The 57,671-nt window shown below is 40.8% G+C and carries 45 protein-coding genes (1 of these 45 running past the window's edge); 22 read left to right on the plus strand and 23 right to left on the minus strand.

Annotation, left to right across the window (positions count from 1 at the left end):
- Nucleotides 1–537 precede the first annotated feature (537 nt).
- Together B3317_RS04495 and fabG are read left to right on the plus strand one after the other, a co-directional pair.
- The gene (locus tag B3317_RS04495) at nucleotides 538–1,128 is read left to right on the plus strand and encodes a TetR/AcrR family transcriptional regulator (RefSeq protein WP_006801063.1); all 591 of its coding nucleotides are present in this window, start codon (nucleotides 538–540) and stop codon (nucleotides 1,126–1,128) included.
- A 126-nt stretch (nucleotides 1,129–1,254) separates the two neighbouring features.
- Nucleotides 1,255–2,001 carry a 3-oxoacyl-[acyl-carrier-protein] reductase gene (gene fabG / locus B3317_RS04500; protein ID WP_291109046.1) on the plus strand — a complete coding sequence of 249 codons (747 nt, stop codon included), beginning with the start codon at nucleotides 1,255–1,257 and terminating at the stop codon, nucleotides 1,999–2,001.
- 55 nt (nucleotides 2,002–2,056) lie between these two features.
- Here fabG and rlmH read toward each other — a convergent pair whose 3' ends face one another.
- Both rlmH and B3317_RS04510 read right to left on the minus strand, forming a co-directional pair.
- Nucleotides 2,057–2,530 carry a 23S rRNA (pseudouridine(1915)-N(3))-methyltransferase RlmH gene (gene rlmH / locus B3317_RS04505; RefSeq protein ID WP_291109047.1) on the minus strand — a complete coding sequence of 158 codons (474 nt, stop codon included), beginning with the start codon at nucleotides 2,528–2,530 and terminating at the stop codon, nucleotides 2,057–2,059.
- A gap of 32 nt (nucleotides 2,531–2,562) precedes the next feature.
- Nucleotides 2,563–3,402, minus strand: a complete 840-nt coding sequence (locus B3317_RS04510; RefSeq protein ID WP_291109049.1) for a sugar phosphate isomerase/epimerase family protein — start codon at nucleotides 3,400–3,402, stop codon at nucleotides 2,563–2,565.
- Nucleotides 3,403–3,574: 172 nt separating this feature from the next.
- On the opposite strand from B3317_RS04510, the gene B3317_RS04515 reads away from it, so the two are divergent.
- The 5 genes from B3317_RS04515 (at nucleotide 3,575) to B3317_RS04535 (ending at nucleotide 11,696) form a co-directional block, all read left to right on the plus strand.
- Nucleotides 3,575–4,441 carry a nucleoside phosphorylase gene (locus B3317_RS04515; protein WP_291109051.1) on the plus strand — a complete coding sequence of 289 codons (867 nt, stop codon included), beginning with the start codon at nucleotides 3,575–3,577 and terminating at the stop codon, nucleotides 4,439–4,441.
- Nucleotides 4,441–5,097 carry a SanA/YdcF family protein gene (locus B3317_RS04520; protein WP_291109053.1) on the plus strand — a complete coding sequence of 219 codons (657 nt, stop codon included), beginning with the start codon at nucleotides 4,441–4,443 and terminating at the stop codon, nucleotides 5,095–5,097. Before B3317_RS04515 ends, B3317_RS04520 begins: the two co-directional genes overlap by 1 nt.
- 34 nt (nucleotides 5,098–5,131) lie before the next feature.
- Nucleotides 5,132–6,280 (plus strand): porin, encoded by a 1,149-nt coding sequence (locus tag B3317_RS04525; protein WP_291109055.1) that lies wholly within the window; start codon nucleotides 5,132–5,134, stop codon nucleotides 6,278–6,280.
- Between the two features lie 702 nt (nucleotides 6,281–6,982).
- Nucleotides 6,983–10,186, plus strand: a complete 3,204-nt coding sequence (locus B3317_RS04530) for a SusC/RagA family TonB-linked outer membrane protein (RefSeq protein ID WP_291109057.1) — start codon at nucleotides 6,983–6,985, stop codon at nucleotides 10,184–10,186.
- A 13-nt stretch (nucleotides 10,187–10,199) separates the two neighbouring features.
- Entirely contained in the window at nucleotides 10,200–11,696 is a 1,497-nt protein-coding gene (locus B3317_RS04535; RefSeq protein WP_291109059.1) for a RagB/SusD family nutrient uptake outer membrane protein, read from the plus strand.
- A gap of 109 nt (nucleotides 11,697–11,805) precedes the next feature.
- Here the strand turns inward: B3317_RS04535 and B3317_RS04540 are convergent, their stop codons facing one another.
- The 7 genes from B3317_RS04540 to B3317_RS04570 all read right to left on the minus strand — a co-directional run bounded on the left by B3317_RS04540 (nucleotide 11,806) and on the right by B3317_RS04570 (nucleotide 22,703).
- Nucleotides 11,806–11,988: a hypothetical protein gene (locus B3317_RS04540; protein ID WP_291109061.1), complete on the minus strand. Its 183-nt coding sequence runs from the start codon at nucleotides 11,986–11,988 to the stop codon at nucleotides 11,806–11,808.
- Nucleotides 11,989–12,229: 241 nt separating this feature from the next.
- Nucleotides 12,230–13,825, minus strand: a complete 1,596-nt coding sequence (locus B3317_RS04545) for an alpha-galactosidase D (RefSeq protein ID WP_414647447.1) — start codon at nucleotides 13,823–13,825, stop codon at nucleotides 12,230–12,232.
- Between the two features lie 168 nt (nucleotides 13,826–13,993).
- Entirely contained in the window at nucleotides 13,994–14,980 is a 987-nt protein-coding gene (locus B3317_RS04550; RefSeq protein ID WP_291109065.1) for a DUF4973 domain-containing protein, read from the minus strand.
- A 19-nt stretch (nucleotides 14,981–14,999) separates the two neighbouring features.
- Nucleotides 15,000–17,063 carry a RagB/SusD family nutrient uptake outer membrane protein gene (locus tag B3317_RS04555; RefSeq protein ID WP_291109067.1) on the minus strand — a complete coding sequence of 688 codons (2,064 nt, stop codon included), beginning with the start codon at nucleotides 17,061–17,063 and terminating at the stop codon, nucleotides 15,000–15,002.
- An 11-nt stretch (nucleotides 17,064–17,074) separates the two neighbouring features.
- The gene (locus B3317_RS04560; protein ID WP_291109069.1) at nucleotides 17,075–20,191 is read right to left on the minus strand and encodes a SusC/RagA family TonB-linked outer membrane protein; all 3,117 of its coding nucleotides are present in this window, start codon (nucleotides 20,189–20,191) and stop codon (nucleotides 17,075–17,077) included.
- Nucleotides 20,192–20,220: 29 nt separating this feature from the next.
- Nucleotides 20,221–21,657 carry an IPT/TIG domain-containing protein gene (locus B3317_RS04565; RefSeq protein WP_291109071.1) on the minus strand — a complete coding sequence of 479 codons (1,437 nt, stop codon included), beginning with the start codon at nucleotides 21,655–21,657 and terminating at the stop codon, nucleotides 20,221–20,223.
- Between the two features lie 68 nt (nucleotides 21,658–21,725).
- Nucleotides 21,726–22,703 (minus strand): hypothetical protein, encoded by a 978-nt coding sequence (locus tag B3317_RS04570; protein WP_291109072.1) that lies wholly within the window; start codon nucleotides 22,701–22,703, stop codon nucleotides 21,726–21,728.
- Between the two features lie 630 nt (nucleotides 22,704–23,333).
- On the opposite strand from B3317_RS04570, the gene B3317_RS04575 reads away from it, so the two are divergent.
- The 3 genes from B3317_RS04575 to B3317_RS04585 all read left to right on the plus strand — a co-directional run bounded on the left by B3317_RS04575 (nucleotide 23,334) and on the right by B3317_RS04585 (nucleotide 29,838).
- Complete coding sequence (locus B3317_RS04575) at nucleotides 23,334–26,594, plus strand: SusC/RagA family TonB-linked outer membrane protein (RefSeq protein WP_291109074.1); 3,261 nt, start codon at nucleotides 23,334–23,336, stop codon at nucleotides 26,592–26,594.
- A 15-nt stretch (nucleotides 26,595–26,609) separates the two neighbouring features.
- The gene (locus B3317_RS04580) at nucleotides 26,610–28,541 is read left to right on the plus strand and encodes a RagB/SusD family nutrient uptake outer membrane protein (protein ID WP_291109076.1); all 1,932 of its coding nucleotides are present in this window, start codon (nucleotides 26,610–26,612) and stop codon (nucleotides 28,539–28,541) included.
- Between the two features lie 124 nt (nucleotides 28,542–28,665).
- A complete protein-coding gene (locus B3317_RS04585; protein ID WP_414647445.1) occupies nucleotides 28,666–29,838 on the plus strand; it encodes a glycoside hydrolase family 130 protein in 1,173 nt (390 codons plus the stop codon).
- Between the two features lie 73 nt (nucleotides 29,839–29,911).
- On the opposite strand, the gene B3317_RS04590 is transcribed toward B3317_RS04585, so the two are convergent.
- The 7 genes from B3317_RS04590 to glpA all read right to left on the minus strand — a co-directional run bounded on the left by B3317_RS04590 (nucleotide 29,912) and on the right by glpA (nucleotide 38,663).
- Nucleotides 29,912–30,874 (minus strand): M28 family metallopeptidase, encoded by a 963-nt coding sequence (locus B3317_RS04590; RefSeq protein ID WP_291109078.1) that lies wholly within the window; start codon nucleotides 30,872–30,874, stop codon nucleotides 29,912–29,914.
- 4 nt (nucleotides 30,875–30,878) lie between these two features.
- A complete protein-coding gene (locus B3317_RS04595; RefSeq protein ID WP_291109080.1) occupies nucleotides 30,879–31,880 on the minus strand; it encodes a M28 family metallopeptidase in 1,002 nt (333 codons plus the stop codon).
- A 56-nt stretch (nucleotides 31,881–31,936) separates the two neighbouring features.
- On the minus strand, nucleotides 31,937–32,350 hold the full coding sequence (locus B3317_RS04600; RefSeq protein WP_291109082.1) for a DUF1634 domain-containing protein: 414 nt from the start codon (nucleotides 32,348–32,350) through the stop codon (nucleotides 31,937–31,939).
- Nucleotides 32,351–32,381: 31 nt separating this feature from the next.
- Entirely contained in the window at nucleotides 32,382–33,230 is an 849-nt protein-coding gene (locus B3317_RS04605) for a sulfite exporter TauE/SafE family protein (protein WP_291109084.1), read from the minus strand.
- A 1,283-nt stretch (nucleotides 33,231–34,513) separates the two neighbouring features.
- Complete coding sequence (gene glpC, locus B3317_RS04610; protein ID WP_291109086.1) at nucleotides 34,514–35,728, minus strand: anaerobic glycerol-3-phosphate dehydrogenase subunit GlpC; 1,215 nt, start codon at nucleotides 35,726–35,728, stop codon at nucleotides 34,514–34,516.
- 39 nt (nucleotides 35,729–35,767) lie between these two features.
- Nucleotides 35,768–37,024, minus strand: coding sequence for a glycerol-3-phosphate dehydrogenase subunit GlpB (gene glpB / locus B3317_RS04615; protein ID WP_291109088.1), 1,257 nt, complete (start codon nucleotides 37,022–37,024; stop codon nucleotides 35,768–35,770).
- Complete coding sequence (gene glpA, locus B3317_RS04620; RefSeq protein ID WP_291109090.1) at nucleotides 37,014–38,663, minus strand: anaerobic glycerol-3-phosphate dehydrogenase subunit A; 1,650 nt, start codon at nucleotides 38,661–38,663, stop codon at nucleotides 37,014–37,016. The genes glpB and glpA overlap by 11 nt, the downstream gene beginning before the upstream one ends.
- Before the next feature lie 183 nt (nucleotides 38,664–38,846).
- On the opposite strand from glpA, the gene B3317_RS04625 reads away from it, so the two are divergent.
- Nucleotides 38,847–39,389, plus strand: a complete 543-nt coding sequence (locus B3317_RS04625) for a glutathione peroxidase (RefSeq protein WP_291109092.1) — start codon at nucleotides 38,847–38,849, stop codon at nucleotides 39,387–39,389.
- 213 nt (nucleotides 39,390–39,602) lie between these two features.
- On the opposite strand, the gene B3317_RS04630 is transcribed toward B3317_RS04625, so the two are convergent.
- The 5 genes from B3317_RS04630 to folB all read right to left on the minus strand — a co-directional run bounded on the left by B3317_RS04630 (nucleotide 39,603) and on the right by folB (nucleotide 45,336).
- A complete protein-coding gene (locus tag B3317_RS04630) occupies nucleotides 39,603–39,983 on the minus strand; it encodes a hypothetical protein (RefSeq protein WP_291109094.1) in 381 nt (126 codons plus the stop codon).
- 59 nt (nucleotides 39,984–40,042) lie between these two features.
- Nucleotides 40,043–42,658 carry a T9SS type A sorting domain-containing protein gene (locus B3317_RS04635; protein ID WP_291109096.1) on the minus strand — a complete coding sequence of 872 codons (2,616 nt, stop codon included), beginning with the start codon at nucleotides 42,656–42,658 and terminating at the stop codon, nucleotides 40,043–40,045.
- Nucleotides 42,659–42,867: 209 nt separating this feature from the next.
- The gene (locus tag B3317_RS04640) at nucleotides 42,868–44,385 is read right to left on the minus strand and encodes a DUF4301 family protein (protein ID WP_291109098.1); all 1,518 of its coding nucleotides are present in this window, start codon (nucleotides 44,383–44,385) and stop codon (nucleotides 42,868–42,870) included.
- A 64-nt stretch (nucleotides 44,386–44,449) separates the two neighbouring features.
- Nucleotides 44,450–44,977, minus strand: coding sequence for an RNA methyltransferase (locus B3317_RS04645; RefSeq protein ID WP_291109100.1), 528 nt, complete (start codon nucleotides 44,975–44,977; stop codon nucleotides 44,450–44,452).
- 5 nt (nucleotides 44,978–44,982) lie between these two features.
- On the minus strand, nucleotides 44,983–45,336 hold the full coding sequence (gene folB / locus B3317_RS04650) for a dihydroneopterin aldolase (protein WP_291109102.1): 354 nt from the start codon (nucleotides 45,334–45,336) through the stop codon (nucleotides 44,983–44,985).
- A gap of 186 nt (nucleotides 45,337–45,522) precedes the next feature.
- Between folB and B3317_RS04655 the strand changes: the two genes are divergently transcribed.
- From B3317_RS04655 to B3317_RS04680, 6 genes are all read left to right on the plus strand, one after another.
- Complete coding sequence (locus B3317_RS04655; RefSeq protein ID WP_291109104.1) at nucleotides 45,523–45,873, plus strand: bactofilin family protein; 351 nt, start codon at nucleotides 45,523–45,525, stop codon at nucleotides 45,871–45,873.
- Nucleotides 45,874–46,025: 152 nt separating this feature from the next.
- A complete protein-coding gene (locus B3317_RS04660) occupies nucleotides 46,026–47,804 on the plus strand; it encodes an aminopeptidase P family protein (protein WP_291109106.1) in 1,779 nt (592 codons plus the stop codon).
- On the plus strand, nucleotides 47,794–49,221 hold the full coding sequence (locus tag B3317_RS04665; RefSeq protein ID WP_291109107.1) for a TlpA family protein disulfide reductase: 1,428 nt from the start codon (nucleotides 47,794–47,796) through the stop codon (nucleotides 49,219–49,221). Before B3317_RS04660 ends, B3317_RS04665 begins: the two co-directional genes overlap by 11 nt.
- Nucleotides 49,208–49,726, plus strand: coding sequence for a gamma carbonic anhydrase family protein (locus B3317_RS04670; RefSeq protein WP_291109108.1), 519 nt, complete (start codon nucleotides 49,208–49,210; stop codon nucleotides 49,724–49,726). The genes B3317_RS04665 and B3317_RS04670 overlap by 14 nt, the downstream gene beginning before the upstream one ends.
- Nucleotides 49,727–49,787: 61 nt before the next feature.
- Nucleotides 49,788–50,225, plus strand: a complete 438-nt coding sequence (locus B3317_RS04675) for a GNAT family N-acetyltransferase (protein ID WP_291109110.1) — start codon at nucleotides 49,788–49,790, stop codon at nucleotides 50,223–50,225.
- Nucleotides 50,226–50,343: 118 nt separating this feature from the next.
- Nucleotides 50,344–51,336 carry a polyphosphate kinase 2 family protein gene (locus B3317_RS04680; RefSeq protein ID WP_291109112.1) on the plus strand — a complete coding sequence of 331 codons (993 nt, stop codon included), beginning with the start codon at nucleotides 50,344–50,346 and terminating at the stop codon, nucleotides 51,334–51,336.
- Nucleotides 51,337–51,603: 267 nt separating this feature from the next.
- Here the strand turns inward: B3317_RS04680 and corA are convergent, their stop codons facing one another.
- Both corA and rsmA read right to left on the minus strand, forming a co-directional pair.
- Complete coding sequence (corA, locus tag B3317_RS04685) at nucleotides 51,604–52,548, minus strand: magnesium/cobalt transporter CorA (RefSeq protein WP_291109114.1); 945 nt, start codon at nucleotides 52,546–52,548, stop codon at nucleotides 51,604–51,606.
- A gap of 28 nt (nucleotides 52,549–52,576) precedes the next feature.
- Nucleotides 52,577–53,377 (minus strand): 16S rRNA (adenine(1518)-N(6)/adenine(1519)-N(6))-dimethyltransferase RsmA, encoded by an 801-nt coding sequence (gene rsmA, locus B3317_RS04690; RefSeq protein ID WP_291109116.1) that lies wholly within the window; start codon nucleotides 53,375–53,377, stop codon nucleotides 52,577–52,579.
- Between the two features lie 199 nt (nucleotides 53,378–53,576).
- On the opposite strand from rsmA, the gene B3317_RS04695 reads away from it, so the two are divergent.
- From B3317_RS04695 to B3317_RS04715, 5 genes are all read left to right on the plus strand, one after another.
- Nucleotides 53,577–54,590, plus strand: a complete 1,014-nt coding sequence (locus B3317_RS04695; protein WP_291109118.1) for a lysylphosphatidylglycerol synthase transmembrane domain-containing protein — start codon at nucleotides 53,577–53,579, stop codon at nucleotides 54,588–54,590.
- 28 nt (nucleotides 54,591–54,618) lie between these two features.
- Nucleotides 54,619–54,945: an HTH domain-containing protein gene (locus B3317_RS04700; RefSeq protein WP_291109120.1), complete on the plus strand. Its 327-nt coding sequence runs from the start codon at nucleotides 54,619–54,621 to the stop codon at nucleotides 54,943–54,945.
- A gap of 61 nt (nucleotides 54,946–55,006) precedes the next feature.
- A complete protein-coding gene (locus B3317_RS04705; protein ID WP_291109122.1) occupies nucleotides 55,007–55,198 on the plus strand; it encodes a hypothetical protein in 192 nt (63 codons plus the stop codon).
- Between the two features lie 126 nt (nucleotides 55,199–55,324).
- Nucleotides 55,325–55,573 (plus strand): hypothetical protein, encoded by a 249-nt coding sequence (locus tag B3317_RS04710; protein WP_291109123.1) that lies wholly within the window; start codon nucleotides 55,325–55,327, stop codon nucleotides 55,571–55,573.
- A 519-nt stretch (nucleotides 55,574–56,092) separates the two neighbouring features.
- On the plus strand, nucleotides 56,093–57,671 hold the 5' portion of the coding sequence (locus B3317_RS04715; protein ID WP_414647446.1) for an LIC_10190 family membrane protein. It continues 236 nt past the right edge of the window; only the first 1,579 of its 1,815 coding nucleotides appear in the window; the start codon lies at nucleotides 56,093–56,095; the stop codon falls past the right edge of the window.

Below are 57,671 nucleotides of genomic sequence, written 5' to 3' on the forward strand. Positions count from 1 at the left end.
ACGCAAAGGCGCAAAGTTTTTACATCTTACGGGTTGTTGACTGTTGACTGCTAACTGTTGACTGTAAACAGTGTTTCCCCGCTGATGCGGACTTCCAGTCCGTGTCTTGTTGACAGGGCAAAAATGTTTGCTACGCAACACACAGACGGGACGTCTGCGCGAGCGGAGGAATAGTTACAAGTAGACAAGATACAAGTTGTTTATTGTTTACTGAAATAAGTGTAACCTTTGTTACCTTTTAGCAAGTAATGAGTTTTAAGTAATAAGTCGTAAGTCAAGTTTTTTTAAGTTACGAGTTACAAGACACTTTATTTTGTTTCACGCAAAGACGCAGAGACGCAAAGTTTTTACATCTTACCTGTTGTTAACTGATGACTGTTAACTGTTAACTGAAAAAAACCTTTTCCAATATAAGCGGCCAGATTCCGTTTTCTGGTATATCCTAAGAAAAACTGATAAAAACATCTAAAATCTTATATATTCAATATTTTTATACTAAATTTGCACACTTAGAATATTTGTGTGCAGTTTTGATATATGGCCATAAACAAAACCCGAAATATATTAATTGACGTAGCTCGTCAATTATTCGCAAAACTGGGTGTGGATAACACAACCATGAATGATATTGCTGTGGCTTCGCATAAAGGCCGCCGTACATTATATACCTACTTCAACAATAAGAATGAAGTCTATCAGGCAGTATTGGAAACAGAGCTTGACCAGATGTACCACGCCCTGCAATCGGTAGCGAGCAAGAAACTTCCTGCCGATGAGAAACTCCTCCTTTTCTTTTATACCAGGTTCGATGCGGTAAAGAACGTTGTAGTGAGGAACGGTACGTTAAAAGCCGACTTCTTCCGTGACATCTGGCGTGTGCAGAACGTACGCAAATCATTTGACATAAAGGAAATCCAGGTACTCAACGATATATTAACCAAAGGAGTAGAAGAAGGCACTTTCGAAATGCCCGACACACAAGCCACTGCCGAAATACTTCACCATGCACTCAAAGGCCTGGAAGTACCTTATATAAGAGGGCAGATAAGAGCAGAAAGTCTGAAAACGGAATCTCAGCGCGAAAATATCGCCTATCTGATATTCGAAGGAATCAAAAAAAAGAAATGATTATCAACTAAATTAAGGTCACAGACCTATTTATTACTTTTGTATTTGCAATAACAATAATCGGTTAAGATCAAATAACGTCGCATAAAATACTTTATTTTACTTATAATATTTATATTTTAAATTATGAAATTACTTGAAGGTAAAACCGCTGTCATTACAGGTGCAGCCCGCGGCATAGGTAAAGCCATTGCCCTAAAATATGCAGAACAAGGTGCCAATGTTGCATTCACCGATCTAGCGATAGATGATAACGCGAAAGCCACTGAAGCAGAAATCGCCGCTTTCGGAGTAAAAGCTAAAGGATACGCTTCTAATGCTGCAAACTTCGAAGATACACATAAAGTGGTAGAAGAAATAATGAAAGATTTTGGAAAGATCGATATCCTTGTAAATAATGCCGGTATTACCCGTGACGGATTAATGATGCGTATGACCGAGCAACAATGGGATATGGTTATCAATATCAACCTGAAATCGGCATTCAACTTCATCCATGCTGTTACCCCCATTATGATGAAACAGAAAGGTGGCAGCATTATCAATATGAGCTCAGTTGTAGGTCTTTCCGGTAATGCAGGGCAGACAAACTACTCCGCATCTAAGGCCGGTATGATCGGATTGGCCAAATCGATAGCTAAAGAGGTTGGCTCAAGAGGTATCCGTGCCAACTGTATCTGTCCGGGATTCATCATTACAGAAATGACAGGCGTATTATCTGACGAAGTAAAACAAAAGTGGGCGGAACAAATTCCATTGCGTCGCGGCGGCACACCGGAAGATGTGGCCAATGTAGCTGTATTCTTAGGTTCTGACCTTTCTTCATATGTTAGCGGACAGGCTATTCCTGTTTGTGGCGGTATGAATATGTAAGATTTATATCTATATAAGGAGACGGGTTCAACTTATAGCTGAACCCGTTCTTATTTTACTCATGGTGATATGGCTCATTATTCAATATTGTCATCGCCCGGTATAACTGTTCTACAAAAATCAGGCGTACCATCTGATGAGAAAAGGTCATACGCGAAAGGGTTAGCTTTTCATTCGCCTTATCATACACACTCCGGGCAAAGCCGTAAGGGCCGCCAATCAGAAAAACAAGGCGTTTGGCTACCGCATGTGTCTTCTTTTCAATGTAGGTTGCAAATTGCAGAGACGTATATTCTTTTCCCTTATCATCCAGTAAGACCAGGTAATCACCCGCTTGCAGGTTCCGAAGGATAAGCTCGCCTTCTTTTTCTTTTTGCTGACCGGCAGTAAGGCTCTTCGTATTCTTTATATCAGGTATAACCTGTATTTCGAAAGGGACATAATGCTCCAGCCGCTTCTGATACTCACTCACTGCATCGATGAAATAACCGGCATCTGTTTTGCCTATAACAAGAAGGGTAATTTTCATTAGAATAATTTTAGCCTGCAAAAATAAGGATTTTACTTCGTAGCATCTATCACTCCCCTGAAATATCCGATAGATTCGGCTATCCCCGCCAAAGGAGTTTTCATATTACGCTCGTATTCCAGGCTACAAGCCCCGTCGTATTTTACTTCGCGAAGCATACGCACAAATGCAGGGATATCTATGATACCGCGCCCGATCTCCCCGGTTTTACCTTCTTTACTGGCTGCAGTTGTATTTTTCATATGGACATCAAACACACGGTCTTTATACCTCTTCAGATCGGCAACAGGATCTTGTCCGTCACGGGCGTCGTGACCAATATCGAGGCACATACCAATACGCGGGTCCAGATCTTTCACATTCTCGTATATATCCGTAGCATTCGGATATAGCTTGATATCAGGGCCATGCAGATGAATGGCATACTTAAAGTCATACTCTTTCACTTTCTGGTCTACATAGGGCAATACCTCATGATTAGGAACACCAACAATTAACTTCACCCCTACCCGCTTTGCATAGTCGAAAGCACGGTCTACTTCCTCCTTTGTTTTCATATAGATAGGTCCTACCGCATACCCGGTGACGTTATGGGCTGCAAGTTTCGCATGAAAAGCTGCAATCTCCTCATCGGTACTGGTCAGAGGCAAATGAAAGTCTTTAATGCATAGATAATGAACATCTACTTCCTGCATCATCTTCAATGTCTCATCTAAGTTGAAGTTAACAAAAGTATAACCCGCAATGGCAACTTTAAACAGTTCTCCGTCATCCCTTAAATTCCTTTCCGGTTCTTTTGCATACAGGCCGCTAGCAGAAAGGAGTATGCAACTGCAAATAATTGATAAAAATACGCTTAGTTTTCTTTTCATGGTTATTATCATTTAATATTAAATTTATCTATAAGGAAAGAATAACCCGTAAGTATTTTACAAAGTTAAAAATAAAATCAAACTTGTTTACCTTTTACTTTATATCGTTTACAATCTCCCTGATGGACAAAATTCCATATCTTTGCATTTCGAAACACTAAATAGAAATATTATGCGAATAATACCTAATTCCGAATTGATTATCAATAGTGATGGCAGTATATTCCATCTGCATATAAAACCGGAACAACTATCAGATAAAATAATAATGATGGGCGACCCCGAAAGAGTTACGCTCACAGCTTCGTTTTTCGACACCATAGAATGTAATATACAAAGCCGTGAGTTTCATACTATCACCGGGACTTACAAAGATAAACGCATAACAGCCATATCACACGGCATTGGGCCTGATAATATTGATATTGTTCTCACGGAACTGGATGCCTTAGCCAATGTGGACTTCAATAGCCGGGAAGTAAAAAAAGACTTCAAGCAACTGACAATGGTGCGGGTAGGCACGTCAGGCGGATTACAACCATACTGTCCGATAGGCTCATATGTAGTAGCGGCTAAATCGATCGGATTCGACGGCGTTCTAAACTACTATGACGGACGAAACAGTATTACATTGAACGACTTTGAAGCGGCATTCAAAGAATATGTAGGCTGGAATCCCCGGCATTGCGCACCCTATGTGGTCAAAGCAGACGAGAGTCTTGTGGAACAAATCGGATATGACATGATAAAAGGAGTGACTATTTCCGCCATCGGCTTTTATGGCCCGCAGGGGCGGTATGTGCGCATACCTTTGGCGAATCCTGATCTGAACAGTAAGATAGAGACATTCCGGTTTGGAGAAGATATGATAACTAATTATGAGATGGAAAGTGCTCCGCTCGCCGGATTGGGACGACTGATGGGACATCGCGCCATGACTGTGTGTACCATTATCGCCAACCGTCTTGCCGGAGAATCAAACGCAAATTATAAAGGTTCAATTGAAGATTTAATTAAAAAAGTACTAGACCGCATTTAATGAAGCCTTACACGAAAAAGAAATTAACTAAAGTTTTGTTGATAATACTTATACCTCTGATAATTATCGGATTGGCAGTTCTTCTTGCTAACTGGAAAATCCCCCATGACACTAAAGATTACGTCCATAATAACACTGATAGCATTCCTGCACAAAAGGCTGCATTAGTATTGGGAGCAGCCAGATATATAGGAGGCCGGCAAAATTTATATTTTACATACCGTATCCGGGCGGCCAAAGAATTATACGATGCCGGAAAAGTAAAAGCATTTGTAGTAAGCGGCGATAACAGCACAAAAGATTACAATGAAGCTCAGGATATGTATGACGCTCTGGTTGAGGCCGGAGTTCCCGGGGATATTATATACATGGACTATGCCGGATTGCGCACGCTCGACTCCGTAGTGAGAATGAGCGAGATATTCGGACAAAAATCTTTTATTATCGTATCTCAGGAGTTTCATAACGAAAGAGCCGTATTCCTGGCCCAATATTACGGATTGGAGGCATATGGGTATAACGCGAAGGATACTGATCTGAATCGCTTTTCGTACCGTACAAAAATAAGGGAACTATTCGCACGGGTGAAAGTCTTTGTCGATATCATTACAGGTAAAGGGCCAAAACATCTTGGAGAACCTATAAACATCAATTAATTTATATAAACAATAAAACCATTCAAAAGACTTTATGAAGAAACTTCTACTCGCACTCTCTTTATTTACAGCATGCTCTTTGGCCTACTCGCAAGATCCGAACAGAGAACTTCTAAAAAAATTAGTAGAAAAGAATATACTTACACAGGATGAGGCTGATTCGCTGAGGGCATCATCAAATAAGGATAGTCAGAATAATTCATTTACCCAGTCTGTAGAAAAAATAAGACAAGCATTCAACACGCCATATATGCAATTCGGGGGATACGGTTTATTGCTGTATAAGTATAGCGATGTAAACAAGGTAAAGCATGATTTGAGCACCAGAGTTGTCTTTTTACATATGCAAGGGCAGATATTTAAAGATTTCAAATACTTTGCAATGATGGAATTTGTAAATCCTACGTTAACAGAATATTATGTCGACTGGACTCCCTCAGGTAGTTTTAACCTCAGGGTAGGGCAAATGAAAACACCTTTTTCCCTCGAAAATCAATTCTCTCTTACTGCTTTGGAATCGATCACCAATACCCGTTCTGTCTCAGCACTTGCAGGTATGGGAGATGATGTTTTAAAATTACAAAACAATAAGAATAACGCCGGGCGCGACATGGGTATAAAGATATCCGGAAACCTCATCAATAAGGGTACTCATCATCTTCTCGAATATGGACTGGGAATATATCAGGGGACAGGCCTCGTTACCAGTGAAACAAATAATTCGAAGGATTTTACAGCCAATATTATGCTGCAACCTGTAAAAGGATTTCGCATAGGTGGTGGCGGGTATTTTGGCGAAGCTACATACATAAAGACCGGGGAAAATGAAAGAAACGACCATGTGCGAAACCGTTGGATTGTCAGTTCAGATTATAAAAATAACAGATTATATGCACGCGCCGAATGGATAAAGGCCAACGATGGGGGTATCAGCAAAGAGGGTATCCATGGTGTGGGGTTATGGTATTTCATTCCGGAGAAGTTGAATGCATTTGCTAAGGTAGATTATCTGAATCAGAATAAAAATATAAATAGTGAAGTGATGGATTATACCTTAGGGGTAAATTATTACTTCTATAAATCGTGCCGTTTCCAACTAAACTATACTTATTCCGACTACTCAAATAAGTGGGATGCGCCAAATTCGAATGTCGTTCTGGGACAAATGCAGATTGTATTCTAAAATTCACGGATAAGGATTACAACTAAAAAGTATATTTTTTAATAAACAACGACAAGGCCGGAATATTCCTTTTTGGACTACCAGATTTGATATATTTAATAAAGCCAAAGCTAAAGTAATATAGCCATCAGATTATCTATTTGATTATAAGATAATAATAAATATAAAATGTTCATCATACCTGAGTTTTACCTATTTATAGTTTAAATTGTAAAAATTTAACACCTCTTTATGCTAGCATTAAAATATTTTAATATCTTTGCTACATCAATCCATAGACGAATTCTCTGAAGTAGAGACCAACTATATGATTAGCTGTCTGTAATCTCTATTTCTAAATTGTAAAATAAAGATGAATCCCCTTAATATGGCCCCAAGAAATCAAATCAACGAAAAAATATCCGTTTCAGACTTTATTCTTCCGGTTGAAAATTTGGAGGTTAGCTATATTTTGTTAGAGAGAGAGAGAGAGAGAGAACACATTTAGCTAAAAAAAGGCACAAAAACAACAAACCGGATGTAATAAAGAGTGTCCGGTTATCATTTTATCACAAAAGACCTCCATTCAGGAAACATATGAGTTTCCTGAATGGAGGTCTTTTTGCGTTTGTACTGAAGAGCGAATCAGGCCTGAAGAAATATTATCAAATTATAATGTCGAGTTGATATAAAAACAATATTTAGCTATTAATTACAATTATTATGAAGAAAAGAGTGGTGTTAATTTTATCCTGCTTATTACTAAGTATAGGATACATTGCGGCGCAAACGACAAAGATCTCAGGAACTGTTGTTGATGAGTTGGGGGAACCTGCCATCGGGGCATCAGTTGTAGTTAAAGGTACCTCTACTGGTACTATAACAGATGTAAACGGAAATTTCTCTTTGAATGTTTCAGCGGATAAGAAAACATTAGTAATTTCTCTTATTGGCATGAAGACCAAAGAGGTTGCTGCCGGAACAAATTTGAAAATTACTTTGGAAAATGATTCTCAGTTGTTGGATGAAGTAATGGTAGTGGCTTACGGAACTGCAAAAAAATCATCTTTTACAGGATCTGCTTCTGTTGTCAACTCTGATAAAATTAGTTCTCGCCCTATTACAAGTGCCCTATCGGCGATCGAAGGGAATGCTACCGGTGTACAAGTAAGTACTACTACGGGCCAACCCGGGGAGTCGGTAGGTATTCGTATCCGTGGATTTGGTTCTGTGAACGCTTCCAATGCACCCCTCTATATTTTAGACGGGTCTATTTATAATGGGAATCTCGCCAGTATCAATCCAAGTGACATTGAGTCAATGACTATTTTAAAAGATGCTGCCTCTACCTCCTTATATGGGTCAAGTGCAGGTAATGGCGTTGTTTTAATCACAACAAAAAAAGGGAGGCAGGGAGCAGGTGTAACATTAAATGTTACACAAGGCTGGTCAAACAGGGCTTATGCTGATTATGCTAAAGTAGACGCATATGAGTATTACCCACTGCAATGGCAGATGTTGAAAAATTCGGGTGTTACCAGCGGTAAATCGCAAGCTGAAGCTGCCGAAATCGCTTCCAGAGACATTGTGAGTACGTTGAAATATAATCCATTCGTGGGTATAGCCGATGGTGAAGTCGTTGGTCTGGACGGTAAACTAAATCCCGCAGCTACCAAGCTTAAATGGGCGGATGACCTGGATTTTGAAGATGCTGCTTTCGGAAATGGTTATCGTCAGGAATACTCTCTCGGTTATAATAGCAAAACTGATAAAAGCGACACCTATTCTTCCATATCTTATCTTGATGAAAAAGGCTACATGATGAAAACCAACTTCAACCGTATGTCAGCACGCTTAAATCACAACATCAATCCGGTTAAATGGTTTAAGTCAGGGGTGAATTTGGCTTATGCGCGTTCTCAATCTAATTATTCATCTTCTACTCAGAGTAGTTCAAGTTCTTATAGTAATCTTACCCGTTTTGTCAGGGTCATGGCTCCTATATATCCTGTACACAGGCATGACCTGAATACCGGAGCCTACCTGGATGCCGCCGGTAATCCGACCACCAATCCGAAAGAATATATTTGGGACTACAGTGGGGCGCGGCTCTCCGGCAACGGCCGTGATGCTTTGGCGGAAACAGATTATAATAGCCGTCAGTTTAACCGGAATGATGCATCGGGGCGTACATATATCACCTTGACGCCCATCACCAACTTAACGCTTACCGCTAATTATAGCATCGATGGTACCGATTACCGTGCCAGAGTATATGAAAACCCGTTAGTAGGGGACGGAACTGCCGGCCCGGGACGTTTATCTCTCACATCTACCCGGAGTACAACGCAAACATTGAATCAATTGATCGGCTACAATAAATCGATAGACAAGCATCACATCGATGTCTTGGCCGGCCATGAAACTTATATTTATTCTTACGAATATTTATATTCCATGAAAGTGGGTGAAATATTCAGCGGCGTACATGAATTTCCTAACTTTACAACTATCAGCAGTGTTTCTTCTTATACGGACACCTATAAAAAGGAAGGCTATCTGGCTCGTTTGAACTATGATTATGATAATAAATACTATGGATCTTTCTCTTACAGGCATGATGGCACTTCCCGTTTTTCCAAAGATAGCCGCTGGGGAGATTTCTGGTCTTATGGCGCTTCCTGGAGAATCTCCGAAGAAAAATTTATGCAGGATATAAACTGGGTGGACAATCTGAAATTAAGGGTTTCTTATGGAGAAACCGGTGTTGACCGTACACTTGATGCCGATGGTAACAATGATTATTACCCTTATCAGACATTGTATGACCTGGGTATCAATAATGGGCCCGACGCAGGAGTGTATTTCTCTACTTTGTCCAATAAAAATCTTGTATGGGAAACGCAAATATCTAAAGATGCGGCTCTTGAATTTGCTTTATTCGGTAAATTATCCGGAACGATCGAATATTTTCAGAAAGACTCCAAAGACTTGCTGTTCAATGTACATGTGCCTACTTCCACGGGGGCAAGTTCACAGTTGCAGAACATCGGTAAAGTGAGAAACAGCGGTATAGAACTCGATGTTAACTATCAGGTATTTAAGAATAGCGATTGGGCGGTAAATATAGGCGCGAATGCTACACGCATCACAAACAAAATACTGAAGATGCCGGACGAAAACAAAGAGAACGGACTTATAGACGGTTCCAAAAAACTGATGGAAGGCAGTTCTATCTATGAATTTTGGTTGAGACAATGGTATGGGGTCGATCCTGCTAATGGTGATGGCTTATATCTGCTGGATACAGATGCTTACAATAAGGAAAAGGGTACATTAACCGCTGCTATCGAAAAAACAGTACAAGAAATAAATGGTGTACCTGTGACAAATTCTTATAGTTACGCGAAGTATGATTTTAGCGGAACTGCCATTCCTAAATGGTTTGGAGGCTTCAATTTCAATGTAGCCTATAAAGCATTTTCGTTAGGCGCTGTATTCTCCTATCAGCTGGGAGGTAAAACCCTTGACAATATATATCTCAGCATGATGGATATGGCTAATTACGGTTATGCAATGAGTGTAGATGTACGAAGGGCGTGGCAAGCCGAAGGCGACGTGACCGACGTCCCCCGCCTCGACAAGACAGCCGCACATAATACCAATGTAGGACAATCGTATTCTACCCGTTGGCTGGTAAGTACAGACTATTTGAACTTGCGTTCAGTGAATCTATCTTACACTTTACCTAAGAACCTGCTTAATAAAGTGCAGATACGGGAAACCAAACTTACTTTCAATGCAGAAAACCTGTTTATGTTGAAAGCAAGGCAAGGTTTAAACCCTCAACAAAACTTCAATGGTATTACCTATAACGTATATATGCCGGCAAGAACATTCACGCTTGGCCTCAACATGTCATTCTAAAAAATAAACAATTATGAAACAGATATATAAAATAAAGATTAGCGTTATCGCCCTTGCAGCATTATTTATGCTCTCAAGTTGTGATGACAGTTTTTTGGAAACCACGCCTACAGGGGCCATTTCCGAGGAGACAGTCAGCAGTACATTGGATGGCTTGTATATCGCCTTAAACGGAATTCATCGTAAGATGGTTTCGCAAGACCTGGGTAATCAGGGGCTGGGCGGCGAGCCCGGCTTCATTATCGGACGCGAAGCTCATGGGGACGATATGACCTGGGATACACAAACATGGCACCAAACACATCATACATGGGCCATCAACACAAACGCAAGTTCTGCCTATAATTATGGCGTATGGAATACCTATTATCAATTTATTTTGAATGCCAATAAAATATTAGAGAACTTAGAAACTAAGTATGCAGGCTCTACAGAGCCTTTGGCAGCCCAGATCAAAGGTGAATGTTTAGCTATCCGGGGCTGGGCTCATTTCCAGCTCGTTCAGTACTACGCCAAACGCTATGCCGCGGGAGCTGTCAATAACCAGTTAGGCGTCCCCTACAGGGAATCATCGGAAGTAACAGAAATGGCTCGTAATACAGTTGAAGAGGTATATACGAAAATCAACAGGGATCTGACGGCGGCAGCTACTTTGCTGGAGGGGTATAACCCGGCTGTTAATCACTATAGCCCGGCTGTTGTTGCCGGACTCAGGGCAAGAGTCGCTTTAACTCAACAGAACTATCCTGAAGCCGCTACCCAGGCCGTTCTTGCTATTAATCTGGCTAAAGCCAACGGGAAATCGATCATGAAGCAGGCGGAGCTTATGAATGGATTTGCTAACATTACCACAGCAACTAAGGAAGCCTTGTATGCCGCCATCACCCAAGATGACCAAACGGTGTATTTCTATTCATTCTATGCGTATATGTCGTGGAACTTCAACTCCAGTTCCATCAAAACAGGGATAAAATGTATCAGCCAATCAACTTACGATCTGATGTCGCCAACCGATTTACGTCGCCAATGGTGGGACCCGACCGGTACTGCCGCGGTACCAACAGTCAGTACTTATAACAAACGGGTTTATCAAAATCGTAAATTTACGGCTCGCTCCACGGCTGATGCGGTGGGAGATTTTGCTTTCATGCGTATTTCTGAACTCTATTTGATAGCTGCTGAAGCGTATGCCCGCTCAGGACAGGATACTCCGGCCAAGACGTATTTGCAGGAATTGATCGCAGAACGCGATCCCGGATATACCGATTCTGGAAATACGGGAACTGCTTTAGCGGAAGAAGTTATGAATCATCGCCGTATCGAACTATGGGGTGAAGGTTTCCGTTGGTTTGACCTGAAACGTTTGAATTTACCACTCTATCGTACAGGAAGTAACTTCAAAGAGTCATTCTGTGGATTCTTAGAAAAACAACCAACAGACAATGGCTGGTATTATGAAATACCTAAAGCAGAAACAGACTATAATACATTGATGGAAAAAAACTATTGATATAGGGGACGGGATACACTCCTTATAATGTTGCATCCAATTCATACAAACACTTTTTAATGCAGTGATGCATCAAATACAAAAGAGACCGGGCCCGGTCTCTTTTGTATTAATATATCGTATTATAACGTATTCCATCAATTTTTGTATTCCAAAGTGTGAATAGGGTTATAACTAATTTAAATAATATGGATAGTTCAGTAAGTTTTACATACTGATCTGTTGTCAATTGCATGTCCTTGATACATTTGGCAATAATCTCATCCCGCTTATCCATCCGTTCGATAAGCATACCGATATCATTATACCCGCTATATTGACAATGAGAGGCTTATGAGAAATTATGAGTCTCTTTTATTTCTGATGTACATAGATTCATATACATGCTATGTACATCCCAAAATTGTGAAAAACACACTAAAATAAGCTTATCCTTTTGCTCTTAATTATCTTTTCTTTAGTTTTGAAATAATTAATCCAAAGCTGGTACATCAAGTATAGTCTAAATATTGTTTTGGCATGAAAAAGTAAACTTATTTCTTTGTCAATGTAAAACAGTCTATGTCAGGAGCCCAGTTATAGTTATTTCCCATCCGGATTATATTGTACCCGGGTTTTAATTCTATGGGCACTGTTATTTTAGAGTGGTTATCATCCATTCCGAGTTCTTCGAGCATTTGTTTTTGCCCGTTGACTGTCAGTTCCAGTTTGCGGTTATTGCCAAACGAATAAAAAATTGTCATATCATAATGTCCGCCTTCTTTGCTGTATACTTCTTTCCATTCGGCATAGTTTTCGGGACTGCCTCCACAGTAACCGACTTTCATCTTTCCTGAAGCTTTTTCATCCACCGCATACAAAATCCCCTTCGGCGCTTTTCCCAAATCGTTGAATAGGGGCAGATAAGCCCATTCGGCCTCGTACAATACAGGTTCGATACGTGTTTGCCCTTCCATACGCAGGATCATCGCGCTATGAGCAGGTATCTTTTGTTCAAAAGATCCTGAGAAACTACCCAGATCAGTATGTTTTACTAAGTCCCTTACCTTCACTTTCCCTTCAAATTCCAACACTGAAAACGGTACAGAAAATGAACAAGGCGTATCGGCCGGATTATAAAGCGCCACAGCACGGACTTTCCCTCTCTTTTGCTCAATATCTTTTACCAATACATACCCTTCATTGTCGTGTTGTACGACATATGCTTGCAGCCCGAGCGGATCCTGATTCAAGGCAATAAGTTCCTTATTCGTTAATAATTTCAATGAAGATTCAGGCATCCTTTCCAAATCGCATCCGATAAGTAGCGGGGAACTCATAATACACCATAAACCGAAATGAGCTTCCTCTTCCGTCGGGGTAAGTCCTGTACCTCCGACCTTGCTGTTATTCTGAAAACCGATAACCATCATATCCATGTCGTTGTAATGTCCGTCTCCTGCATAAGCCGACAGATAGAGGTTTTTACCTACTACATATTTCAACGAATTCCAGTGTGCATTGATATCCCCGCTTATACGCCATGAATCAGCCACATCTTTGGCCCACGTGCCCGGGAATGCCCAACGGCAGATATTCAGGGCGATGCCTTTCTTTACTTTGTCTATGTTGCTACGGATAGATGTATACCTGTCTTCCTCGCTCAATCCTAAATACGTACCGCCACAGTAATCTATTTTGATAAAATCGAATCCCCATTCGCTGAAATAAAGTTCGGCATCTTGTAATTCATGTCCATAAATTCCGGCACCTACACCGGATTTATCCTGATCTTCCGCTGCCATAGAGCCGCATGTGTTATTTCCCGCGTCTGTATAGATTCCGGCCTTCAGTCCAAGATGATGGATGTGGTTAACCACAGGTTCCATACCATTGGGAAAGCGCCCGGCATTGACATGCATCTTGCCCGACTTATCCCGCGCACCAAAAAATCCGTCGTCGATATTTACAAATTTATAGCCCGCGTCTTTCAATCCTTTCGAAATCAGATAATCTGCCTGTCCTTTAATTATGTCTTCACTTATATTTACACGGAAGGCATTCCATGAACTCCAGCCCATCAGAGGCGGGGAAAATATACCTTTCTCAGGCCTTTCATTACCCATACTGCCGGATATATTAATGGACATCATTCTTCCGGCCATAAATACAGTAAAAAATACCAATACTATTCGAGTTTTCATATTCATAATGATTTCTTTTCGTAAAGATATTAAATATAATAAAAAAACAGAGGATGATGCCACCGTAAATAAGCAGCAACATCCTCTTCTTTCACAACCTTAAATACTACCTATCTACCACTCTATAGCCTGATCTTGATCAGGTATCTGAGTATTAATTTTGCGTTCAAGAATCAGCGAACCTGTCACTTTATATACGATGTCGACATTTGGAATCATTGTATAATCCGTAAACTGATAGTCAATGTTGTTTATAGTCACATAACGGTGCAGCAGGTATGGACGGACATCATCCATTACTTCGCTCACCACATAACTGGCATCTTTATTCACAATCAGTTTCATATCCGGGTTTTCAGAAGAAAACGTCACGCCTCCGGACTCGCTGAAAGTCGCATAGACTTTGTATCTTCCACGGTCTATACGTTCCTCATCTATATTCCCTGCATAGAAGAACAGCGTATGCTCATCGACAACATACGATTGAATTTCAGCCTTAACGATAGGTGTCTCATTTTCATATCCGGCCATGTTGACTTTCAGAGCCGTACCGCTGTATACTCCGGAATAATCATTGAAAGGAATGATGCGGAGCAAGGCTTTTTTATAATTTTTGCGTGGATTTGCAACATAATTATAAGAAGGATCATCTAAAATTGTCAACGGAAGCACCCATTTATCTACCAGGTCAATATTGGCCAGCTTAAAATCAATATTCAGCAAAGACGTGTTTTCCCCAGCCTTTATCCCTACGCTTTCGGGTATTGAAAAATACTGGCTGGTCAATTCTTTATAGTAGAAATCCGTACGGCTCTGAAAACGTTCATAATTCAGGATTCTCAGCGTATCCGGGTCCGTAGCCACATGAACTGTCATGTCCTTATCGTTGTTTGTAGAACCGCTGACTATCAGAGGCAACTGATAAACCACCGGGTCAGTGTCTTTATAGCGAACATAGATAGGGGTTACTCCTCCATCCCCTATGGGAGCCTTGAAAGAAACATAGTGTTCAAATTGCTCATCTTTCCATTCATCGTTGCACGAACTGAATAATATTATCAGTACAGCGAGCAAGGATAACAAACCATATATTTTTTTCATATATTCATTTATTTTATAATTAATCATTGTAAGTCCATCCAGGATTCTGTGTCAGGCGCTTGTTGCGCTTCAACTCAGTATGGCTGATAGGCCAGAACCACATTTTATCGGCAAAAGTGGTTTTGAGTATCCATACGGCTACCGGTTGATGAAACAAATCCCTGTCGTTTACGGTCATCAACACATTACAACCGTATATAGGCAAAGCTTCTTCTACCGGAGCATCCATCCACCGGCGCAGATCGTAGTAGCGCTGTCCTTCACCCATAAGCTCTATAAAACGTTCGCGTTTTATTCTTTTACGCATATCGTCCCGTCCCGATTCCGAGTATGCTGTCTCCGGATAATCCGGCACACCGGCACGGATACGTACTGGATGAATTCCCCGTTTCATTTGGGTTATATCCCGGCTGATTGTGTATGCTTCGCCTTTCCACGATGGAATATTGTACGAACCTGTCAGCTCGTTTAACGCTTCCGCGTAGATAAGCAGGATATCCGCATAGCGGATGGCAGGTTCTGCTTTATTTACAATTCTGGACGAGTTTCCCCCTTCATAAGTATCGCTGGGATGAACAAATTTCATTACGCCGAATCCTGTACGCAACCAATATGCATTAGTTGAATTGAAGCCGTTCCCCTGTGCATTGTCACGGTAGTAGAATACCTGCTGGTTACGGTTACGTTCCTGCGATTCGTTCAGCAAATTCCAGAAAGCGCCGTTATAAGATACCGAGGCATAAAACCGAGGCTCCCGGTCGGCATATTGCAATGATACACCTTCCTTTAAAGGTTTATATTTACCGGCGTCATAATCTTCTTGTGTCACATATCCGGATACACGGTTGCTACCGTCTCCCCGTCCGATTTCTTTATCTTTGCCGGGGGCATCCGTCCCATCATTCATATAATACGCATCTACTAATTTCTGAGTAAGCCCATGAGTATTCCAGCCTGTAGCAGAACGAGGCAACTGGTGCGCTACCATGCTCACAATACTCTCGCCTCCCTGATTCTGCCCGCGTGTGAATATAAGTTCAGGATTACTCGATGCGCTTAATGTCCCGTTGAATACATCCCTGTACGACCGGTATGGGTCTATATTGGCCCAGCCTCCCGGCCATGTTTTTTCGGAAAAATTGCCATCACTTGGCGGAACAATGGTAGCGGGTTCTACATTGTCGCCTGTAGTTCGAAGCGGAGTCCAATATAAATCATATACGCCGAGCTCGATGACATCCCTGGCCGCGGCTGCCGCTTTAGCCCATTTTTCCTCGTTGTAGTCCGGAGAAAGTAAAGGCCTGCCCGCATCGTCTTTCAACAATTGAGCCCAGCCAGCCGTATTGCCGTTCGCTAACGGACTGGCCGCGTATATCAACACCTTGGCGCGGGTAGCTAAAGCCGCTCCGCAGGTAGGGCGGGCGATAACATCCTGCCCGCGTCTCATACCCAGTTTCTCCATTTCTTTCGCAGCCTGTTGCATCTCGGTAGCTATATATTCGGCACACTCCTCATATGTACTGCGGGGAGTAGCTATATCATCGTAACTTTCTGTATAGTCGATCCCCTCGTCAGGGACAATCGGAATAGGTCCGTATTTACGCAGCAGCAACCAGTACAGGTAGGCTCTGGCAAAACGGGCCTGGCCTCTGTAATCCTCTATCTCGTCGCGGCTCATTTCTTCATTCATATATATATTATGAATAAAAGTCGAAGCATTCCGTATTCCTCTATAGGATCTAACCCATGAATCCTGCTTGTCCCCTTCGTTGTATTCACCCATTTTGAACATATTGTACGATAGCTCATTCTTAGAAGGGTCAAGATCATGGTCGCGGTCGCCATAGTACATATCGTCTGCAAAACAATGCGGCGTATGCCCTTTACTTGCCACATCCGCGTTTATATCCATAAACTCTTGAAATACATGCGACAACCACTGTTCGGAATATACTTTACTCTTAAATACTTTCTCTGTAGTCAGACGGTCTTTGAAGTACTGGTCGGAATCCAGATAATCCGAACAGGAGAAGAAAAATCCTGCTCCCAGCACCAATAACAGAATATATATTTTCTTTATCATATTACTTTATTTTATAAGTTAACACTTAAGCCCAATGTAATCGATTTCGCCAATGGATAATCTTCTCCACGAGGTGTCGCAAGCTCAGGGTCCCAAAGTTTGAATTTAGACCAGGTCAAAAGATTGGTCCCGACCAAAAATACCCGGATGTTATTGCAATGAATCCTATTCGTTAAGTTTTTAGGAAGCGTATATCCTATATCTACCGTTTTCAGGCGAAGGTACGCTCCGTTTCGCAGCCAGAAAGTCGAATTCCTGTAGTTGTTCGCATTCCCGCCGAAACTTAACCGGGGATACGAAGCGTTCGGGTCTTCTGTCGACGGGTCGCCCGAAATATCGGCCGCTATCCAGCGGTTAGGCCCCATTACATCTTTTAATACCGTACCCCATTCTCCTTCACTGAACGCATACACGGTTTTTCCGTATGTGAAGAATGTCGATTTCCCTGCGCCCTGGAAGTGTACGTTTACATCAAATCCATTCCAACTGGCGGATATACCCGCGCCATAAATAAGATTAGGCCTCTGGGTAGCGCCGACAGCCACCTGGTCTCCGTCGTCTATAATACCGTCACCATTGACGTCTTTATACTTGATATCGCCTGGCTGAACAGTACCAAAAGTTTGTGTAGGGCTGTTGCGTATATCATCGTAGTCTTTAAACAAACCTAAGGATATCAACCCTTTAGCCTGATCTACCCGGTAACCTTCCTGGTTCTGATATGCATATACATTGTTTTCCTCGTCTCTTTCAAGTACTTCGTTCTTACTGTATGTCATATTGCCTCTGACGGTCAGGTTCACATCGCCCAGTTTTTGCCTGTATTCGATACGTCCGTCAAATCCTCTTGATTTTACTGCTCCCACATTAGCGCTCGGAGTACTTTCCAAACCAACCATAGATGGTAAGAAATTACGCGCCATATATATTCCCTCACGTTTTTCATCGAAGAAGTCCACATTGGCCTGGAATTTATCTCCGAAAAGCGATAAATCGAAGCCCAGGTTGTTTTTGGTAGCAATCTCCCAGGTGACATACGGCGAAGCAACCTGAGTATACCGCAAGCCTCCGATATAATGGTCGGTGCCGAAATCGGACAATTGATACCCTCCTTCCGGTACCCATATGTTTTGATCGTTCATGTGCCCTATCTCTGCCATAGAGTATAAATACGGGAAGCGGATATCCCCTAAGTTGTCGTTACCTACCCTACCCCAGGAATAGCGAACTTTGAACATGTTCATCCATTCCAGCTTGTCTTTAATGAATTTTTCTTCAGCTATATTCCAGCCTGCCGAGAATGCAGGGAAGAATCCGTATTGCTGGCCTACGGCGAAGTTTTCCGAACCTGTATATCCGAAATTAAAGTCCGCGAAATAACGCAGGTTCCAGTTATATGTCACGCGTCCGGCCAATCCCTGATTACGCCTCGATACTCCGTTTTTGATATCGGTTCCTAAATCGACAGTTTTAATAAAAGCGTCCCTTGTATATTTAAGGGCTCCCCCGACATTGTGCCCGTTAAATCCACGGTCCCAGTTAAGCATTAAATCGAGAAACTCGCGCCGGTTACCGGATGAATAACCACCCTGTACCATTTCACTGGGATCGGAGATATGGGTGAAAACTAATTCGCCCTGCGCGTTGCGACTGCGTTCAGCTTTCCATTGTTCAGGCCATTTGCGGCGCTGTATATTATTCGAATTCTCTGTATCGAAACCAAAGTGGCCGGTGAAACGCAGTCCCTTGGTTATGAAATCGAAGTTTTGCTCAAGGGATACGTTTGTTTGTATATTGTTTTCCCAGTTTTCATTGAAGCCTGTCTGTGTAGCCATCACCCATGGATTGGTCTGCCCTCCCGTACCAACAGCGGGCACATAACCATTCGAGTACATTACCGGTGTACGTATAGGAGAATATCCGAAGAGGGAAGCCCATACATTATTATTTTCATCACCTACTCCCGGGCTGTTGCGTTTCGACAATATTCCCGATACACCGACTTTCAGCACAGTGGACTTGGTGATGTCTATATCTGTGTTGAGACGGTAATTCCATCTCTTGTAATTCGCATTGGTATCATAATCCTCTCTGAGCGCTTTATCGGTTTTGTACATACCACCTTCGTCCGAATAGCTGACGGATACAAAATAACGGGCTGTAGTACCTCCCCCGCTCATATTCATATTGGCACGGTATGCCATGGCGCCATCTTTGAGCAGCAGGTCTTTCCAGTCTACATTCGGATACAGGTCGGGATCGAGCCCTAAACGCAGTATCTCCAGTTCTTCCGGCTGATAGATCGGGGAAAAGTTGCGGGTGATACGGGACTCGTTCAATAGGCTGGCATAGGTAGAACCATCGACAAACTCAGGCGTAATAGTACGCGTGTTGTATGTGGTTTCTACTTTAACATCGATGTTTATCTTACCCGATTTACCGCGTTTGGTGGTGATCAATATAACGCCGTTGGCTCCTTTGGAACCGTAAATAGCCGTAACGGAGGCATCCTTGAGTACCGAGAAAGATTCTATATCTTCTATATTAATATCGTTCAGGTCGCGCTCAAATCCGTCTACAAGCACAAGCGCACTGCTTCCGCCTCCAAATGTGGAGATTCCGCGAATCCAGAATTCCGATATATTTTTCCCCGGCTGGCCCGACACAGCCATAGCCATAATACCCGGTACATTACCAGCCAGCGCATTGGATATGCTCGACGTCGGATTTGACTTTAAGTCCCGCATATTAACCGTAGATACCGCACCGGTCAGGGTTTGCTTTGTCTGCACACCAGTTCCGGTCACTACAATCTCTTTCAATACACTGGACTCAGCTTCTTTCATTGTGATATCGACCACACGCTGTTCGTTTATCAGGACTTCCTGTCTTTCAAAGCCGATGTAAGAAAAAACCAGCTTCTTGTATCTTTCCAGTTTTATCTTATATTTTCCGTCCACATCGGTGATGGTACCCAATCCCGGAGCATCGGCCACGGCGACACTTACGCCAATTAACGGCTCATTACCGGCATCTGTCACCCGCCCTGTCACTTCAACTGTTTCCTGCGCGAAAGTGTTGAGAGAAAAGGCTATTAATGACATACATATTATTAAAAATTTCTTCATAATCGATATGTGTTTATTCATAAATTAAATTATTCTTCATCCATTTCTTCCAGGGCAATCTTACGAAGGCGGCGATTTTCGTCATCCGCTACGTAAAATGCGCGTTCTCCTTCATTATACGCGATTCCCGTAGGACGGTCGAAACGGGCTTCTTCACGCAAATCCCCGTCGATATAACCATAAGGATTGGGATTGATACTGGAACTACCCCGTCCGGCGAATGTGGTTACAGCGCCCTCAGGCGTCAGTTTACGGATAGCATGATTAAATTTATCTGTAAAGTAAAAATCATATACATCGCTTTTACCAGCTGCCTCATATTCGGTGTTTTTCACAAACACTCCCTGATAAGGTTGATCGAGGTGCGTGCTGGTACCGACGCCGTCTTCATATCCGCTTTCCCTTATTGTCCCGCATACTACATAGGGTTGATTGAACTGTTGCTTTTCCCAGTTGTAATCGACGCGTAAGATATAATGTTTATTGACTATCACTACATATGCGTAGTTTCCCGTAGGGTGTATAATGATACGGTATTCCCATTCCGGGTCGTGGACAAAAAATAGTGAGACATAGTCTTTAGGCCCCAATCCTTCGCTGAAATATTTGTTCAGGTCGTAACGGTAGAATTGTCCTTTTTCGTAACTGTTGAAATACATTTCGCCATTTACAGGATGAACCGCCACCGTGTTGCATTGCTTATACCTGGTGATGATGTCTTTGTTCACAAAGTTTTGGGCGCGGTCGACCCTGATAACATTCCGGTCGTCTTCTCCGCCCCTGTCTTCCGCGACAAGCATGTACTGCCCATCGATGGTAAAATCAATTGCGCGGGGACGGTCAAACCCTCCCTGTCTTTTGGTGATGGTGCTGTCCTGAAAATTTATCAGATAGAGCCCGTCGTTTCCATCACATACCATCCACAGGTTTTTAGGATTCACCGGGTCGAATTTCAGCCATCCCGAGTTTCTGAACCCTGCCGCCATTTTGTTTGGATCTGGGTCTTTAAACTTCCCGTCTTTCCATCCCTGGTCATCCCTGTCGGTTTTATACCCGGCCACTGTGGAAACGACCATCTTCCGTTGATATTGGAATATTTCCCCGGCTTCGGCTACGACAGGATTGTCTCCTTTTCCCACCCATACTTCGATGTTTCCTTTTATTGCTTTTCCGGGAACCAGACAGTAAAGGCTTTCACCTTCCACACCTATCACTTTGGCCTCTTTGCCGCCAATATATACGCGGATAAGGCTAAGGTCATTACCAAAGTTTTTTCCGTAAATGACCAATCGCTGTCCTATACCTCCTTCTTTAGGAAGGAAATTGGTTATCACTACCGGTTGGGAAGAATCAAAAGGAGGCGCGCTGTTGCTGTTCTCATTGTTATCTTTGCAGCTTGTGAGGCAAAGAAATAGCAGGAGCGGCATTATCCACCGGATACGCCACCAAGATTTAAACTTTTCCATAATGTTTTTCATTGAGTTTTAAATATTTTATTGACTGATACTTAAGAGAGCTGTTCTTAATGATATTTTCAAAATTCATTTGATGAAAAGGTAAAAGTCAGACTTTCTGTACCTGCATCATACGCACTTGATTTTGAAACCGTCTTTATATATGTAGGGGTAGAAGAAGTGTCTCTTTTTTGAGCAATAACATTGACTGTTCCGGTCTTAACAGGCTTCCAATAAAAACCATTAATCCCTCCCATTGCAAAATTTTTATCATAAGAATGTTCCCCAAATGATACAAAATAAGAATAATCATCATGATTTGAATCGGGAGGTATACTCACATAAATTTTAATTCTTCCATATACTCCAGTATTTGGATCTCCTAACAAAGGACTTCCTGAACCGTAAATGTTATTAACTATGCGGTTACAATAAGCCCATTTGGAAACTAAGTTGGCATTATATTTCGGTTCTGTTATTGTGCCAATATTTGGACCTGGGAAATCTTTATGCACCATTCTTATTCTGATTTCTAAATTACCATAAGCGAAATCTGTAGAATTTAGGTCTAAAGCTGCCTCATGCCCCAGAATATTATAGATTCCATATGTTCGGTATGGAACTCCCTCAACGTTAGCTACATTTCCTGGGGTTATCCAATCATAATTACCAATCCGGTATTGTACTTGCATTCTATAGTCTCGGAAATTAGAATAATTATATGGCGGGTATCCATTCCAAATAATATTTATATAATGGAAATAGTTGTTTGGTGAATACGGAGAATAAGGAGTGTCTAGATAATAAACATCATATAAGTAACAACCAAAAGTTCCCTCCCTATTATGCCACCATTCTATACCTGGAGCGATATAAAGGCCTTGATTAGTGTCGAGTATATAATTATCTGTATAAACAATGGATTTTAACTCTTTTTTCTCTTCTTTTTGTTCTTTTTCATCATTATCGGTTATAAGATCATTGGATTCGTTGCTACAAGACAATAACGTACACAAAACTGTTACAGTCAAATACATTAGATACTTTAATTTTTTCATAGTGTTACATTTTATTAATTTGAAATATTAATACTAATGGTCAATGTTTTTTTCATAATTAAGATTAAATTTTTTCTATAATAAATTTCTTAGTCTTACTTAGAGGGATAAGTAATTACCCTCATTTTCGGATCATTATTTTATTTTCAGATTAAGGTTAGTTGATTTAATTCTCTGATCTATTGTTATCTTTTTTGCTTTCCCATAGGCGATAAATTTTAGAGGTTAGTAATTGGTTTTTTGAATATGAATGGATGATTTCCCTTTTCTAAGTTTTGACAGGTGCGTATAGATGCAGAAACCCCTCTCCCGGGAACAAAAAAGTTCTCCGGAAGAAGGTTTTTTGCGTCTATACGCACTTATCAAAACTTAAAGAAGGGAAAACATCCATTCATATTAAAAACTCCAATTATTAACCTCTAAAATTTATAGCCTATGGAAAAATAAAAAAGATAACAGTAGATCAGAGATTTTAAACAACTAACCTTATTCGTAATTATTATAACAATGAAAATAACAAAAAACTCCTATCGACTGGATATTCCTCTGTGTCTAAGAGTTATAAAACGCCCCTCTGAGACACAATTAAATAGTAAAGAACCGCAAATTACTAACTTTAATTAACCTATTATGAAAGACATTTTTACTAAGAAAGTATTTATGTGCATAAGAACGGGATTGCTTATAATAACATTATTAGCAACAGGAAGCCCGCAATATATATCGGCTTCAGTACATAAAACCGAACAAGCCCAGAAGGAAGTGACAGGGAAGGTTTTCGACAGTTCTAACAAAGAGACATTGCCCGGTGTCAGCGTTTCTGTAAAAGGAACAAACATTGCCACTATGACAGATGCAGACGGTAACTTCTCCATAAAAGTTCCGTATGCTGAAGCTACTCTCGTTTTCTCATATATCGGATTCCAGCCGCAACAGATAGAACTGAAAGGCAGATCAACACTAAACGTCGATCTGGTCGAGGACATCAAGGCGCTGGATGAAGTTGTAGTTGTAGGTTACACAACTCAGAAAAGAGAGAATATCACAGGCGCGGTAGCAACCATCACGACGAAAGACCTCGTACAAAGTCCCACCGCAAATATAAACAACGCGTTAGCCGGACGACTTCCGGGTTTGATTGTAAACCAGTTCAGTGGAGGAGAACCGGGCGTAGATAAATCCGAATTGTTTATTCGGGGTAAGTCCACTTATGGGGATCAGTCTCCAATCGTAATCGTTGACGGAGTAGAACGCGACATGTCCTATCTGGCGGCAGACGAGATCGAAACATTCACCATATTGAAAGATGCTGCTTCTACTGCACCTTATGGTATCCGTGGAGCCAATGGAGTTATAGTTGTTACCACCAAGCGCGGTAAAGCTTCGGAAAAGGCTTCTGTGAACTTCAAGGCTTCTTTTGGATTTAATAAAGTAGGTAAAACCCCTAATTTATTAGGCTCTGCCGATTATGCGACTCTATATAACGAAGCATCGCGAAATGACGCCATGATGAACGGAACCCTGGAAAACTTTAAATATCCGTTCACTGACGAAGCTATTGCCAATTTCAGAATGGCCAAAGGTGATAATTCGGATGGCTTGGGATACAACTGGGACTATTTCGATTATATGTTCAAATCTGCCGCCCAGCAAGACTATAACCTGTCGGTTCGCGGCGGTACAGATAAGGTCAGATACTTTGTTATGGCCGGACATATGAATCAGGGAACCAATTACGACCATGTCGACTTATCCGATTATGACACATCTCCCAATTTCAAAAAATATAATTTCCGTTCGAATATAGATGTAGATATTACTGATAAGTTCTGGGTGAAACTGGACTTGGGCGCACGAATAACAGACCGTACAAATATTGGTTCGGCGGCCAGCCGTCTGGTAAATATTGCAATGACCCAGCCTCCCTACCTGCCGATTGTTCTGGAACAAAATGATAATCCGGCGAATCAAAGTTATTTCGTCAACAATCCTAAGGGGATGCTGTTCGGAGACCAGATTTATCGTTTCAACCTATTAGGGGAATTATCCCGTTCGGGCTACCACACCCAAAAGTTCACATATCTGGAAGGTAGCTTCTCTATGGGATACGATCTGGACTTCATTACAAAAGGATTAAAAATCGAAGGAACCTTCTCTTATGATGCCCGTGAAGAACAATGGACAAGGAGGGAGGTTAATACTTATAGCGAAGGATACCGCCAATACCCTTCTTACGCCACATTCAAGCCTACAGATGGTATTGACATTTACAGGACTCCCGGCCATTACCAAGGAACATATTCTACCGGTAATAAATACAATACAGACCAGACGGTAGGTAATAACTTCACTCAAAGCAACCCTTCCAACAGGACATACTATCAGGCAAAATTAATGTATCAGAACTCATTTGCACAGAATCATAATGTGACCGGAATGTTTCTGTTCAACCGCTCCACAGAAGGTCAATATGATGGTGATAAAGTTCGTCCCGATCACAGATATCAAGGCTTGACCGGACAGTTTACATATAATTTCTCAGACCGTTATTTTGCGGAATTCAACTTCGGGTATAACGGTTCCGAAAACTTTGCAAAAGAAAAACGTTACGGATTCTTCCCTGCCGGTTCTGTGGGATGGGTAATCTCCAATGAATCATTCATGAATAGTACAAAATCGTGGATGGATTTCTTAAAGATCAGAGGTTCATACGGTTTGGTAGGTAGTGACAAACTTCCGGGAGGACGATTCGGTTATCTGCAATTTTTCGAAGGTGGTGAAGGCTACAACTTCGGGGAAGGAGGCTTCAACACAAATCCGGGCGGATGGAGAGAAGGTGCTTTAGCCAACAGAGTTTTGACCTGGGAAAAAGCCCAGAAATTAAATATCGGGCTGGACGCTAATTTCCTGAAACAACGGCTGAGACTTTCATTCGACTACTTCTACGAGAACAGATACGATATCCTTACCGAACTGACAGGCGACAAACTAGGTTTCCCTGACATAGTAGGAAAAGACGCTCCCCGCATAAATTCAGGTAAAGTGAAAAATCACGGACTTGAATTTGAGGTGACATGGGCAGATAAGATAGGTAGAGATTTCAGATATTTCATTAAGCCTAATTTCACATTCGCCCGTAATAGGGTTGATTACATGAATGAAGTTGTCTATGAATATGCATGGAGACGGAAAACAGGGCAAGCTCTGGATGTAAATATGCTTTATGTGTTCGACCACTTTGTTGCAGACCAAGCCGAAGCAGACAAATTGAATGCTGATGGCTATCAGCCATGGGGAACCTTGATACCGGGAGATGCTGTTTACAAAGATCTGGATGGAGACGGGGTTATTACCGACCAGAACGACCGTATGGCGATGGGATATCCCCGCAGCCCGGAAATCCAATTCGGATTACCGATTACGCTACAATATAAAGGATTCGATTTTAGTGTACTCTTCCAGGGTGCGACAAACTCTACCATCATGCTGAAAGATGCTGCCGTATTTGATTTTCCTAACTTCGACCAGGACAAAATAGGACGCGTAAGACCTATGCATCTCGACAGATGGACTCCTGAAACTGCGGCAACAGCCAAATATCCGGCTTTGCATATAGGTACACACTCTAATAATAAGAATGAAAGCAGTTCTCTTTTCATGTACGATGGTTCGTATATAAGGTTAAAGAATATAGAACTCGGTTACACAATACCCCGCAAGATCATAAGAGTAGCAGGACTGAGCAATGTCAGAGTATATGCTCAGGCTCAGAACCTGGCTACATGGGATAAACTGGGTGATGTAGATGTAGACCCTGAAATGCGTAATGGAGGAGGAGACTGGTATCCTATATTAAAGGTATTTAATTTTGGTGTGGATATTACATTTTAATAAAATAACAAGAATATGAAAAGTTTCAAATATATATTAAAAGGTCTGCTGGCAGTCATATTGGTGTCTCTTGCTGCGTGTAGCGAATATCTGGACAAGCAACCCGACGATCAGATTCCTGAAGAAAAAACCTTTGCCAGCTATGAAAAGGTAAACCAGCTTGTAACAGACTTATATCTGAGAACAAAAAGGTGTAATGCCCCGATGACATGGTTATCACATTTCTCTTCCGCCGGATTGACCGACGAAGCCGAAGCCACTAACGTGGAGGGAAATATAACAAACCGTTACAATAGCGGTGACTGGAGTCCTACTGCTGTACCTCAGCCTAACAACGATATGTTCTGGAAGGGTATATATAATACTATACGCCGGGCGAATGTAATCATCGCCGGAGTTGCGAAGTATAACACTCCCGACAATCCCATCAATCCGGGTGACCTGAATAAAAGGGTTGGAGAGGCATATTTCATCAGGGGCTATCTGCATTATTTACTAGTACGCATGTACGGAGAAGTACCGTATATCGATTACGTAGTGGATGCCAATCAGCCTATGGACTTTAAGAAAGAATCGGTACATACGATCGTTAATAAAATTGCGGCCGATGCCAATGAAGCGGCTAACCGCCTGCCTGCAAATCAAACAGGGATAGATTTTGCCCGTGCAGACAAAGGTGCTTGCCTAGGACTGATTGCTATCGCAAAATGGACTGCTGCTGCACCGATGTACAATGGAGCCGCCAGTTACGGTTATACAGGAAAACGTGAATTTGAGTCTGAATATGCTTACGATGTCAAGCGTTGGGAAGCTGCCCGTGATGCAGCTAAAGCTGTGCTTGATTTTCAGGCCGACGGCAAACCGCGCTACTCCCTCTATACCAAATATACTAATGCTGATTTCAATGACAGCGGTGGTAAAGACTATAATGGTTCCACTGTATATACCCGCCTTTGGCAAATGTTCTACGACGAAGAAGCATTCAAAAACGAAGCTGTTTGGTTTGTAACAAAAGATAAGTATGAAGGGTGGTTTGGTGATATGTATCCTCCTAGCCGCGGAGGAGGTTCCCGTCAGCAACCCGTACAGGAACAAGTAGATGAATATGAGTACATTTCTCCTGACGGATACGGTTATCCGATCTATGACAGCAAAGCAATAGCAGACGGATACGACGACAGTAACCCATACATGTCGGTCAGGCGTGACCCTCGCTTCTACCGCGATATCATATTCCATGGAGCTGCATTCCGCGATGGAGGGAACAATCCTTCTGTTACAAATACAGCTTCCGGAAGTGACAAAATCGGGGCTAGTAATGCGACCACCACAGGCTATTATCACCGCAAATATTTGCAGGAAGGCTGGAACAGAAGCGGTAGTGTTTCCATAAGTGCCCCTCCTGTATGGCGGTTACCGGAATTTATCTATATTTATGCTGAGGCTGTAAATGAAGTATCGGGGCCAAATCAAGCGATATATGACCTTGTGAATACTGTAAGGGCACGTTCTTTTATGGTGCCTATGCCCGTAGCTTGTAAAACAAACAAGGATTTGATGAGGGAATATATCAAACGTGAGCGCCGTGTCGAATTCTATTATGAGAACAAGAGAACATTCTACAGCCGTTTATATCTGGAACCGACAACCGAATCGGAGTTGGCGAAAGAACAACAATGGCTGGCAGCAGGTTCTACGAACAACGAAAGATCCAAAAACTACTGGGCGCAATACCATCAGCCATATCCTAAATGCCAGCGCATGATTAACGGTATGATGCCTGTTGAAGATCCTAATGGTAAAATCGAAGTTGGAGGCAAAAAATACAGGATGGAACGTTTCTGTAAGGAAACACGGGTATTCGAGGCTCCTAAGCATTATTATTGGCCGATTATGCAAACTGAGTTACAGAAGGCCGTAAATCTGGTGCAAAATCCAGACTGGTAAATTTTATTGGTTATCTTGTGAAAGAGAGTTTATAGCTCTCTTTCACTGTTTTATGGCCTTTATTATTTATCTTTAGCCTCCAATAAATACAGCGCCTTGAACGAATACTTAAAATAAATTGAATATGAAACACTTAAGCGCATTCATCGCTCTTATCATCTGTTTTGGCATGCTCTCCTGCACCGGCCAGAAGGAGAATAAAGTATCTACACCGGACAACTCCAATAACCTTCCTGATTGGGCTTTTGGCGGATTTGTCCGTCCGGACGGAGTCAATCCATTAATCGAACCCGATCCGGCTACAAAATTCTTCTGTCCTATGCAGAAAGATTCTGTCGGATGGGAAGAAAGCGACACATTCAATCCGGCAGCAGTTGTAAAAGACGGGAAGATCTATGTCTTATACCGCGCCGAAGACAATTCTGCCACAGGCATAGGCAAACGTACATCCCGTATAGGCTTAGCTGAAAGTCCGGACGGTATCACAATGCAACTACGCAATACCCCTGTGCTATATCCCGCTGAAGATAACAATAAGGAATATGAATGGGAAGGCGGCTGCGAAGACCCGCGTGTTGCCATGACCGAAGACGGAACATTTGTAATGATGTACACCGCATGGAACCGGCAAGTTCCACGCCTATGCGTAGCTACTTCGAAGGACCTCATTACATGGGAGAAACACGGCCCGGCTTTCGCTAAAGCATACGACGGCCGTTTCAAAGACCTGGCGAGCAAATCAGCATCCATTGTTACCAAGGTAACGGACGGTAAACTCGTAATTACCAAAGTAAACGGGACATATCTGATGTACTGGGGTGAACACATGATCAATGCCGCTACATCGACCGACCTGATAAACTGGACTCCCCTTCTCAATGAAAAGAACGAACTGAAAGGCCTTATCTACCCACGCTATAAGTATTTCGACAGCGCCCTTACCGAATGCGGCCCTCCGGCGATAATAACCGATAAAGGCATTCTCCTTCTGTATAATGGCAAGAACAGAACCGATGACAGACGCGACGAGCGCTTCAATGCGGGCACATACAGCGCCGGACAAGTCTTGTTCGATCTGCAGAATCCATATAAAGTCATCGGACGGCTCGATACTCCTTTCTTTCGCCCAATGGCCGAATTTGAAAAGAGCGGCCAATATACCGACGGGACTGTTTTTATAGAAGGACTGGCCTATCTCAATAACAAATGGTTCCTATACTATGGTTGTGCCGATTCTAAAGTTGGGGTTGCCATTTATGATCCCGGCAAACAAACTCCCGGAGACCCTATAGAATAACAATAACTATTGTCAATAATCTATATGCCAATATCTAATTTAGAGTTGGCATATTTTTTTACCAATCCCCTCATCAGAAACTTTCCAGATTAGCCATATTCCACAGATTAAGGAACGCCAGTTTGGTTATATCCACCACCTTATCATAATTTATCTTATCCGCTTCATCGCTGAGTTTATGATAATCGGGATGCAGATCGGTGTTATAAAAAATCACGGGAACACCTTTCTGCATAAACGGCATATGGTCGCTCCCTCCCGGCGAACTGTCTAAAGATGGAAAGTCCGGAGTCAGCTTTAAGCTGTACCTTTCTATATCTGACTTTATCCATTCCCCGAATACAGGTTTGCTTTCACTATAAAAAACAGATACATGAGCACCGTCTCCGTCTTTGTTGCGCCCTATCATATCACAATTGATATATCCTTTTATGGGGATAGGTGAAAGCAGCGGAACAGGTATGTATGAAAAGTGTTCTTCCACAAAATGAAAAGAACCCAACAATCCCATTTCTTCCCCATCCCAAAGGGAGAAAACGACAGTCCGATCGGGTTTCTGACCCGAAGCGACGAAAGCCTTTGCTATCTGCAATACAGCCGATACGCCCGAAGCATTATCATCAGCCCCGTTATACACACTATCGTTCAGATTGCCGGAGTTTAGTCCTAAATGATCGTAATGCGCTCCTATCATAACTATTTCGTCGGTATTTTTACCCGGAATATATCCCAATACATTATTCAATCTGGTATCCTGATTAGCCGATCCTTTAAAAATATCCGGGATAAAAGGATGCATGAATTTGCCCTGCCAGGGCTTTATGCCAATATCTTCCAGAATAGCCGCGATATAGCTTGCAGCCTTCGCTCCGCCACGCTGCCCAGCTTTCCGTCCTTCAAGACTGTCACTGGCCAGAACTCCTATATAAGTAAGGGCATGCTGACGGGTAATAGCCGACAAACCCTTTTCCACAGAAGTTTGAGATAAGCAATAAATAGAGAGTAAGAGTAGTGTAGAAGTAAGTATATGTTTCATGTATTCAAAAGTTTTTCAGGTTTGCCATATTCCACAGATTGAGGAAAGAGGCCTTGGTAATATCCACCAGTTTATCCCAGTTTATTTTATCGGCATGGTCGGTAGGCTGATGATAATCGGGATGTCCATCGGTATGATACCATATCAAAGGGATATCACGTTTTGCAAAAGAAGCATTATCACTTCCCCCTATCGGTTTATCCCACGGCCTGTAGTCCGGTTTCAGATTCAGTTTGTATGTTTCTATATCATCTTTGAGCCATTCTCCGAACGCAGGGTGTGATTCGGTATAAAAATAAACGACATGTTCCGGTTTTGCCTCATCCATATTACGGCCTATCATATCAAAGTTCAGGTATCCTTTGATAGATGATGCAAAAGGACAATCAGCCACAAAATATTCCGAACCCAACAAACCCAGTTCTTCCCCGTCCCAGAAAGCAAATATAACCGTTCTCTCCGGCTGCTGACCTGAAACGACAAAAGCTCTTGCTATCTGTAACACGGCTGATACCCCGGAGGCATTATCATCGGCGCCGTTATATATTTTATCTCCGGCCAGACTCTCATCCACTCCCAGATGGTCGTAATGAGCGCCGACAATCACATATTCGTCTTTCCTTTTACCTTCAATATATCCCATAACATTCTTCAACTCCAGTTTTCTATAGGCCCTTTCCTGCTTATATTTAGCTATAGAATCGGGATGTACGGAGAATCGCGCCCGTGTCTGACGCTCGCGGCTATATGCTTCGAACGGCTGGAAATAAGAACCAGTATTCAAAGGCTTAACACCCATATCCTGCAACAGAGATTTGATATACTCCGCAGCAATACGGCTCCCATGCCTGCCCGCTTCCCGCCCCTGCAAAGCATCACTGGCAAGGAACCCGATATAAGTTCCGGCACTTTCCTTGTTAATACTGCCGAGTCCGGCATCTTTTCCAGACTGCCCGAGAACAGACAGAGAGATAAAAAAAGCAGTTATAAGAAATATTTTATTCATAAAGAAGATAGCATTTAATAATACATTATTTCAATCTGACTTGATTATTGCATACTTTAATGTAGCCCTAAAAGCATATTGGCTACAATAATACACAAAACAATCAAGGTCACCACCACATACATGTAGTCTTTTTCTATCAGAAAGCCAATTACAGAAAAGGCAACCCGTAATATAGGCGTCGCGATCAGCACACATACCCCCAATTGTATAATAGCCGCGCCATCGAGAGACAAAACACGGGGAATTATTGTAGACAATTCCCTCAGATAATGTTCTACTCCGGGGAATGGTTGCCCGTCCGGCGTTGGTTTGTAATGTTCCATAGACACCCCGTGATTCTGGAAAAGATAAATAATACCTCCCAAGAGTGTAATGCCACAGGCAAGGGTAACTCCATAGCGAAGCAGTTTTCCTATAAAGAGCTCCATATCCCTTTCGGCCCAAAATTCTTTTGTAAATATATTCATACTGATGTTTTAGTTATGAGTTGTTTACTGTTCACAGTTTACCGGTTATACCATTATATATCATCGAAACAGCGAGCAAGAAAATCACGACACTGAAAAGCAGTCGCAATTTTTTCACATTCGTCTTAGGCAGTATTTTAGATCCGAAGAACGCCCCCAGTAATACCCCTACAACGATAGGCATTGCCAGTCCCGGGTCTATATATCCGCGTTGCAGGTAAATAACCGCACTTGCGGCAGCTGTTACACCGACCATGAAATTACTTGTTGTGGTAGATACTTTAAAAGGTATCTTCATAGCAGTATCCATTGCCAGCACTTTCAATGCTCCCGAACCAATACCTAACAGTCCGGACAAAATACCCGCCAATGTCATCAGTGAATAACCACCCATTACATTATGTACATTATATTTTTCTATTCTCCCGTCTTTTGTGGGATAGGAACCGTTAAGTTTCAGTTTCTCCCCGAGTTTATCACCCGGCGCGGCATAATCTATATTCTCTTCCTTCTTGCTGATAGAACGTACTGCCGAAAAAATCAACACACAGCCGAATATGACAGCAATATATACTTTATCGAGATACATAGCCACTATAGCGCCGATCACAGCCCCGGTGGTAGTCGCTATCTCAAGAAACATCCCTATACGCACATTGGTTATTCCTTCTTTGATATAAGCCGCCGCCGCACCCGACGATGTAGCAATCGATGTTACTAAAGCCGCTCCTATCGCATAGCGCATATCTACGCCAAACCCCAGAGTAAGCAAGGGGATTACTACAACACCCCCACCCAATCCTGTCAGTGAACCGATAAACCCGGCAAAGCAAGCACCGAAAAAAAGGATGATGGAGAACACTTCTAAATTTAAGTCCATTTCATTTATTTTTTTACGAGTGTAAAGATACTATTTCGCAAGCCAATTCAGTTAACAAATTTGCAAATTAGTATATTAGCAAATAGTGCAAAGCAACTTTACAGTTAGCAGTAAACAGTAATGTAGCTTTCTCAACTTATGACTTACTACTTATTACTTAAAATTTACTACTTGTTAAAAAGTAACAAAGGTAACACTTGTTTCAGTGAACAGTAAACAGTAAACAACTTGTATCTCGTGTCTTGTCTACTCGTAACTTCCCCAAAAGGTAACAAAAGTAACACTATTTTACAGTCAACAGTTAGCAGTCATCAGTCAACAACTCATAAGATGTAAAAACTTTGCGCCTTTGCGTCTTTGCGTGAAACAAAACAGGGAGTCAGCCGACTCGTAACTTGTAACTGCCCTAGGGTGAAGAAATAACATTCGCCGAAGCGAAGGCAAGGCAAACCCGTAACTATTTCAAAAAAGTTACAAAAGTTACACTTTTTCCACTATTTTTTATCTGTTACTTTTTTTCCCTCTCTGTAAGTCCCCTTGGGGCAGCGGCCTATCAATACATCAAAGAGCTATCAGCTAAAAGCTATATCCTATAGATAAAATACTCCATTCCTATTCATATAAACCAGCATCTTTTTTTATAGAAATAAAAAAGATGTATCCAATGAATACATCTTTTTTGTGAACGGAATACCTAATTATAAAAACAGGTATAATCTATTCATATAATCATCTGTAAAAAGGCTGACTTCCCAACCGGGTTTCTTACAGTTTCTTAATTATCTGAGTTACATCAACAAGGCTGAAAGCTTCTCTGAAGATCTTCAAGATCTCATTGTAGGTAGAATACTCAGCTTCTACGTCAAAACTCTGAACGCCAAACGGACGACATTCGTTAATTTTGGCCTCATGGCTACTTCCAATGTTGTAAATTCTTTCCATAACTTTATTTTTTTGAGAAAATAAAACAGCAGTATAACTTATTTTGAAACATAAAAAATCATCAATACTTTATTTTATTTCACTGTATAAACAAATATAACGATAATAACATATTTTTGCAAACTTTTGTTTCATAAAAATTTATTTTTAACACCACAGATCCAATAGCTCTCCAATACAACACTCAAAATATTATATATCAAACAATTAAAATAAAATAAAATTAGCCGGCCTTAAAAAAAACAACTATACAAAGCAAAATTATATTTCAAATCAAAACTTTTCTGATTTCGAAAAGAAACTTTAATAGAATTATATCGAAACTTTATTCGAAACCTTAATTAACCCAAAGCCTTTGCTAAAATCGAAATAGGATGCTCACAACGCTTCGTTGTCGACATTTCTATCTGCCATTTGCATGTTTCGCAATCGGTAACAACATAGTCTGTATCACTTGCTTCTATCTGTCCGAACAGAGACGCGCCAATATCCTGGGATGTCTTATAATTTTCTTTCTTAAAGCCGTAGGTCCCGGCAATACCACAACATTGCGAATCAAGAACTTTCAATTCTATATTCGGGATCAATTTCAGTAATTCTATCGAATAGTACGACCATCCCAGTTTTTCCATATGGCAGGGCGTATGATAGGCCACCTTTATTTTTTCCTTACCGAATTTCAACTTCACATCAGTTATACTTAACAGACAGTATATATAACGGGTCGCAAGCTCCACATTATCCCTTACATCGGATGTATCGATATCCAGCAAATGAGGATATTCGTCCCGTATGGTAAAAGTGCAGGTCGAAGAAGTTGCCACCACAGGAATATTCTTTTCCAGTACCGATTCCCTGATAGAAGCCATATTCACCTCCGCCTGTTTCTTAGCCTGACCTATAAGACCGTTGGAAATCAACGCCACTCCACAACACTTTTCTTTCCTAAGCAGTTGAACGCCGATTCCGAGTGCATTAAATACCTTTACGAGATCTTTTCCCAGTTGCGGATTATTATAATTGGCATAGCAACCATGAAAATAGCTGACCTGTTCCTTAAATTTCTTTTGCTTATCCGCCTGCTTTTTATACCAGCTTTCGAATGTACCGAACGAATATTTCGGAAAAGTACGGTGATGATCTATCTTCAAAGCAACATCCAGTACTGACTTCATCGGCTTTAATCCCAAAGCAAGATTTACAATGGGTGCAAAGGGAGTAGCCAGCAAGCCTACAATATCCGTATTGGCCAGAATATAATCCCTCAGTTTCGGTTTTTTCTTACTGTATTTTATCCGTGCCGACTGGATAATATCGCCAATCTTCACATTCGAAGGGCATGCCACTTCACACCTCTTGCAATTGATGCAATACTTCAATGCTTCGTCATAAAAGTTCGATTTTTTCAGACGCAAACGTTCTCCGTCAGGCCCGGCCTGCTTTGGTCCGGGATAAGCGGGATTTACAGCTGCTACCGGACAATATACCGTACAGATGGTACATTTGATACATTGTTCGAAATTATTATCGCTTATGTTATGTTGTTGAAGATTCATCACCGTCCTCCTTCCAGGTCTCAGACCTATTATTTTCTTTTACTTACTCAATATTTTATCCGCTATAAACAGGGCGCTAAGGATGGAAACCCCTGCCCCACTACCCTCTTTTACCGGATTGAATCCTTCCAGAAGCGCACCGGAAACATATAGATTTTCTATAACTTTACCTTTACATAAAGCGTTGAATGTTTCGTTTGTCTTTACGCCAAATTCCTGATAATTCTGTCTATCGAACATATTCCGGTTGTACCAGTTTTCCCTGCCGGGATTATAAGACACATCCAGATCGAACACAGGTTCGTAAACCCGGGAGCGCGTCGCTATCAACCCCTGACTGAAATAGCTCCCTGTTGCCAGAACTATATTCCCGGCATTGAAAGGGATATTACCGTGGTTGTAAGAATAAACCCTCATCACCCTGTTATCCTCCACATCAGCCCGCTTTACCGTATCGCCCAACATATATACACCTCCCAGATGAATAAAATAATCGTGCATATACTGTTGCGTGTGTATTCCTATTATAGACGGCGGCAATGTCGGAATCAGGTATACCGGCTTACCTGCAGCCTTCCTCAAGGCGGCAAGTATATTTGTATTTTCCAATCCGAAACATGCCGGAAAAACGATGGCTTCGCTATCCAGCGCCACCTTGCCTAATATCCTTACCAATTCATCTTTATTGGATTCTTTATCGAGTATCCGTGCAATATTCGTCGAACGCAGTTCACTCGGATTGCGGCGAAGATAATCCAGATCGGGCAGGCTAAACAGATGAATATCGCTCTTCGTCCCCATTTTAGCAAATTCATCCGCTATAAACCGAGGATAGAAATCAAGGAATCCGGCAATATTAAAAATCGAAACTTTCTTCCACGGCAATTCCCGTTCCGATTTACTGACAGCAAAATCAGATGCAGACAGCCAGGTAGGTTTCAATGTTCCCATAGGAGTTATCCGGTAATGGTTTTCCATAGAATCACCCTGAACAGGCAAGCCTATTGCCGTGAGAAAAGCTTCTGATTTACCCGCCAATTCACCGAATTTATTTTCACCCAATTTTGCGTATGGATGACAGGGAGACATCCGGATCAAATCCTTCACAGATCTCCGGGGATCGGTTACCGCTTCGCCATCCGGCAATACATTCAACAAATCGAACGAACCTGATGAGAAATGCAACGCGCTCTGCCCTGAAGATACAATCGCACAACGGTGTCCTTGCTGCAATAAACGTATTCCACATGTCAGGCCGGATAGCCCTCCTCCTATAATTACGGTGTCAAACTTCATCTTGTCCTTCTTGCTTTTGTAATAACTTCAATCCGCACACACTCTCATATACCCAGTTTGTATATTCACTTTCACGTAATGTATCACCCCATGCTATGGGATAAATACCTTTCCAACGTTCATTCAGAAAGTAAGCCAGATCTTCCTTGGCAGTCTTTGTACACAATTTATCCGTATCGCCCATAATACCGGCGGCACGGCAGGCACACAGTTCCCCCTGGCATGTTCCCATCCCCACACGTGTACGGCGGCGAAGGTCAACCAGATTAGTCACGTTCAGTTCTTCCAACGCGTACTTCACCTCCCCGACTGATACTTCTTCACACTCACAAACCAGACTATTATCATCTTCCGTATTACCCGACAAATTACCCGCCATATCACCATGACGGTAAATAGCAGATTTGCGTTGTGCCGCAGGTAGCGATACTATCTTCTTATTTATATCTTCTGTTTTTTCCCGCGAACCGGGCAGAGTCTCTTCGGCAGTAGTACATTTATTCGTTACATTCAATTTTTGGCATACCAAATCCGTTGCCCATTCTGCCATCAGGCGATAAGTCATTAGTTTGCCGCCCGTTATAGTTACATATCCTTCCAGTCCATCCCGCTTGGCATGATCGAGCAGAACAATGCCCCGGCTTACACTGCGTCCTGTAGGATCATTATCTGAAGCAACCAAAGGCCGCACTCCTGCATAAGCCCGCAGTATCCGTGTCCGGTTGAGTATCGGGGCTAACTTTTCCCCTTCGCGGATAAGCGTATCTACTTCCTCCGGAGTTACCACCATATTATCTATCTGGTCGTACGGAATATTGCTCGATGTAGTACCTATCAGCGATATTGTATCTCCGGGAACGAGTATATCGGCATCGGCAGGTTTGCGGCACCTGTTCAGCACCATATTGTTTATCCGGTGTCCAAAAATCAATAAAGCCCCTTTGGCCGGAAGCATATTTACTTTTACATCTGCAAACTCAGATATATGTTGCCCCCAAATACCGCCTGCGTTTACTACGACAGAAGCATATAGTTCTTTTGTGTCTTTCGTTTTATGGCCAAAAACCTTCACTCCTACAATCCTGCCTTGCTCACGAATCAACCCTACAACTTCGTGATATGTATAAACCACAGCCCCGTAATTCTTCGCATCTATCATATTAGAAGCTGTTAGACGAAAGGGATCGACAGATCCGTCGGGAACCTTTACTGCCCCTATAATATTCTTATTAGCAGATGGTTCCATCACAAGCGCCTCCTTCGGATCTATTATTTGCGCGTTGATGCCTGCCATAGTACATGCCTCGACAAACTTTGACTGGTAGGCAATATCATCTTCGGGCAGAGTCAGAAAAAGCCCGTTAGTCTCCTCTATACAATGACTGGCTATCCTTTTCAGCACCATATTTTCTTTAATACATTCCTCAGCCGACTCCCTATCAGTAACAGCATAACGTGCACCACTGTGAAGCAAACCATGATTGCGTCCGGTTGCGCCTGTCGCTATATCATATCTTTCCAATAACAATACATGCAAGCCCCGGCGGGAGCAATCACGGGCTACCCCGGCTCCGGTAGCACCTCCCCCGATGATGATAGCATCAAATAACTTTGCTGAATTAGGCTGGCTGATACTCATGCTTTAGTTTTTTTAGTTTCACTATACAAAAAAAAGAAAATTTCGGAATATTTCAAAATATTTTCGAAAGTTTTTGAAAGTTTTCGAAACTACATTTAAAAAAGGTAATGTAGATAGCCATTTGTTCCTAAACTTTATCTGCAGTTAATTGTTTTATTTATTAGTTAATCAAATAGAAAAGGTATGAAACAGCTGACACTTGCTTTATTTTTTAGCTTAATAATGATATCCATGGTTCAGGAAGATAAGACTTTGCATGATTTCAAAGTAAAGGATATTGATGGAAAAGAATTCGACTTTTCATCTTTAAAAGGGAAAAAGGTTCTGGTTGTAAATGTAGCGTCTAAATGCGGCTTAACACCTCAATACACAAAGCTACAAGAACTATATGAAAAGTATAAGGATAAGAATTTTGTCATCATCGGCTTTCCTGCCAACAACTTCAATGGACAGGAACCGGGAACAGACGAAGAAATCAAAACATTCTGTACGTTAAATTATAACGTATCCTTCCCGATGATGAGTAAAATAGATGTAGTTGGAGACAACAAAGCTCCAATTTACAAATGGCTTACCGAAAAAGCGGAAAACGGCAAATTGGATGCCGAAGTACAATGGAATTTCCAAAAGTTTATGATTGACGAAAACGGTCATCTGGTCGATTTCGTTCCACCCCGTGAAGATCCATTCTGTGAAAAGATAGTAAAATGGATCGAACAAAAATAAATACTTAATTGTACATTTAATATAATTGAAGCTTTTTAGAATACATTAAAACCGGGTTAAATAAGATCGTGATAAAAACGATCCTCAATTTATTCAGGCCATAATCTTACTTTCTTTGTAACCCATCCCATAAGACAAATAAAATGCAAGAGGGCATCCGCATATCTGCGAATACCCTCTTTATTATATTCATATGTCTATATAATTATAATTCTAAAGATTATTTTTTCGTCTCGATGTAGTCACTCCCCTATATACCATATATAAGAATAATATAGATAAAATAATAGGTAAGGAAATATCACCAATCGGTGCACCGACGTTACCCGGATTAGACCATTCATCTTCTCCCGGCAAGTATGGATCTTCCCAAGAGCTCGATCTGGCCAAAAATCCCCGTGCTGGAGCTGCCAAAGCTGAGGTTTGAGTTTCACTGGCTATAGACCTCTTCTCTTTTTTCAGATATGAAGTTGAAGGTAAATCAGTTGTTATAACGGAAGCATCAAGCGTTTCCTCAGCCTGAATGGATACCGAAGGAATCGTTAAGCAAAAGAATAATGTCAAAAATATCAATATTCGTAGTTTCGTTTTCATCTATCTTTATTTTACGTGCGTATGTGTCTGTGTAATTAACTTAGCTTACGTCGTTGTATTTAGTTCTGTAAATTCACAAATTTAACTGTATGATTTCTTTTTCCTGTAATTTTTACAATGTATGTTCCAATATTCAGTGGCTTTACATATGACCACGGTTGCTGTAATTCTGTAATCTTTGTGCGTCCCATCAGACGTCCCTGCATATCATAAATAACAACATCGCTATTCACATCATCTTCAATTAAACCGGATATGTATAATGTCGATGAATTATAATAGCAAGATATTACTTTGTCATCCGGTCCTACCACAGTTCCTTCCGTATCATAGAAACGGAGGATAAAACGGTTGTCATTTACTTCACTTGTAGAACTTGATGCAGCCTCTGACACAAATGTATATTCAGTTTCAGGAGTAATTTTCACTATCTTATTATTCAAATACCTATCTATAAGCCATACACCAGGAACAGATTCTATATTTTCCAAACCGTAGAACTTTAGGGTCATCTCCTGTGTTGAAGAAGGCGGCATAAAATACAGTGCTAATTCTTTTGTCTGCGTAGGGACAGCATTTCCTAAGAGATTTTCCTGGTCACTGGATTTTGTGTAAACGATTGCTTTACTTTGCTCGAATGAAGTCTTGGTCGGCTTACCGTTTACTTCATCCACATATGTTTCAAATGCTTCGGATATACCCTTTCTTGTATCGTACGGATCTGTTTTATACTGAGGCTTAGCATTATCATTAAATATCACGGTAGCTCTGTCAGTTGTACCGTTATTACTCTTAGCCTCCACAATAAACCAATCTTTCATTACAGAAGTATTGTCATTACTAACTGACGCCTTAGTCGCCTCCGCGCTCTTAGTGAAACGAGGCACACCGAAAGTCTGCAATGCCGGATCGAGCTTTATTGTTATGGACCTGCTTGCCTGCAAACAAAACATCTGCATAGGAGAAATCACATGTGCTAATGGATTCGTAATAGCTGCTGCAACGCCAGTCCTACCGGGCTGAACTTCATAGACGGCCGACGCCCCGTCTCGGCTCACAAAATCATAAGTTGTCTTGTAATTGAATATATTTTTATCAGGATCATACTTAACCAAAGCCTGGTTTATCATCCAATATTTAGCCCTTACGTCTGCTGTTGAAGAAACGGAAGATATTATCACCTTATTAGATTGGTCGGGGGAAAATAAGGTGGATTGAAATCCGTTCGCAATAGTTGAAGCCTCTGCAAGCTCGTTATAAGTACTACCATCACTCTCCGGGGTAGTATTGTAACCTAATAACGGATTTAAGCTTATCGGAGCCATAAAAGGATTACCCAAAAAGTTCAAACCCGGCTCCAAATCCACTATTACAGCTCCGGTATTAAACTTTTCCTGTGTCATCAATTCGTATCTGGACCTGTCTTTACCATTTTCTATCCATTTAGGATCATTCAAACCATTCACTGGTAATCCCGGATCTGAATAAGCATTACCCGAACTGAATTCAGTTGCATTATACAAGAAACGGCTGAAGCCTTCCATTGCACCATTAGGCGCAGCCAAATCATAGAGAATCTTCCGATTAAAAGTATATCCGCCTCTTGCACGTTTTGTATTCTTTATGCCCTTAGTCGGAGAATTAAAGAAATTCCATCTGTCATTAATATTGTCTGGTCCGGTTGTATGGTCTGCATGTGAAACTTCCATACTGATAAAATACCCGCGCCCGGCTTTCATTCTAAAGAAGGGATCGACTATAGGCCCTTCATACGAAGTAATGCTGCTGCTGTTTGGCTTAGTCAATGTATGATAGAACATGTAATCGGCTCCCAATTGCTCGAATGGAGGCGTAAATCCCGTCAGCCTATTCCAGCCTGCTCCCCCGTTAGGATTGGAAGCATCTGTTCTGAGCGTTCCACCAAAAGTAGCAGGATCTGTTATCTTGTCGCTGGTAAAGTGTCCATCGTCTGTAGAAGCGCTACCATCCGCTGTAAAGTTATACAATTTCAAATCCACCTCACTATAGGTAGCTAAAGCCAATGGATCTGCACTTGTATTTGAGTAGACATTCTTAATTCTGGCAAAACCGGTATTTATTATTAGCGGGTTAGTAACCCCATCGGCATTTACAGCCAAACGATTATCACCGTTTGCACGGATATAATCTACAGATATCGCGGCCGATACATTAACCAACAGGTTATTATTCGTTTTATTTTCTATACTGATCGTAGGAAAATCTATCCAGTTATATTTTTTTTGTTCCTTGTTATCCCATGTAACCGAACCTTCCGAAGCGGTTCCAAATATATTCTGTTGCGAAGTACCTATAAAAGCAATAACACCGGTTGTTTCTGTGTCACTTACAGTTTTGCCATCGAAAAGCTGTGAAAATTCGCCCGTTTCAGTTCTTCTATTAGGATCTTTAGCATTAATAAAATCTCCTGTTATTTCCGTACGCCCTTTTTGTACAATCACAGAACCTGTAGCAAATTTAGCGGAACCGCCAATATATAATGAAGTAGACGAACTTTCCCCAGCTACAGGAGCAGGAGTTCCATCGGTCTTATATTTGACATACGTTTTACCTTTGGAGTAAAATATTACATCAGATTGTCCTTTAAGAAACAAAGGCAGAAAAAGTAATACGACTAATACTAATCGAAGTTTCATTATTGTAGTTTTATTAAAGTCAGTCAAAATCAAAATGTTATCCTAAAAGCACCATAAGGAAGACAGTTTATAAAGTTTCATGTATCTTCGAAATACACCACAAAGATAATTTTTTTTTCTTATCAATGAACATTTTAAGTCATTTTTTAGTGAAAAATAACACGTTTGCTATTATATATAAGAGTATACGTCAATTAACTGGTATACAATTATAAATGGCGTCCTCTTAATAAATCATTCACAGTCTTCACAGGATTAAAAGTCTCAATCGGAACTTCCACAAATATCGTATTCCAGTCAGACATGGCTCCATTCCATAATCCAGGCAGCTCCAAAGCCTTTAATTCCTTACCATTTTTTGATTTGACAGATATAAACCCTGTGTTGTAATCCACATAATCTTTCAAATTGAAATGATACCCTCTGTAATCCTTTACGCTACACACAATATCCACTGGATTGAAGTGCGTCCCACTCTTAAACATCTCTTTCTTGGCCTCATCAGACATATCTATCTGTGAACTTTCCAAAATCTGGGGAGAAACCGTTTTATCCGAATTCACCGCCAAAAACGGACCTCCTCCGGGCTCACCGACATTCCTTACCATACCGCAAACACGGCATGGCCTGTCGAGCTTACGTTTTAGATAAAGGACCAACTCTGCATCTTCCAGAAATTTCGTATCAGGATTCTTTACATTCAGCACATCCTGCACGAAATGCAAAATTTCCAGCAATTCATTATGAGTATATTTTCCACTATCTAAAAGTTTCAGATAGTCGAAAACTTTCCCCTGTGTTTCTACCAGCACACCTGCCAGTATCCTCTTATATTTAGTTTCAACTTCTTTGTATTTATCAGGGACTGTATTATCTATATTTTTCACAAAGATAATATCTGCGTCCAGATCATTCAGGTTCTCAATCAATGCCCCATGCCCCCCGGGTCTGAACACAATCTTATCATTATCCCTGAATGGCTCGTTATTAGCATCCACAGCAACAGTATCAGTACTGGACTTCTGCTCACTGAAACTTATATTATAGCTTACGGATAATTCTTTTTCAGCTTTTTCCTTTTTAGAACCTATCAATTTTTCAAACAAACTTCGATGCTCAGGAGATACTGTAAAATGAAGATTTATCTCCCCTTTATCATTCCGGGCATACAGATAGCCTTCCTGTAAATGTTCTTCGACCGGAGTTCGAGAAAAGCCATCGTAGCGGTGAAATCGAAGCAGGCCTTTAGGTAAACTCCCATAATTAAGACCTTCCGGTTTCAATAAATTCCTTACAACTGATTTATAGTCACCACCTGCCAACAATGTTTTGAGATCTTTACCTTCGTTTTTGATGCAGGCTGCATCCAACTCTTCATAAAAAGCAAATTTTTCGAGTCCCTCAAAAAAAACCTTTTCAAATGCAGATGTGGGTACTTCGTAAGGTGCATCCAGAAATTCAAACAGATCCTTGAACATTCTGCTGGCAGCACCTGATGCAGGGACAAACTTCATTATTTTACGACCCGAAGATGCATATTTATTCCATGCATCCAAATATTTTTGTTCCTCGTCAGCCGTAACTACCATTATTCCTTTTTCTACCGAAGCAGGAGCTGATATTTCCAAAAAAGGGAATCCTTTTTGGAAACTGTCGATTTGTTTTTGAAATTCTTCCGGGGAAATACCTTTTTCCTCAAGATAAAGTTTATCTGATTCTGTGATCATAGCCTTACATTATACATCTATATTATTAAAGTCCAACTGCAAAACTAACAAAAATATCGCAAAGTTACCCTAACTGCTTAAAAAATTCCCATATGACAATACCTGCTGCAACGGAAACATTCAATGAATGTTTAGTCCCATACTGAGGAATTTCTACGCAACAATCACATAAATCCACAACTTCCTGCCGGACACCTTTGACCTCATTTCCTAATATAACAGCATATTTTTTTGTTTTGTCCAACACCAGTTCATCCAGCATAATACTGCGCTCAGCCTGCTCTATAGCACAAATAGTAAAGCCTCTGTTCTTCAACTCCCTGACAGCATCCTCCGTTTGCTCATAATATATCCAATCTAAAGAATTTTCGGCGCCTAAAGCGGTTTTATGTATCTCCGCATTTGGCGGACAAGCTGTTATACCGCATAAAAAAACCGATTCTATCAAAAAAGCATCTGAAGTACGAAAAACTGATCCGATATTATTCAGACTCCTTACGTTATCTAAAATAATAATCAGCGGAGTTTTTTCCGCGTCCTTAAATTCGTCTATCGAGATCCTGTCCAGTTCCGTTATTTTTTTTACCCTCATAGCTTCTAATCGATCAGAATTACACTTGCATAATCCAACTGTGCTCCAATAGGCGGATTACGTTTCGATAGTTTAAGCTCGATACTCTCTATTTGAGTATATTTGTTCTTTAGACGATCGATTATACGTTTCGCTGCATGCTCCAATAATTTTGACGGTATCATCATCTCTATTTTAATATCCTCATAAACATCCGCATAGCTTATAGTATCATTCAAATCGTCTGAAACGGATGCTTTCGTGAGGTCTACCGCGATCTTCAGATTAATGACATAAACATTCCCGACCACCGTCTCCTGACCAAAAACGCCATGATTGGCATAAAAAGTCAGGTTTTCCAATAATATAAAACTTTTCACAATTATGTTGTATTTTGATTATTCGACAAGCAAAGATAGGTAAAAAGATGCATTTCTAATGATTTGCCAGTCATACAGGAACATGTTATAAACTATTAAAACCATTGCTATTTTTGATTAAGAAATTTATAGTTCTGATGATTTTTAACTAAGTTTGTTTTCTAATAAACCGAACAAATTAGCAGCATGGCAAAAATCAAGGAGGTTATAACAACAGCCAATACCCACAACATCCTCACCTCAGGCACTCAAATAACAGGCGACATCAGTGCTGAAGAAGATTTTCGGATAGATGGCACAATAGACGGAAATGTAGATTGTAAAGGGAAAATTATATTAGGAAATAGCAGTAAAATTACAGGCAACATAAACTGTTCCAACATAGAAATATGGGGAACCGTAAACGGAGATGTCTCTTGTGTCGAAAATGTTATACTTAGAGCTTCCTCGTTCTTGAAAGGAGATATAAAAACGGCAACAATAGAAATCGAACCCGGAGCTAAATTTGACGGCAGCTGTTCGATGCATAAAGGATAATGAGATTATCAATGAAGAATGAAGAATGAAAAATAATTAGCAGATTCGAATATCAGCATATTAGCAAATGATATTGCCGCTTGCGATCCATTTGCGAATTTTCAAATATGCTAATTCGCTAATTATATACTTGTAACTAATAACTAAATAATATGAGCAATACAATTCATAAAAGACTGAATGCTTTACGCAAATTTATGGAAGAGAAAGGATTACATGCCTTTATTATTCCCAGTACAGATTCTCACCTGAGCGAATACCCTGCGTCACATTGGGCTTCAAGAGAATGGATAAGCGGCTTTACAGGGTCGGCCGGAACAGTAGTTGTAACCCGCGAGAAAGCCGGATTATGGACTGATTCGCGCTACTTCCTTCAGGCGGCAAGCGAACTGGATGGTACAGGAATAGACCTGTTCAAAGATGGCCTGCCTCAGACTCCTGCCATTGATGAGTGGCTGGCCTCTGAATTGGGAAAGGGTGACTATGTGGGTATAGATGGTAATGTATATGCCGCTAAAGAAGCATTCAGCCTGACTCATAAACTGAATATGAAAGGATTGCATCTGATTAGCGATTATGATCCGTTCGATACCATTTGGCACGACAGGCCTGAAATCCCAAAGAATCCGTTCTTTGTACTTCCTGAAAAGTACACTGGTGAACCGGCCCACAAAAAAATAGCGCGCATATGCGACTCTGTCGAAAAAAACGGAGCCGAATCTTTGCTTGTAGCATCATTAGATACCATCGCATGGATATTCAACATCAGAGGTAATGATGTAAAATGCAATCCGGTAACCGTAAGCTATGCCTATATTTCACGCAAGGAAACCGTATTATTCATTGATCCGAAAAAACTTTCCGATGAAACTACAAGTTATCTGAAGGCAGAAGGAGTAACAATTGCCGAATACTCCAAAATATATGATTATGTATCAAAAATAAAAACATCCGTTTGCCTCGACAGCAATAAAATAACTTTCAGCCTATACAATACAATCCCAACAGAAAACAGGATTGTAGATATCCCATCTCCTGCCGACCTGATGAAAAGCATCAAGAATGAAGCGGAGATACAAGGATTCAACAACGCTATGGAACGTGATGGCGTAGCCTTGGTTCGTTTCTTCATGTGGCTCGAAAAAGCTGTACCGGAAGGTGGTGTTACAGAAATAATGATTCCTGAAAAGCTGGTAGAATACAGAAGCCGGCAAGATAACTTCGTAGGAGAAAGCTTCGATACTATTTCAGGCTACGGACCAAATGGTGCTATCGTGCATTACCACGTATCACCTGAAAGTTCGGTTGAAATCAAACCCGAAGGTTTTCTGCTGGTAGATTCCGGCGCACAATACTTTGACGGCACTACCGACATTACCCGTACCGTAGCTGTAGGCCCGCTTACCGGACAAATGAAAGAGGATTACACCATGGTATTAAAAGGCCATATCAGCCTTGCCACTGCCGTTTACCCGCAAGGAACACGTGGAAGCCAACTGGACATTCTCGCCCGTAAATCCATGTGGGACAACGGAATAAACTACCTGCACGGAACAGGGCATGGCATAGGCCATTTCCTCAATGTACATGAAGGTCCGCAAAGTATCCGTATGAACGAGAACCCTACAACACTACAGATCGGCATGGTTACATCCAATGAACCGGGACTATACAGAGCCGGGAAATATGGTATCCGCACAGAAAACCTTATACTTACACAGCACGAAACCACTACGGAGTTCGGTGATTTCTATTCGTTCAAAACACTTACTCTTTGTCCGATAGACACAACACCGGTAGTGAAAGAAATGCTGACTAAAGAAGAAATCATATGGCTCAACGAATACCACAAATTTGTATATGATCGTCTCTCTCCTCTGCTAACTGAAGAAGAGAAAGCTTGGTTAAAAGAAAAGACAAATGAGATATAGTATATTAATCCTTATAAGCCTCCTCTTTGCTTTCAAAGGGGAGGCTCAAAATAACACAAACAAAGACGAAGCAGGCTTCAACCTCAACGTAAACATTCCATCCCAAAAGAATAACATGTTATATCTGGGCTATTATTGGAAAGGTACTACCTATGCCCGGGATTCGGTACAATTATCAACGGAAGGAAAAGCCAGTCTCAGTTTTTCGGAAGAACCGGCAGCAGGACAATATTTTATTTTTATAAAACCGGACTTCCGTATTGATCTCCTTATTGATAAAGGAGAAAATGACATCCAACTGTTCATAAACGAGAAAGACTTTACAAAAAGCACAGTAACCGGCAGCAACAATACCAAATTATTGTGGACATACCTGAATAACATTCAGAAAAGAGATATAGAACGAAGCAAATTGGAAAAACAATTTGAAGACTCATCCATTACCACTCAAAAAAGAAAGAATCTGGGTGTGGAGATTCAAAAACTAGATGAAAATACTCAGGCTTATATCCAGAAGACAATAAAAGATAATAAAGACAACTGGTTTGGGGTTTTCCTGAAAGGGATGGAGTCTGTTACATTACCTTATAAACAGCCAAAAGACGGGAAAGAATTCCAAGAAAACAGGGAATATGGCAAACTGCATTTTTTTGACAATATAGACCTCACCGATCCCCGCTTATGGTCGACCAACTATATGAACAGCTATATAGATACTTACATACAACACTGGGTGGACCAGGTTCCCGATTCGTTGGCAAATGCAGCAAGCGAGCTGGTTGCAAAAACAAAAGGAAACGAATTTTGTTTTAAAGAAATGCTATCGAAACTAACAAACGAATCACTAAAAAGCCTGAGAATGGGTGACGAAAATATCTGGGCACGTCTGGCCGAAGATTATATTTTCGACAAAGATGTAGTATGGATCGATAGCGCCCAGAATTCGGAATTGCGGAAGCAATACGAGTTAATCAAAAATAACCGTGTCGGGATGAAAGCCCACAATCTTATTCTGCAAACCCTTGAAGGCGATATAATCAATACAAATGACATTGACGCCGAATATCTGCTCTTGTACTTTTATAATCCCGGTTGCGGACATTGTCAGACAGCCACACCTGAGCTTCACGACAAACTGTATGCAAAGTATAAAGACAAAGGGCTTAAGGTAGTAACTATAAACCTGAACAACGATAAAGAAGAATGGGAGAAATTTGTAAAAAGCAAAAACATAAGCGATTGGATCAATTGCGCCGACCCGGAATATAAGTCACAATATTGGATGTATTACGATACATCGGGCGTTCCGGCTGTCTTCGTTTTAAATAAGAATAAAACAATCATAGCAAAAAAAGTAGACGAACAGAATCTGGAAAAACTTTTCGATTATTATATAAATAACAATGGCATTAATTAAAGAAGTTAGAGGGTTTACACCCGAAATAGGAAAAAACACATATCTGGCCGAGAATGCAACAATCATCGGCGATGTAGTTATAGGAAATGATTGCAGTATCTGGTTCAGCACCGTACTGCGCGGCGATGTAAATTCTATCCGCATAGGAGACCGGGTAAATATCCAGGATGGCAGTGTATTGCATACATTATATCAAAAGTCGGTAGTAGAGATTGGCGATGATGTTTCTGTAGGACATAATGTAGTCATACATGGGGCTAAAATAGAAAATGGGGCATTAATTGGCATGGGAGCCATCGTTCTCGACCATGCTGTTATCGGTGAAGGCGCTATCATAGCGGCGGGCTCTGTTGTACTTAGCGGTACACAGGTAGAGCCGGGTAGTATTTATGCCGGCGTACCGGCCAAATTTGTAAAGAAAGTAGATCCCGAGCAGGCTAAAGAAATGAATCAGAAGATCGCAAAGAATTATCTGATGTACTCGGGATGGTTTAAGGAAGAGTAGCATCTTGAAAGGAATATCGATAAGGGGAATAAAAAGAGAGGAGCTCTTTGTTCTTGAAAGTATGCTGTATGAAGCGGTTTTTCAGAACGAAGGCTCCGCGCCTCTACCATACGATATAATCAAGAGTCCGGAAATAGACGCTTATATACACGATTTTGGCAAACTGAAAGATGATTATTGCCTGGTAGCGAACCTCAACGACAAAATAATAGGTGCAGTATGGATACGCATTCTGGCAGGAGAAGTAAAAGGCTTTGGAAATGTAGATAATGAAACTCCTGAATTTGCAATCTCATTACTCAAAGAATACCGGAATCAGGGCTACGGCACACTGTTAATGTCAAGGATGATAAAATACCTCCGCAAAGAAGGCTATAAACAAACATCCCTGAGTGTAGACAAAAATAATTATGCTGTGAGAGTGTATAAAAAACTGGGATTTGAAATTATACAGGAAAAGGAACATGATTATTTGATGGTATTGAAGCTGGATCAATAGAATATATAAGATAGATCCAAGACCGTACTAACAGCCGCATTAAACATATGGCAACTTTTATGGTTTGTATTTTGTTAAATTACAATACACAAGTATAAAATTCTAAATAAGAACCATTATGAAAAAAGATGTTCTGAAAAAAATAATCGCTAAGCCCGGAGAAAAACACAAAGTCTCCGATTACCAAACAGACTTTACTGCCGGATTGAATAAAGACGAAGCAGAAAGACTACTGACTGAAAACACAGAAAAACTGGCAAAGCTCCAGGATAAGCTCTATGCGCAAGACCGTTATTCTGTTTTAGTTATCTTTCAGGCAATGGATGCCGCCGGAAAAGACGGTACAGTAAAGCATGTAATGTCAGGCATTAATCCGCAGGGATGCCAGGTATATTCTTTTAAACAACCATCGGCCGAAGAACTCGACCACGATTACCTGTGGAGAATCTATAAATGTCTGCCCGAGCGTGGAAGAATAGGTATATTCAATCGTTCACATTATGAAGACGTGTTGGTTGCCAAAGTACATCCGTCAATAGTACTGAACGGGAAACTACCCAAAATCAATAAAATAGAAGACATTGACGACAAGTTCTGGAAAAAGCGGTACAGGCAGATCAATGATCTTGAACGCCACCTGACCGAAAACGGAACCATAATACTCAAATTTTTCCTCAATGTATCACACGAAGAGCAGGAAAAGCGTTTTCTGGCAAGACTCGATGATGAATCAAAAAACTGGAAATTCTCTGCATCGGACCTCAAAGAGCGTGAACACTGGGACGATTATATGAAAGCATATTCCGATATGCTTACCCATACATCTACCGAAGATGCCCCATGGTATGTAATCCCGGCCGATAATAAATGGTTTATGCGATATGCAGTCGGGGAAATTATCTGTGACAGGATAAACGATTTGAAATTACATTATCCCGTATTGACGGAAACCGCTAAACAAGAATTAGAAACAGCAAAAAGGATTCTGACGCCCCAAAATACTGAAGCGGAAAAGCCCAAAACTTCGTCGAGAACGCCAAAGGCTGCGAAAATAAAAACAATAAAAGATAAACAAGCCGCCAAATCCGACAGAAAGATAAGAAAGTCGTAGAGGAAGAGAATAGAGAATCAAAAAAATAAGAAGAGGCTGTGTCAAAAGGGGAACAGCACTGTCAATGTGCTACCTTCTTTGTCATTGGTTCCGCTTCGCTCTGCCGAACGTTGTTTCTGAGTACAACGAAGGATCTCGACCCTGTGAAACGAGATGTTTCACTCCGTTCAACATGACAACCAACGGTCACAGGAGCGTAGCGTATGTAAATAGGAAGTAAAAAATACTTTTGACACATCCTCTTATATCATAGGATCATGGGTATAATCACAGCCATTTCTTCTTCTTGAAATAAATCAGAATAACAGCCACAGCGAATATCATCAACCCGATTGAGAACGCATATCCGAATTCCCAGTTCAGTTCAGGCATATCGCCAAAGTTCATCCCATATATACTGGCAATAAGCGTAGGCGGCATAAATATTACGGAAATAACGGTAAACATCTTGATAATCTTGTTCTGCTCGATGTTCACAAACCCGAGGAAAGTATCCTGTAAGTAATCCAGACGATCGAAACTGAAACGGATATGTTCAAGCAGGGAATTTATATCCTTAATAAGAATGGTAATTCTGCCATGCAGTTCCTTCGGCATCAGTTCACTTTTCAACATACTGGATACAGCACGCTGCTTGTCTATAATATTTTCGCGCAGCATCATTGTCTTTTCCTGAAGGTTTTTGATCTCCATCAATAGTTCCTCATCTGCTTCCTGAATACTGATACTATTACTGAGGGTTGTAATCTCCTGCGTCATATCCTCCACCATATCCGCGTCTATCTCCACCCGCGTCTCCAGTATGGCCACAAAGACATGATAACCTGTCGGATAAGTTTTCGGATTGGCCGATATTTTCTTTATCGTTTCGTGAAAAGAGGTCAGGTCTTCGCCACGTACCGTTATCAGTATATTATTCTTTAGGATAAACGAAACCGGTTCCCGCTCAAAATTACTTAACAGGAAGTTCGAATTCACGACCAGAGAATCCGCAGTCTCCATATAACGGGACGACATCTCAATTTCGACCATCTCCTCCTCTTCCTGTATATAGATTTTCAGATAGTCCTCCAGTTCATTCTCTATTTCCTCATCTACATTGTTCAGGTCGATCCAAAGGAAGTTTTTGATAGGTGTAGTTTTCAGGAATTCAATGCTACGGCTCATTCTTATAGCATTGTCTTTATGGTAAAATAGTTTTACTTCCGACATGAGCGCTTTCTTTTAAAGGGTGTGTACTCTATTTCCTCTCGTCTTGTCTCCCGGGCAAAAAAGCAGCAACAATATTTGTCAGCCTTTCGAAATCTGCAACCGAGAGCCGTTCGGGTCGCTCATTAAAAATCGGGTCTGTATAAGCATCACAATCTTTTCCGAGCAATGGTTTCATCGAGTTCCTCAATGTTTTACGGCGCTGATTAAATCCTGTCTTAATAACTGTCTTAAATAGTTTTTCATCACAGTCCAAACTCTGACGTTTATTTCTGACAAGTTTCACTACCGCCGATTTCACCTTCGGAGGAGGGTCGAACACCTTCTCACTGACCGTGAAAAGATATTCAATATCGTACCATGCCTGAAGCAGTACACTTAATATACCATATGTCTTGCCTCCGGGTTTAGCGGCGATACGTTCAGCCACTTCTTTCTGGAGCATGCCCGAACAACATGGTATCTGGTTCTTATAATCAAGTACTTTAAAAAATATCTGGGAAGAAATGTTGTAAGGATAATTACCAATTACACAAAATTGACTATTATATATTTTCAACAAGTCCAGTTTCAGAAAATCATCTTCTATAATGTGTCCCCGCAAGGCAGGATAATGCTCGTTAAGGTATGGTACGGAATCACGATCCAGTTCCACTACAGTAAGCTCCTTTTCCTTTTCTATCAGATATTGGGTAAGCACTCCCATTCCCGGCCCCACTTCGATAACAGGCACATCAGGAAAATCGTCCAATGTATCCGCAATACGACGGGCGATATCCAGGTCTTTCAAAAAGTGCTGTCCTAAGAATTTCTTTGCTTTAACTACTGCCATGCTTAACAATTATGATTATCTTTGCAGGCGCAAAGGTAGTGTTTTATTACTAAAAATTTGCTTATAAGTAAAAGAAGGTGTCTTATGCAACATTATTTAATGTATAACTGACTATTGTTGTTTTAGATATGAAAGTAATAAATAGGTCTGCGACCTTACTTCTACTATTATATAAAGATAATACAATTTTACAATACAGATGGAAGAATCGACAGCAGTAACACCCCCCAAGAAAAAATCATTACTCAATACTTTCGTAAAGATTGTGCTCCCTTTGTTGCTGGGTATTGCTATTGTCTATTATCTTATCAGTAAAATAGACCCTGCCGAATTATGGATTGTACTCAAAAATGCCAACTGGCTAATTCTTCTATCCTCTCTTATATTTGGTTTATTAGGTAATATAATAAGAGGCTACCGCTGGGAATTATTTATCCAACCGTTAGGATATACACCTAAATTATCAACCCTTATATATGCTATTCTCGGAGGATATGCTGTAAACTTCGCTATACCCAGGGCCGGGGAAATCTGGAAATGCGGCATGGTGGCTAAAGAAGAGAAGATTCCGTTCACAAAGTTATTCGGGACTATGATCCTCGACCGTATATTCGATATGATAACAGTTCTTATCATCTGCCTTGCTGCATTCCTGATAAATATGCAGTTCTTCATTGCACAACTGGAACAGAGCAAGTCTACCCTGGATATCATTCTGATGATTGTACAATCACCTGTCCTCTATATAGCATTAGTTGCGGCGGTTATCACCACTTATATAGTTTTCAAGTTCTTCAAAGAAAATATAATCGTAAAGAAAGTAAAAAGTTTTCTCTCCAACATGGCCAATGATATGAAAACCATATGGAGAATGAAAACCAAAGGACGCCTGCTGCTTTGTTCCATTGCCATCTGGACCTCTTATTTCTTTTACTTTTATATAACATTTTACGCTTTTGATTTCACGGCAAACTTAGGCGTTACAGCCGGGCTGATAACATTTGCACTAAGTAGCCTCAGCATGATTATACCATCCAACGGAGGTCTGGGCCCCTGGCAGATAGCGGTAGTAGCTGCATTGATGTTATACGGTGTCAGTGAATTAAATGCCACAGCCTTTGCTACCGGGGTATTTGCCCTGCAATCTATCATATGGGTAATTCTTTGCGGATTATTCGGAATAGCCGCTTTGGCTTTCAAGAAACAGAAATGACCACTAAAACCTTAATACATCTACGAATATGAAAATATCAGAACACATAGAGCGATTGAAACTAATACAGAAATTGGTACAAGAAGAAAAGACCGGGAGCCCCGACGAATTGGCTAATAGATTAGGAATTAGCAGAGGCACATTATACAGCCTGATCGACGAGTTGCAATCTTATAATGTATCGATCAGTTATTCAAGAAAGAAACAAAGCTTCATATATAATGATGATACCGCTCTTGAGATTAAATATTCCATCAAATTGTTGAATAACGATGAATTAACCGAAATTAGCGGAGGATGTTCCACTTTTTCTCTTCTGTATAATTTTTTATACGGAAAGACGATATCTTTGTAAAAGAATAAGCTAAACCGGTTTGCTTTTGAAAATTTATTATTAATTTTAAAAGTATTTTTTTATGAAAAATTTAGATTTAGCTACACTGGGTGTAGAAGAAATGAGTGATGCTCAAATGAATAATACTAATGGTGGGTCATGGGCTTTAATAAATTGCAATTGGATGATATCAGATGGAGTATATGCAACTTTTCGTTATCGCGATGCAGACGGACCTTTTGCATTTGAACACGACTTATATTATGTAGTGTGACAACTTAATCCATAGCATTGTACTTTTATATCCTTTACAAAGAGAATTAATAATAAACACATGAAAAGACTACTATCTTTGAGTTTCTTTATACTAAGCTTTATACAAGTATTCAGCCAAAAAGACATGAAAATATATTTTGAAGCGAAATGCCATGTGGTACTGAACGAGTATAAAAATAAGTTTGATTGTGACTCAAGTATAATCAGCAATTTCAAAGCTGACTATACTATTGACATGAGTAAAATAGCTCAGGAAAAGCTTTTCAAGAAACCTCCTTCGGAGATAATCGCGTTTTTCAACACTGATAACGGGAAAAAGTACAGATGCTATATCAAAGGTTATAGAAACCGGAATGATCTTCTTATAAAATAATTCTTGTTACAAAAAAAGCATAGAGATTGCCTTTATGAAAGGCAATCTCTTTTTTTACTCTTTCATCCGTTGATTAAGAATAAACATTCAATCTATGCATTTATGTATCCATATTCTTGTCCGGATTTATTATTGAGTCAGATCGAAAGCAAGAAAATAGAATAATAGTTATTTACGTCAATCAATCTTTAGCAGTCAGGTGTTACTTTATTTGTACAATTTTATCTATATATTGGCTGATTGCTGAAGCTCTTTGAAAGAATAATTGGCAAATTAGCATATTAGAAAATGAGTAGAAAGTGTTACCTTTGTTACCTTTAACAATTACGGATTATTTCCCTTTTGCTGCCGCGCGAATCTTTCGCGTAGTATTTAAGTCACACGATGCAATTGTGCGGTACGGGGGAATTTGCCCTGCAATCCATTATATGGGTAATCCTATGCGGATTATTCGGAATAGTCGCTTTGGCTTTAAAGAAACAGAAATAGAATAAATAATTAATCAAAACAGAAAAATCCATGCTTGCCATTCTTCTTTGCTGGCTGTGTATTTCAGTAACATTTCTTTCTTTAGGAGATTTTTTCATTCTGGTTTACAACAAAATCTGTAATAAAAATGAAAAATATTCGATTATCGATACGCTCTTTTTAGGAATGGCTTTTATTACCATCCCCTTATCCATATCTTCTTTCTGGCTTCCCGCAAACCATTACATCCTACTTTCGTTTTTCATCTTCAGCATTTTGTATTGGACGATAAGGTATAAATATTTTATACATTGTATAAAAAGAATAAGAAAACACATTAACAGCCTTTTCATATACCAATCAGTCGTTATAATATCAGCAATGCTTTCTATAGCATTTTTTGCGGTTTGGCTAGGCGGGCAGTGGCTGTCTCACGATACATTCTACTATCATCAGGCGGCAATCAGATGGAATGAAGAATACGCCATAGTCCCGGGTTTGGGAAATGTGGAAGAACGCTTCGGCTTTAACTCCAACTATATGTTGATTTCAGCGATCTATACACTCCGTTTTATTTTCAGAGAACCTATATATGGCTTCCAATCACTTATGTGCGCGGCTGTTATGGTATGGATACTGATTGAGACGTTTAAATCGGGCTTTGAAATAAAAAGGGTAATCCTGTTATTCTTATTTACCGGATTTATTCTTCTGACAAGATCTGTATTATGTACGACATCCACTGATATAATCCCAAATCTGACCATTATCTATCTGGGAATGAAGACAGTTCTATATCCTAATCTGGTAAAGAAAAAATTACTCTTTTACGCAATAATACCCGTAAGCCTGGCTACATTCAAATTATCTGTCATATTTGTCGCTTTGGCCAGTGTATTTATATTTATCTATTTTCTGAAACGAAAAAATTACAGAGCAGCTTCTTTTATATTCTTTATCGCGTTCCTAATAATGAGCCTGTGGCTTACACGCAATGTTATTATTTCAGGTTATCTCATCCATCCATTATACCAAATAGATCTATTCTCTTTCGACTGGAAAGTTCCTGAACACATATTAATCAGAGAAACAAATGATATTGCAAGTCATGCCCGGTATGAATATATGGGAATTATACTTAAAGACTTTCTTGCGTTCAGAACATGGAAAGAATACTCCTGGCATATCCCCATGTTCGCTCTCAGCCTGGCATCCATAATATTTATCTCTTTTAAAATAATAAAAAAACGCAAGGAATTAAATCCGGTATATATTTACATGTCAGGTATTTTAGCTATCAACATCATTTACTGGCTCTTAACTGCGCCTTCAATCCGGTTTGGATACGGATATGTATTCTCGCTGTTCTTTCTGGCTGTGATACTTTTTTTCTTTCAAAAGAAACAGGATAATACAAAATTAAATACTTTGCTGCTGACTGTTGAATCTAAAAGCGGAAAAAGATACTCTTCTTTCAATCTATGCAAATATGTATCCATATTCTTATTCGGGTTTATACTTATACATTCCTATAAGCATGCATCTAATTACAGACCTTTCTTGCGCGAATATTGCGGTTATAGTAAATCACAATCCAACATGAGGGTGTTCTATGCTCCATATTCAACCA

The organism is Dysgonomonas sp. UBA7710, from assembly GCF_002482385.1.
In the GTDB taxonomy this organism is placed as follows: domain Bacteria; phylum Bacteroidota; class Bacteroidia; order Bacteroidales; family Dysgonomonadaceae; genus Dysgonomonas.

Bases quoted from the DNA above. Each gene is read 5' to 3' on its own strand.
- B3317_RS04495 (WP_006801063.1), top strand. From the start codon at position 538: ATGGCCATAAACAAAACCCGAAATATATTAATTGACGTAGCTCGTCAA.
- fabG (WP_291109046.1), top strand. From the start codon at position 1,255: ATGAAATTACTTGAAGGTAAAACCGCTGTCATTACAGGTGCAGCCCGC.
- rlmH (WP_291109047.1), bottom strand. From the start codon at position 2,530: ATGAAAATTACCCTTCTTGTTATAGGCAAAACAGATGCCGGTTATTTC.
- B3317_RS04510 (WP_291109049.1), bottom strand. From the start codon at position 3,402: ATGAAAAGAAAACTAAGCGTATTTTTATCAATTATTTGCAGTTGCATA.
- B3317_RS04515 (WP_291109051.1), top strand. From the start codon at position 3,575: ATGCGAATAATACCTAATTCCGAATTGATTATCAATAGTGATGGCAGT.
- B3317_RS04520 (WP_291109053.1), top strand. From the start codon at position 4,441: ATGAAGCCTTACACGAAAAAGAAATTAACTAAAGTTTTGTTGATAATA.
- B3317_RS04525 (WP_291109055.1), top strand. From the start codon at position 5,132: ATGAAGAAACTTCTACTCGCACTCTCTTTATTTACAGCATGCTCTTTG.
- B3317_RS04530 (WP_291109057.1), top strand. From the start codon at position 6,983: ATGAAGAAAAGAGTGGTGTTAATTTTATCCTGCTTATTACTAAGTATA.
- B3317_RS04535 (WP_291109059.1), top strand. From the start codon at position 10,200: ATGAAACAGATATATAAAATAAAGATTAGCGTTATCGCCCTTGCAGCA.
- B3317_RS04540 (WP_291109061.1), bottom strand. From the start codon at position 11,988: ATGCTTATCGAACGGATGGATAAGCGGGATGAGATTATTGCCAAATGT.
- B3317_RS04545 (WP_414647447.1), bottom strand. From the start codon at position 13,825: ATGTCCATTAATATATCCGGCAGTATGGGTAATGAAAGGCCTGAGAAA.
- B3317_RS04550 (WP_291109065.1), bottom strand. From the start codon at position 14,980: ATGAAAAAAATATATGGTTTGTTATCCTTGCTCGCTGTACTGATAATA.
- B3317_RS04555 (WP_291109067.1), bottom strand. From the start codon at position 17,063: ATGATAAAGAAAATATATATTCTGTTATTGGTGCTGGGAGCAGGATTT.
- B3317_RS04560 (WP_291109069.1), bottom strand. From the start codon at position 20,191: ATGAAGAAATTTTTAATAATATGTATGTCATTAATAGCCTTTTCTCTC.
- B3317_RS04565 (WP_291109071.1), bottom strand. From the start codon at position 21,657: ATGGAAAAGTTTAAATCTTGGTGGCGTATCCGGTGGATAATGCCGCTC.
- B3317_RS04570 (WP_291109072.1), bottom strand. From the start codon at position 22,703: ATGAAAAAATTAAAGTATCTAATGTATTTGACTGTAACAGTTTTGTGT.
- B3317_RS04575 (WP_291109074.1), top strand. From the start codon at position 23,334: ATGAAAGACATTTTTACTAAGAAAGTATTTATGTGCATAAGAACGGGA.
- B3317_RS04580 (WP_291109076.1), top strand. From the start codon at position 26,610: ATGAAAAGTTTCAAATATATATTAAAAGGTCTGCTGGCAGTCATATTG.
- B3317_RS04585 (WP_414647445.1), top strand. From the start codon at position 28,666: ATGAAACACTTAAGCGCATTCATCGCTCTTATCATCTGTTTTGGCATG.
- B3317_RS04590 (WP_291109078.1), bottom strand. From the start codon at position 30,874: ATGAAACATATACTTACTTCTACACTACTCTTACTCTCTATTTATTGC.
- B3317_RS04595 (WP_291109080.1), bottom strand. From the start codon at position 31,880: ATGAATAAAATATTTCTTATAACTGCTTTTTTTATCTCTCTGTCTGTT.
- B3317_RS04600 (WP_291109082.1), bottom strand. From the start codon at position 32,350: ATGAATATATTTACAAAAGAATTTTGGGCCGAAAGGGATATGGAGCTC.
- B3317_RS04605 (WP_291109084.1), bottom strand. From the start codon at position 33,230: ATGGACTTAAATTTAGAAGTGTTCTCCATCATCCTTTTTTTCGGTGCT.
- glpC (WP_291109086.1), bottom strand. From the start codon at position 35,728: ATGAATCTTCAACAACATAACATAAGCGATAATAATTTCGAACAATGT.
- glpB (WP_291109088.1), bottom strand. From the start codon at position 37,024: ATGAAGTTTGACACCGTAATTATAGGAGGAGGGCTATCCGGCCTGACA.
- glpA (WP_291109090.1), bottom strand. From the start codon at position 38,663: ATGAGTATCAGCCAGCCTAATTCAGCAAAGTTATTTGATGCTATCATC.
- B3317_RS04625 (WP_291109092.1), top strand. From the start codon at position 38,847: ATGAAACAGCTGACACTTGCTTTATTTTTTAGCTTAATAATGATATCC.
- B3317_RS04630 (WP_291109094.1), bottom strand. From the start codon at position 39,983: ATGAAAACGAAACTACGAATATTGATATTTTTGACATTATTCTTTTGC.
- B3317_RS04635 (WP_291109096.1), bottom strand. From the start codon at position 42,658: ATGAAACTTCGATTAGTATTAGTCGTATTACTTTTTCTGCCTTTGTTT.
- B3317_RS04640 (WP_291109098.1), bottom strand. From the start codon at position 44,385: ATGATCACAGAATCAGATAAACTTTATCTTGAGGAAAAAGGTATTTCC.
- B3317_RS04645 (WP_291109100.1), bottom strand. From the start codon at position 44,977: ATGAGGGTAAAAAAAATAACGGAACTGGACAGGATCTCGATAGACGAA.
- B3317_RS04655 (WP_291109104.1), top strand. From the start codon at position 45,523: ATGGCAAAAATCAAGGAGGTTATAACAACAGCCAATACCCACAACATC.
- B3317_RS04660 (WP_291109106.1), top strand. From the start codon at position 46,026: ATGAGCAATACAATTCATAAAAGACTGAATGCTTTACGCAAATTTATG.
- B3317_RS04665 (WP_291109107.1), top strand. From the start codon at position 47,794: ATGAGATATAGTATATTAATCCTTATAAGCCTCCTCTTTGCTTTCAAA.
- B3317_RS04670 (WP_291109108.1), top strand. From the start codon at position 49,208: ATGGCATTAATTAAAGAAGTTAGAGGGTTTACACCCGAAATAGGAAAA.
- B3317_RS04675 (WP_291109110.1), top strand. From the start codon at position 49,788: ATGCTGTATGAAGCGGTTTTTCAGAACGAAGGCTCCGCGCCTCTACCA.
- B3317_RS04680 (WP_291109112.1), top strand. From the start codon at position 50,344: ATGAAAAAAGATGTTCTGAAAAAAATAATCGCTAAGCCCGGAGAAAAA.
- corA (WP_291109114.1), bottom strand. From the start codon at position 52,548: ATGTCGGAAGTAAAACTATTTTACCATAAAGACAATGCTATAAGAATG.
- rsmA (WP_291109116.1), bottom strand. From the start codon at position 53,377: ATGGCAGTAGTTAAAGCAAAGAAATTCTTAGGACAGCACTTTTTGAAA.
- B3317_RS04695 (WP_291109118.1), top strand. From the start codon at position 53,577: ATGGAAGAATCGACAGCAGTAACACCCCCCAAGAAAAAATCATTACTC.
- B3317_RS04700 (WP_291109120.1), top strand. From the start codon at position 54,619: ATGAAAATATCAGAACACATAGAGCGATTGAAACTAATACAGAAATTG.
- B3317_RS04705 (WP_291109122.1), top strand. From the start codon at position 55,007: ATGAAAAATTTAGATTTAGCTACACTGGGTGTAGAAGAAATGAGTGAT.
- B3317_RS04710 (WP_291109123.1), top strand. From the start codon at position 55,325: ATGAAAATATATTTTGAAGCGAAATGCCATGTGGTACTGAACGAGTAT.